General features: G+C 71.9%; 35 protein-coding genes and 6 tRNA genes. 24 read left to right on the plus strand and 17 right to left on the minus strand.

What is annotated here, in order from left to right; all coding sequences use genetic code 11:
- Positions 1-520: 520 nt before the first annotated feature.
- Together AB0I88_RS32990 and AB0I88_RS32995 are read right to left on the minus strand one after the other, a co-directional pair.
- Complete coding sequence (locus AB0I88_RS32990; RefSeq protein WP_361033713.1) at positions 521-3172, minus strand: molybdopterin-dependent oxidoreductase; 2652 nt, start codon at positions 3170-3172, stop codon at positions 521-523.
- Between the two features lie 49 nt (positions 3173-3221).
- Entirely contained in the window at positions 3222-4010 is a 789-nt protein-coding gene (locus AB0I88_RS32995) for an FAD binding domain-containing protein (protein WP_361033716.1), read from the minus strand.
- Positions 4011-4146: 136 nt separating this feature from the next.
- Here AB0I88_RS32995 and AB0I88_RS33000 point away from each other — a divergent pair, with 136 nt between their 5' ends.
- The 4 genes from AB0I88_RS33000 to cydC are packed head-to-tail and all read left to right on the plus strand — an operon-like array spanning position 4147 to position 9913.
- Complete coding sequence (locus AB0I88_RS33000; protein ID WP_361033719.1) at positions 4147-5529, plus strand: cytochrome ubiquinol oxidase subunit I; 1383 nt, start codon at positions 4147-4149, stop codon at positions 5527-5529.
- A gap of 6 nt (positions 5530-5535) precedes the next feature.
- Positions 5536-6531, plus strand: a complete 996-nt coding sequence (cydB, locus tag AB0I88_RS33005) for a cytochrome d ubiquinol oxidase subunit II (RefSeq protein ID WP_361033722.1) — start codon at positions 5536-5538, stop codon at positions 6529-6531.
- Positions 6528-8246, plus strand: coding sequence for a thiol reductant ABC exporter subunit CydD (gene cydD / locus AB0I88_RS33010; protein WP_361033725.1), 1719 nt, complete (start codon positions 6528-6530; stop codon positions 8244-8246). The genes cydB and cydD overlap by 4 nt, the downstream gene beginning before the upstream one ends.
- A complete protein-coding gene (gene cydC / locus AB0I88_RS33015) occupies positions 8243-9913 on the plus strand; it encodes a thiol reductant ABC exporter subunit CydC (RefSeq protein ID WP_361033728.1) in 1671 nt (556 codons plus the stop codon). The genes cydD and cydC overlap by 4 nt, the downstream gene beginning before the upstream one ends.
- Before the next feature lie 191 nt (positions 9914-10104).
- Here cydC and AB0I88_RS33020 read toward each other — a convergent pair whose 3' ends face one another.
- A complete protein-coding gene (locus tag AB0I88_RS33020; protein WP_361033731.1) occupies positions 10105-11976 on the minus strand; it encodes an ATP-binding protein in 1872 nt (623 codons plus the stop codon).
- 339 nt (positions 11977-12315) lie between these two features.
- On the opposite strand from AB0I88_RS33020, the gene AB0I88_RS33025 reads away from it, so the two are divergent.
- From AB0I88_RS33025 to AB0I88_RS33055, 7 genes are all read left to right on the plus strand, one after another.
- On the plus strand, positions 12316-12945 hold the full coding sequence (locus AB0I88_RS33025; protein WP_361033734.1) for a DUF6230 family protein: 630 nt from the start codon (positions 12316-12318) through the stop codon (positions 12943-12945).
- Positions 12946-13023: 78 nt separating this feature from the next.
- A complete protein-coding gene (locus AB0I88_RS33030; protein WP_361033737.1) occupies positions 13024-14454 on the plus strand; it encodes a DUF6114 domain-containing protein in 1431 nt (476 codons plus the stop codon).
- A gap of 52 nt (positions 14455-14506) precedes the next feature.
- The gene (locus tag AB0I88_RS33035; protein WP_361033816.1) at positions 14507-14773 is read left to right on the plus strand and encodes a DUF2277 domain-containing protein; all 267 of its coding nucleotides are present in this window, start codon (positions 14507-14509) and stop codon (positions 14771-14773) included.
- Positions 14774-14841: 68 nt separating this feature from the next.
- Positions 14842-15852 carry an AraC family transcriptional regulator gene (locus tag AB0I88_RS33040; RefSeq protein ID WP_361033740.1) on the plus strand — a complete coding sequence of 337 codons (1011 nt, stop codon included), beginning with the start codon at positions 14842-14844 and terminating at the stop codon, positions 15850-15852.
- A gap of 69 nt (positions 15853-15921) precedes the next feature.
- A complete protein-coding gene (locus AB0I88_RS33045; RefSeq protein ID WP_361033743.1) occupies positions 15922-16500 on the plus strand; it encodes a sigma-70 family RNA polymerase sigma factor in 579 nt (192 codons plus the stop codon).
- The gene (locus AB0I88_RS33050; protein WP_361033746.1) at positions 16454-17158 is read left to right on the plus strand and encodes an anti-sigma factor; all 705 of its coding nucleotides are present in this window, start codon (positions 16454-16456) and stop codon (positions 17156-17158) included. The genes AB0I88_RS33045 and AB0I88_RS33050 overlap by 47 nt, the downstream gene beginning before the upstream one ends.
- A 113-nt stretch (positions 17159-17271) precedes the next feature.
- Positions 17272-17742 carry a GNAT family N-acetyltransferase gene (locus AB0I88_RS33055; RefSeq protein WP_361033749.1) on the plus strand — a complete coding sequence of 157 codons (471 nt, stop codon included), beginning with the start codon at positions 17272-17274 and terminating at the stop codon, positions 17740-17742.
- Positions 17743-17748: 6 nt separating this feature from the next.
- On the opposite strand, the gene AB0I88_RS33060 is transcribed toward AB0I88_RS33055, so the two are convergent.
- Positions 17749-18177: an Lrp/AsnC family transcriptional regulator gene (locus tag AB0I88_RS33060; protein WP_361033752.1), complete on the minus strand. Its 429-nt coding sequence runs from the start codon at positions 18175-18177 to the stop codon at positions 17749-17751.
- Between the two features lie 139 nt (positions 18178-18316).
- Between AB0I88_RS33060 and AB0I88_RS33065 the strand changes: the two genes are divergently transcribed.
- From AB0I88_RS33065 to AB0I88_RS33085, 5 genes are all read left to right on the plus strand, one after another.
- Positions 18317-19405: a thiamine pyrophosphate-dependent dehydrogenase E1 component subunit alpha gene (locus tag AB0I88_RS33065; RefSeq protein ID WP_361033755.1), complete on the plus strand. Its 1089-nt coding sequence runs from the start codon at positions 18317-18319 to the stop codon at positions 19403-19405.
- 77 nt (positions 19406-19482) lie between these two features.
- Positions 19483-20448 (plus strand): alpha-ketoacid dehydrogenase subunit beta, encoded by a 966-nt coding sequence (locus tag AB0I88_RS33070; RefSeq protein WP_361033758.1) that lies wholly within the window; start codon positions 19483-19485, stop codon positions 20446-20448.
- A gap of 73 nt (positions 20449-20521) precedes the next feature.
- Positions 20522-21880 (plus strand): dihydrolipoamide acetyltransferase family protein, encoded by a 1359-nt coding sequence (locus AB0I88_RS33075; RefSeq protein ID WP_361033761.1) that lies wholly within the window; start codon positions 20522-20524, stop codon positions 21878-21880.
- A gap of 305 nt (positions 21881-22185) precedes the next feature.
- Positions 22186-24246, plus strand: coding sequence for a galactose oxidase-like domain-containing protein (locus AB0I88_RS33080; protein ID WP_361033764.1), 2061 nt, complete (start codon positions 22186-22188; stop codon positions 24244-24246).
- Between the two features lie 91 nt (positions 24247-24337).
- Positions 24338-24631 (plus strand): hypothetical protein, encoded by a 294-nt coding sequence (locus AB0I88_RS33085; RefSeq protein ID WP_361033767.1) that lies wholly within the window; start codon positions 24338-24340, stop codon positions 24629-24631.
- Here the strand turns inward: AB0I88_RS33085 and AB0I88_RS33090 are convergent.
- Positions 24567-25238: a hypothetical protein gene (locus tag AB0I88_RS33090; RefSeq protein ID WP_361033770.1), complete on the minus strand. Its 672-nt coding sequence runs from the start codon at positions 25236-25238 to the stop codon at positions 24567-24569. The two genes, AB0I88_RS33085 and AB0I88_RS33090, sit on opposite strands and share 65 nt — an antisense overlap.
- Positions 25239-25337: 99 nt before the next feature.
- Between AB0I88_RS33090 and AB0I88_RS33095 the strand changes: the two genes are divergently transcribed.
- From AB0I88_RS33095 to AB0I88_RS33105, 3 genes are all read left to right on the plus strand, one after another.
- Positions 25338-25772 carry a DUF2243 domain-containing protein gene (locus tag AB0I88_RS33095; protein ID WP_361033773.1) on the plus strand — a complete coding sequence of 145 codons (435 nt, stop codon included), beginning with the start codon at positions 25338-25340 and terminating at the stop codon, positions 25770-25772.
- Positions 25769-26458 (plus strand): cytochrome c oxidase assembly protein, encoded by a 690-nt coding sequence (locus tag AB0I88_RS33100; RefSeq protein ID WP_361033776.1) that lies wholly within the window; start codon positions 25769-25771, stop codon positions 26456-26458. The genes AB0I88_RS33095 and AB0I88_RS33100 overlap by 4 nt, the downstream gene beginning before the upstream one ends.
- Positions 26459-26640: 182 nt before the next feature.
- A complete protein-coding gene (locus tag AB0I88_RS33105; RefSeq protein ID WP_361033779.1) occupies positions 26641-28359 on the plus strand; it encodes a trehalase family glycosidase in 1719 nt (572 codons plus the stop codon).
- Between the two features lie 456 nt (positions 28360-28815).
- On the opposite strand, the gene AB0I88_RS33110 is transcribed toward AB0I88_RS33105, so the two are convergent.
- From AB0I88_RS33110 to AB0I88_RS33150, 9 genes are all read right to left on the minus strand, one after another.
- Positions 28816-28889, minus strand: a tRNA-Glu gene (locus AB0I88_RS33110).
- 5 nt (positions 28890-28894) lie between these two features.
- A tRNA-Ile gene (locus AB0I88_RS33115) sits at positions 28895-28968 on the minus strand.
- Positions 28969-28983: 15 nt separating this feature from the next.
- Positions 28984-29056: transfer RNA gene (locus tag AB0I88_RS33120), tRNA-Thr, on the minus strand.
- A gap of 13 nt (positions 29057-29069) precedes the next feature.
- Positions 29070-29142 (minus strand) — tRNA-Gln (locus AB0I88_RS33125).
- A 113-nt stretch (positions 29143-29255) separates the two neighbouring features.
- Positions 29256-29328 (minus strand) — tRNA-Phe (locus tag AB0I88_RS33130).
- 59 nt (positions 29329-29387) lie between these two features.
- Positions 29388-29461 (minus strand) — tRNA-Trp (locus AB0I88_RS33135).
- A 224-nt stretch (positions 29462-29685) separates the two neighbouring features.
- Positions 29686-29814 carry a hypothetical protein gene (locus AB0I88_RS33140; RefSeq protein ID WP_361033782.1) on the minus strand — a complete coding sequence of 43 codons (129 nt, stop codon included), beginning with the start codon at positions 29812-29814 and terminating at the stop codon, positions 29686-29688.
- 130 nt (positions 29815-29944) lie between these two features.
- Positions 29945-31198 (minus strand): MFS transporter, encoded by a 1254-nt coding sequence (locus AB0I88_RS33145; RefSeq protein ID WP_361033785.1) that lies wholly within the window; start codon positions 31196-31198, stop codon positions 29945-29947.
- A 182-nt stretch (positions 31199-31380) separates the two neighbouring features.
- Positions 31381-31569, minus strand: a complete 189-nt coding sequence (locus tag AB0I88_RS33150; RefSeq protein ID WP_361033788.1) for a hypothetical protein — start codon at positions 31567-31569, stop codon at positions 31381-31383.
- Between the two features lie 75 nt (positions 31570-31644).
- Here AB0I88_RS33150 and AB0I88_RS33155 point away from each other — a divergent pair, with 75 nt between their 5' ends.
- From AB0I88_RS33155 to AB0I88_RS33170, 4 genes are all read left to right on the plus strand, one after another.
- A complete protein-coding gene (locus AB0I88_RS33155; RefSeq protein WP_361033791.1) occupies positions 31645-32271 on the plus strand; it encodes a TetR/AcrR family transcriptional regulator in 627 nt (208 codons plus the stop codon).
- A gap of 83 nt (positions 32272-32354) precedes the next feature.
- Positions 32355-33119 (plus strand): 3-hydroxyacyl-CoA dehydrogenase, encoded by a 765-nt coding sequence (locus AB0I88_RS33160; protein ID WP_361033794.1) that lies wholly within the window; start codon positions 32355-32357, stop codon positions 33117-33119.
- Positions 33116-34102 carry a nitronate monooxygenase gene (locus tag AB0I88_RS33165; RefSeq protein ID WP_361033797.1) on the plus strand — a complete coding sequence of 329 codons (987 nt, stop codon included), beginning with the start codon at positions 33116-33118 and terminating at the stop codon, positions 34100-34102. The genes AB0I88_RS33160 and AB0I88_RS33165 overlap by 4 nt, the downstream gene beginning before the upstream one ends.
- Positions 34102-34869, plus strand: a complete 768-nt coding sequence (locus AB0I88_RS33170; RefSeq protein WP_361033801.1) for an enoyl-CoA hydratase — start codon at positions 34102-34104, stop codon at positions 34867-34869. The genes AB0I88_RS33165 and AB0I88_RS33170 overlap by 1 nt, the downstream gene beginning before the upstream one ends.
- 15 nt (positions 34870-34884) lie before the next feature.
- Here the strand turns inward: AB0I88_RS33170 and AB0I88_RS33175 are convergent, their stop codons facing one another.
- On the minus strand, positions 34885-36165 hold the full coding sequence (locus tag AB0I88_RS33175) for a glycosyltransferase family 39 protein (protein ID WP_361033804.1): 1281 nt from the start codon (positions 36163-36165) through the stop codon (positions 34885-34887).
- A gap of 200 nt (positions 36166-36365) precedes the next feature.
- Between AB0I88_RS33175 and AB0I88_RS33180 the strand changes: the two genes are divergently transcribed.
- Entirely contained in the window at positions 36366-37565 is a 1200-nt protein-coding gene (locus tag AB0I88_RS33180) for a cytochrome P450 (protein ID WP_361033807.1), read from the plus strand.
- 37 nt (positions 37566-37602) lie between these two features.
- Here the strand turns inward: AB0I88_RS33180 and rph are convergent, their stop codons facing one another.
- Entirely contained in the window at positions 37603-40158 is a 2556-nt protein-coding gene (rph, locus tag AB0I88_RS33185; protein ID WP_361033810.1) for a rifamycin-inactivating phosphotransferase, read from the minus strand.
- Positions 40159-40266: 108 nt separating this feature from the next.
- Complete coding sequence (locus AB0I88_RS33190; protein ID WP_361033813.1) at positions 40267-41853, minus strand: methyl-accepting chemotaxis protein; 1587 nt, start codon at positions 41851-41853, stop codon at positions 40267-40269.
- Positions 41854-42695 lie beyond the last annotated feature (842 nt).

Genomic DNA, 42695 nt, shown 5'->3' on the forward strand with positions numbered 1-42695 from the left:
TCGGAACCACCGCCACGGTCACCGGCTGGCAGCGGACGTAGAGACGAATTCCCGTTCGGGGAGACGGGACACGGATCTCGGCTATCTGTGTTCCGTAGACGTGACACCCGCAACGGGTGTCGTCACACCCAATACGGGTGTCGTGTTCTCCGAGCACACATCGTCCTGCACGCCGGCCCTCCGCCCACCGGACGACAGGACGCCAGGACGCCAGGACGCCAGGACGCCAGGACGTAGCGTCGGGGCGCTGTGTGTGCTCGCCCGGCGGGCAGACGGGGCCGAGCGATTCGGCACGCATGCAGGGGCCTTCGCGGTCGCTTACGAGTGTCACCGCGGTGCTCGGGGCACACCGTCGGTGCGCTGTGCGGCCCCGCCCGGGCGGGCGTGCAGGCGGGCGGACGATTCGGCCGGCAGGTTCGGTGGTGTTGAGGTGCGCTCAGTGCCAGCCGAGCGGTACTGCCCGGCCGCGAGGGCTGCTTCGGGCGGCGCGAAGCGGCTCTCACGGCCGGCTGGAGGCGGCTCAAAGTTGCAGGGCCTGCCAGATGCGGTCGGCGGTGTAGGGGAGGTCGGTCATGCGGACGCCGATGGCGTCGCGCAGGGCGTTGCCCAAGGCCGGGGAGACCGGGTTGTACGGGGACTCGCTCATCGATTTCGCCCCCAGCGGCCCGATCGCGTCGACCGTGTCGGCGAAGTGGACCTCGGTCGGCGGGATGTCGGCGAACGTGGGCAGGTGGTACTGGCGGAAGGTGGTCGTGGTGACCTCGCCGGACGGGGCGATGTCGACGTGTTCGGCGAGGGTGGCGCCGAGCGCCTGGGCGACACCGCCCTCGATCTGGCCGCGCAACTGGAGGGGGTTCATCACCGTTCCGGCGTCGGCGCTGTGGACGCTGCGGAGGATGCGCAGTTCGCCGGTGGCGGGGTCGACGGCCACCCGGAAGAACTGGGCGTTGAAGGCCACCGATCGCGGGGTGCCGTCGAAGTGGCCGCTCGCGGAGACGGCGCCGGCGCGGGCGGCGAGCGCCGGCAGGTCGAGGTCGCGCAGCGCGTGGGTCTCCGACGGGGTGTGCCCGGTCAGGGCCAGGATCTGGGCGCGCAGCGAGCGGCAGGCCCGGAGCACGGCCTGGCCGGCCACGACGATGCCGGTGGAGGCGAAGGCGCCGGTGTCGTGGCGGACCACGTCGGTGTCGGACTGCCGGATGACGATGCGGTCGGGGGTGGTGTGCAGTTCGTCGGCGGCGATCTGCGCGTGGACCGTGGTGCTGCCGTTGCCGAACTCGGCGGTGCCGACCGACAGCTCGTAGCGGCCGTCGGGGAGCAGGGTGGCGGTGGCGTCGGCGAAGTGGCCGCCGGGCGGGCCGGCCGCGATCATCGCGATGGCCATGCCCTGGCCGACCAGCCAGCCGGGTGGCGCCTCGTCGGTGGTGGCGGCGGCCTCGCGCATCCTCGCGAGGCACTGGTCCAGGCCGTAGCTGGCGATACCCAGGTCGGGGACGTGGCCACCGGGGGCGGTCAGGTCGTCGCCGGGGCGGACCACGTTGAGTTCGCGGAACGTCACCGGGTCCATGTCGATCAGGCGGGCGAGTTCGTCGAGGGCCTGTTCGACGGCGAAGGTGACCTGGCCGAGCCCGTAGCCGCGGAACGCCCCGGCGGGGACCGTGTTGGTGTAGACGGTGTAGGCATCCGTACGGATATTTCCGCATTTGTAGACTGCTACGGTTTCGTGGCAGCCATGATGCATGACCGAGGAGCCGTGGTTGCCGTAGGCGCCGGTGTCCACGAGGACGTTCAGCTGGAGGGCCGTGATCGTCCCGTCCCGCCGGGCCCCCACCTTGACCGTGATGGTGAACGGATGCCGGGTGGTAGCCGCCGTGAACTGCTCGGACCGGGTGAACTCCCATTTGACCGGCCGCCCGGTGCGCAGCACGGCCAGTGCGACGAGATCCTCGACCAGCATCTCCTGCTTGCCGCCGAAGCCGCCGCCCACCCGCCCGGCGACCACCCGCACCTTGTCGGGGTCGATGGCGAAAAGCCGGGAGAGGGCGCGCCGGGTGAGGAACGGGGTCTGCGTGCTGGACCGGATCACCAGGCGGTCGTCGTCGTCCAGCCAGCCGACCGCGCCGTGTGTCTCCAGGCTGGCGTGCTGCACGCGCGGGGTCCGGAACGTCGCCTCGTGGACGGCGTCGGCCGCGGCGAAGCCGGCGTCCACGTCGCCGATGCCGGCGTGCAGCTCCCCGACCACGTTGGCGTCGGCCCGGACGATTCCCTGCGCGATCCCCTTGTCGCCGTGGACCAGCGGCGCGCCGGGCCGCATGGCCGCGACCGGGTCGGTCACCGCGGGCAGCACCTCGTACTCGACGTGCAGCCGGCGCACCCCCTCCTCGGCGGCCGCCTCGGAGGTGGCGACCACGGCGGCCACCCGCTGCCCGATGAATCGGACCACGTCGTCGAGGACGCGGGTGTCGTACGGGTCCTCGGCCTCACGCTCGTGCTGGCCGGTGGAGAACAGCCGGTCCGGGGCGTCCTTGTGGGTGAGGACGGCCTCCACTCCGGGTACGGCGAGCGCCGCGGAGGTGTCGACGGACCGGATCCGGGCGTGGGCGTGCGGCGAGCGCAGCGCCTTGAGGTGCAGCATCCCGGGCACGTCGAGGTCGAAGGTGTAGCGGGCGGTTCCGGTGACGACCTGTGGTCCGGCGGGCGCGCCGAGGTTCGATCCGACGGCCGCGCCGGCCTGCGGGGTCACGGCGGCGGGGCGTCCCTCGATGGCGTCGGTGATGGCGCGGTAGCCCGTACACCGGCAGAGGTTGCCTTTGAGGGCTCGTGGCAGGTCCTCGCGCTGTTCGGCGGAGAGCGCCGCCGTCGTCATGATCATGCCGGCGGTGCAGAAGCCGCACTGAAAGCCCTGGGCGTCGAGGAAGCACTGCTGAACCGGGTGGAGCCCGTCGTCGCCGGCCAGGCCCTCGATGGTGGTGACGCTGCGGCCCGCCGCGCGGAACGCCGGGTAGACGCAGGAGTGCACCGGTTCGCCGTCGACGTGGACCGTGCAGGCTCCGCAGTCGCCGGCGTCGCAGCCCTTCTTGACGCCGAAGCAGCCTTCCTCCCGCAGGTAGGTGCGCAGGCACTGGCCGGGGCGGGGGGCCCGCTCGTGCGGCGTTCCGTTGATCTCGATGCTCATGCGTCACCTCCGCTTCGGCATGAGTTCGAACCGGGGCTCGATGATCCGCTCATGCCGTCAGCTCCGTCCGGATCTGGGCCGCGTAGTGCCGTGTCAGGTGCCGGCGCCAGACCGGGCGGCCGTGCACGTCGTCGACGTACTGCCCGGCCGGGATGGTGTCGAGCGCGGCGTCCAGCTCGGCGGGTGAGGGCGGCTGCGGGAAGCGGAGGACGTACGGGCGCCGGGTCGCGGCGGTCACGGTCAGCGACATCTCTCCGTTGGGTTGCGCCCGGCCGATCAGGAGCACCGCCGATCGTCCGTGACGGTGCAGAGACCCTCGGCGGTACGCGGTCCGCGTACCCAATGCGGTCTTGGAGAGGTGGATCGCCCGCAGGAACTCGCCGTCGCGCAGCACGGTCGTCCCCTCGCCGGTGACGAAGCCGGCGGCCGGAACCCGGCGTTCACGGCCGTCCGGGCCGATCAGGACGCACACGCCGTCGAGCGCCGCGGTCAGCGAGATCATCGGCCCGGCCGGGAGGGCGGCGCAGAGGTTGCCGCCGACCGTGGCCACGTTCCAGATCTTGAAGGAGGCCAGGAAGGCGTGGCAGCACTGCCGGACGACGGTGTGCTCGCTCAACCGTTCGGCGAGTTGGGCGATGGTGCACGTGGCGGCGATCTCGACGCTGTCGTCGCGGACGGTGACCGGTGGCCAGCCGGCGGCGGTCAGGTCGAGCAGCCGGGTGACGTGCGGGCGCGGCTCGCCGAACAGGGCGGTCCCCCCGCCCATCCAGGCGTCGCCGGGCCGCCACTGGCCGGGTCCGGCTGGGCTGATCACTTCGGTGACGGTGTTCAGGTCCACAGAAGCACGCTAACCGCGGGGTGTTTCGGATCTTGGCCGTCACCTGGGGGCCGATGTTACGTTCCGGTCACCTGGCAGCTTGCTGCGGGACCTTGGACCCTGCTCAAGGGGGGTTCAAAGGTCCAGGGTCAAGGGCGTGGACGCACTTGATCTCTCTCGGTGGCAGTTCGGCATCACCACCGTCTACCACTTCATCTTCGTCCCGATCACGATCGGGCTGTCGGCGCTGGTCGCCGGCATGCAGACGGCCTGGGTACGCACGGGTAAGGAGAAGTACCTCAGGGCCACCAAGTTCTGGGGCAAACTTTTCTTGATCAACTTCGCGATCGGCGTGGTCACCGGGATCGTGCAGGAGTTCCAGTTCGGCATGAACTGGTCGGCCTACTCGCGGTTCGTCGGCGACATCTTCGGGGCGCCGCTGGCCATCGAGGGTCTGCTCGCCTTCTTCCTGGAGTCCACGTTCCTCGGGCTGTGGATCTTCGGCTGGGACCGGCTGCCGAAGAAGGTGCACCTCGCCACGATCTGGATCGCGTCGATCGGCACGATGCTGTCGGCCTACTTCATCCTGGCCGCGAACTCGTGGATGCAGCATCCGGTCGGCTTCACCATGGGTGACGGGCGGGCCGAACTGACCAGCATCTGGGCGGTGCTCACCAACTCCACGACGCTCGTCACCTTCCCGCACACCATCACCGCCTGCTTCCTGACCGCCGGGGCGCTGCTGCTCGCGGTGAGCGCCTGGCATCTGCGGCGCGGCAACCAGGAGGACGTGTTCCGGCCGTCGCTGCGGCTGGGCGCCTGGGTGGTGCTGATCGCCGGGCTGGGCGTGCTGATCACCGGTGACCTCCAGGCGCGGGTGATGACCGAGCAGCAGCCGATGAAGATGGCCGCCGCCGAAGCCCTCTACGAGAACACCGAGTCGGCGTCGTTCTCGCTGTTCACGATCGGCACTCCGGACGGCTCGGAGGAACTCTGGTCGGTGCGGGTGCCGTCGCTGCTGTCCTTCATGGCGACCGGCGACCTGAACGGCGAGGTCGAGGGCATCAACGACCTGCAGACGGCGTACCAGGAGAAGTACGGCGCCGGGGACTACGTGCCCAACGTGCCGGTCACGTACTGGTCGTTCCGCCTGATGATCGGCTTCGGGTCGCTGGCCATGCTGATCGCGGCGGCCGCGCTGTGGTACACCCGCGGCGGCCGGTCCCCGCGGTCGCGCTGGCTGTGGATCGCGGCGGTGAGCACCGTGACGATGCCGCTGCTGGCCAACTCGTTCGGCTGGATCTTCACCGAGATGGGCCGCCAGCCGTGGACCGTCTTCGGGATCTTCAAGACCGCCGAGTCCGGCTCGCCGGCCGTGTCCACGGGTGAGGCCGCGACCGGGCTGATCGTACTGACCGTCCTCTACGGGATCCTCGCGGTCATCGAGATCGGCCTCTTCCTGAAATACGCCGCTCTCGGTGCGCCGGACATCCCGCCCGTCAGCGACGAGACCGACAAGCCGCTCGCTTTCGCCTACTGAGGGATCATGGAACTCACCACCGTCTGGTTCATTCTGATCGGCGTCCTCTGGGCCGGGTACTTCCTGCTGGAGGGCTTCGACTTCGGCGTCGGCATCCTGCTGCCGGTGCTCGGCCGCGACGACCGGTCCCGGCGCCTCGCCATCAACACCATCGGGCCGGTCTGGGACGCCAACGAGGTGTGGGTGCTCGTCGCCGGCGGCGCCACGTTCGCCGCGTTCCCCGAGTGGTACGCCACCCTGTTCTCCGGCTTCTTCCTGCCCCTGCTGCTCATCCTGGTCGCGCTGATCGTGCGCGGGCTCGCCTTCGAATACCGCGGAAAACGTGACTCCGCCCAGTGGAAGCGCGGCTGGGACCTGGCGATCTTCTGGGGCAGCGCGGTGCCGGCGGTCCTCTGGGGCGTCGCCTTCGCCAACATCCTGCGCGGGGTGCCGATCGACGCGCAGCACGAGTACACGGGCGGCTTCTTCAACCTGCTCAACCCGTACGCGCTGCTCGGCGGCCTGACCACGTTCCTGCTGTTCACCCTGCACGGGGCGGTGTTCCTGGCGCTCAAGACGGACGGGCCGATGCGTACCGAGGCCGGCCGGCTGGCCGCCCGGCTCGCCGTGGTGACCGTGCCGGTGGCCGCCGGGTTCCTGCTGTGGACCGGGGTCACCCACACCGACGCGATCGGCATCGCCATCTCCGTGCTGGCGGCGGTCGCGCTGCTCGGGGCGGTCTGGTTCACCCGGGCACGGCGGGAGGGGCTCGCCTTCACGGCCACCGGAGCGACCATCCTGCTGGCCGTGGCGGCGCTGTTCGTCACGCTGTTCCCGAACGTCATGCCGTCCACCACCGACGCCGCATTCAGCCTCACCGTCACGAACGCGTCGTCCACGCCGTACACCCTGAAGGTGATGACCTGGGTGGCGGTGTTCTTCACCCCGATCGTGCTCATCTACCAGGGGTGGACCTACTGGGTGTTCCGCAAGCGGCTCAAGCTGAGCGACATCCCGGCGTGAAGCCGCTCGACCCACGGCTTCTCAGGTACGCCCGGGCCACCCGGGCGTACCTGGCCGCCACCGTCCTGCTCGGGGCCGTGCACGCCGTCCTGCTGGTCGCCCAGGCGGTGCTGCTGGCCGAGACGATCGCCGCGGTCTTCCTCGACGGCGCCGCGGTCACCACGGTCGCGGCGCTGGTCGCGATCTTCGCCGCCCGCGCCGCCGTCGCGTGGCTGCAGGAGGTGGCGGCGGCCCGGTCGGCGGCCGCCGTCAAGAGCCAGCTGCGGCGGCGGCTGCTCGCCCACCTCGCCGCCCTCGGGCCGGGCCGTTCCCGCCCCGCCGGGGAGGTGGCGGCGCTCGCCGGGAACGGGCTCGACGCGCTCGACGCCTACTTCGCCCGCTACCTGCCACAGCTCGTGCTCGCCGTGCTGGTGCCCGGGATCCTGCTGCTGCGGCTGCTGCCGGCCGACCTGGTCGCGACGGTCACCATCGTGGTCACGTTGCCGCTGATCCCGCTGTTCATGGCGCTCGTCGGCATGCACACCGAGGCTCAGAACCGCCGCCAGTTCCGGCTGCTGGCCCGGCTGTCCCACCACTTCCTCGACGTGGTCGCCGGACTGCCCACCCTCAAGCTTCTGGGCCGTGCCCGCGCGCAGGCCGCCATCATCCGGCGGATCAGCGACGAACAACGGCGGCACACCATGCGTACGCTGCGGACCGCTTTTCTGTCGTCGCTGGTCCTGGAACTGCTGGCCACCCTGTCGGTGGCGCTCGTCGCGGTCGGCATCGGCCTGCGGCTGGTCTCCGGCGACCTGGACCTGGCCACCGCCCTGCTCGTGCTGATCCTGGCCCCGGAGGCGTACCGGCCGCTGCGCGAGGTCGGCGCCAACTACCACGCCAGCGCGGAGGGCCTGGCCGCCGCCGAGGAGGTCTTCGCCGTCCTGGAGACACCGCTGCCGCCCGCCGGCACGCTGCCCCCGCCCGACGGCGACATCGTCTTCTCCGGCGTCGAGGTGCGCTATCCCGGCCGCGCCGAACCCGCGCTGCGCCTGGACGCCACCGTCCGGCCCGGCGAGGTCGTGGCGCTCACCGGCCCGTCCGGGTGCGGCAAGTCCACCGCCCTGGCAGTGCTGCTCGGCTTCGCCACCCCGGCTTCCGGTCAGGTCACCGTGGGCGGGGTGCCCCTGGCCGACGTGGATCCGGCGGCCTGGCGGCGCCGCATCGCCTGGGTTCCGCAGCGCCCGCACCTCACCGCCGCCTCGGTGTACGAGAACATCGCCCTGGCCTCGGCGGCCACCGTGCCCGCCGGCCCGGCGCCGCACTGCCCCACACGCCAGGCGCTCGACTCGGCCGGCGGGCCGCTGCCGGGCTGGGCCGAGGTGATCGCGGCGGCGCAGCGGGCCGGGGTGGACGAGTTCGCCCGGGAGCTGCCGGAGGGGTACGGCACGATGCTCGGCGACGCCGGAACCGGACTGTCCGCCGGGCAACGGCAGCGGATCGCGCTGGCCCGGGCCTTCCTGCGGGACGCGCCGATCGTGCTGCTCGACGAACCGACCGCCAACCTCGACGCCGCGAACGCCGCCGCGGTGATGACGGCTATCCGGCGGCTCGCCGAGGGACGGACCGTGATCATGGCGGCGCACCGGCCGGAGCTGATCGCTCTCGCCGACCGGGAGATCTCCCTCTCCCCCGGTGCCGCCGTCATGACCAGCGCGACGGAAGGCGGCACGGCATGACGGTGGCGGTCGAACGGGGCGGGCTCAGCGCGTACCGGCTGGTGCGGCCGGCGGCGGGGCGACTGGGCCTCGCGGTGCTCGCCGGCGCCGGAGCCGCCGGTGCGGCCGTGACGTTGACGGCGGTGTCGGCGTTCCTGATCTCGCGGGCCGCGCTGCATCCGCCGGTGCTGCATCTGATGGTGGCGATCGTCGCCGTCCGCGCGTGCGGGCTGAGCCGCGGCGTGCTGCGCTACCTGGAGCGGCTGATCGGCCACGACGCGGCGTTCCGGGTTCTCGGTGATGTCCGGGTGCGGCTGTTCACACGGCTGGAACGCCTGTCGCCGGCCGGGCTGGCCGGGTTCCGGCGGGCGGATCTGGCGCGGCGGCTCGCGGCGGACGTGGACGCCGTCCTCGACCTGGTCACCCGGGTGCTGCTGCCGTACGCGGTGGCCGCGGTCGTCGGTCTCGCGTCGGTGCTGGTGGTCGGCGCGCTGGTGCCCGCGGCCGGGATCACGCTCGCGGTGGGGTTGCTGGTGGTCGCGGTGGGCGTGCCGGTGCTGCAGCGGGCGGCGGCGCGACGGGCCGACGGGCGGCTGGCGCCACTGCACGGCGAACTCGCCACCGGCGTGGTCGACCTGTTGCACGGGCTTCCCGACCTGACGGCGTACGGGGTGACCGACGACCGTCTGGCGCGCCTCGGCGAGGTGGACGACCGGCTCACCCGGGCATCGCGCCGCTCGGCCGCGACGGCGGGGCTCGGCGCGGCGGTGACCGTCCTGAGCACCGGCGCGTGCGTGCTCGCCGGCCTGGTCGCCGGGGCGGCCGCGGTCCGTTCCGGGGGCCTGAGCGGTGAACTGCTGGCTCTCGTGGTGCTGACACCGCTGGCGGTGTTCGAGATCGCCGGGCCGCTGCCGCTGGCGGCCCAGCACTACGCGACGGCCCGCGCGTCGCTGCGCCGCCTCGCCGAGGTGTGGGAGGCCCCGGACCCGCTGACCGGAGCGTACGAACCGGACGCGTCCGCGCCCGTCGCCGACCTGCCGGGGATCGTCGCCGGACGGGTGCCGGAGATGCGGCTGGAGGGTGTCACGGCCGGATGGCTGCCGGAACGGACCGCGGTGCGCGGGGTCGATCTGGTGCTGCCGCCCGGGGCGCGGGTCGCGCTGACCGGGCCGAGCGGGGCGGGCAAGAGCACGGTGGCCGCGCTGCTGGTGCGGTTCCTCGATCCGTGGGCCGGGCGGGTGACGCTCGACGGTGCCGATCTGCGCGGGATCCCGGCGGACGAGGTGCGCCGGGTGGTCGGCTATCTGCCGGAGGACGCCTACCTGTTCGACACCACGATCGGCGCGAACCTGCGGATCGGGCGGCCCGGGGCGGACGAGGCCGAGTTGCGCGAGGCGCTGCGGCAGGCACGGCTGCTGGACTGGGTGGAGACGCTTCCGGACGGCCTGGAGACCCTGGTCGGCGAGCACGGGCTCTCCCTGTCCGGCGGCCAGCGGCGGCGGCTCGCGCTGGCCCGGCTGCTGCTCACCGACGCCCGGGTGCTGATCTTCGACGAGCCCACCGAACACCTCGACGACGAGACGGCGGCCGCGCTCACCCGGGATCTGCTGGCCGTGGCCGGCGACCGTACCGTCCTGCTGATCACCCACCGCACCGACCTGGACGGCCTGGACGTGGTCCGGCTGTGACCGGAGGCCGCCGGGCAGGCCGGCCCGGCGGCCTCCGGACGACCCGGACCGGCGGAAAGGCCGCGGTTCGCCACCGGGCGGGCCGGCCCGGCGGTCGCCGGACGGCCCGGACCGGCGGAGAGGCCGCGGGTGCGCCACGGGACGGCCCGTGTTCGCCGGTGCGGGCGGCGCCCGTACCGGAGAAATGGTCGTCAGACGGGGGTGGGCACCGGGGCGGGAATCGCCGGGAGGGTGAGGGTGAAGGTGCTGCCCCGGCCGACGACCGACTGCACGGTGATGGTGCCGCCGTGATCGCGGACGATGTCACGGACGATGGCCAGGCCCAGGCCGGGGCCCTGTACGGCCTGGGCCATGGCGTTGCCGGCGCGGTGGAACGGGGTGAAGAGGCCGGAGACGTCCTCGGCGGGAATGCCGATGCCGGTGTCGGTGACGGTCATCGCGACGGTGTGGTCGTCGGTGGTGAGGCGGCAGGTGACGCTGCCGCCGACGGGGGTGAACTTGATGGCGTTCTCCACCAGTTTGCGCAGGGCGCGCTGGAGTTGGGCGCGGTCGCCGCGCACCCAGGCCTCGCCGGTGTCGAAGGTGACGGCCAGTTCCTTGGCCCGGGCGGCGTTGCGCAGCTCGTGATGGACGGCGGCGGCGACCGCGGCGAGGTCGAGGTTCTCCGCGTCGACGGCGGCGCCGTTCTCCGGGCGGTCGAGCAGGATCAGGTCGCCGATGGTCTCGTGCAGGCGGTGGGCGTTGCGCAGGATGGCCTTCAGCGCCCGGTGCTGGACGCCGGTGAGGCGCTCGCCGTCCACGTCGTCGATGATCTCGGCGTAACCGAGGATGCTGGTCAGCGGGGTGCGCAGCTCGTGGGTGACGGTCTGGACGAAGACGTCCTTGCGCTGGTCGAGCATGCGCAGCTCGGTGATCAGGCGGGACTGGTGGTGGTGCATGGTGTGCTGGCGGACGGCGCGTTCGATCTCCCGTGCCACGCCGGCGAGCAGGCGCTGCTCGGCGTCGGTCCAGGCCGGGTCGCCGGGGCGGCTGACGCGCAGGTGGCCGGGTGCGCATTCGGCGTCGCCGCCGTAGCCGACCGTGATCGGGCCGTCGGATTCGGCGGGTTCGGGGGCGCCGGTGGGCCAGACGGCGCGGACCGGGCCGGGGCCGGGCAGGATGATCTCGCTGTGCACGGAGCCGGCTCCGACGGCCGCGCCGACGAGTTCGGCGATGCGGCGGGTGGTGACGGCCGGGTCGGTCATGTCCTGCATCTCGGCGGCGACGGCCTGGCGCAGGCCGGCGCGGGCGGTACGGGCGTGTTCCTCGGCGAGCAGGCGCTCGGTCTGCGCGGCCAGGTCGTTGAGGGCTTCGACGACGGTACGCAGTTCCGTCGCCCCGACCGGTTCGGCCCGTGCCGAGCGGTCGCCGGCGGCGAGGCGGCGGATGGTCCGGCCGAGCTGTTCGAGGGGGACGAGCAGCTGGCGGCGGCCGGTACGGGCGACCGCGTGACCGGCGGCGAGGATCGCGGCGACCAGGGCCGCGGCGACCAGGCCGAGCGTCCGGCGGGTGGTGTGCCCGGCGGCCACGATGTCGTCGTGTTCGTCGCCGACGGCCTCGCGAACCGCCGCGTTGATCAGGCGTAGTTCGTCGAACATGCGCTTGCCGGCGACGGCGCGGGCCGGGGCGGTGTCCGCCGGGCCGGCCGCGACGATCGGGCGGGCGTAACCGTCGAGCCAGGCGCCGACGGCCGCACGCTGCCGGTCGAGGAGGCGGCGGACGCCGGCGCGGTCGGTGCCGGCGGCGACCGTGTCGAGGGCGGCCAGGGCGGCGGTCCAGCCCTTCTCGTACGGCTCGAGGAACGTCGTGTCGCCGGTGAGCTGGTAGCCGCGGACGCCGGTCTCGGCGTCGGTCATCCGTTGCAGGACCCGGTCGTTGGCGATCTCGGCGCGGGTGATCCGGTCCAGCCGCCGTTCGTGGGCGGCGGACGTGCGGGGGGCGGCGCCGAACTGGACCAGCAGAAGCGCCACGAAGAGCCCGAGGAGAACGGAGAAGCCCAGGTTGAGGCGTCGCTGCACACTCATCGGCGGCGGTCCTCCCGGGCGGTCACCTACCTCCGATCGGCAGGCCGGGGCGACGACCTAAGCGAATCACTTCGTTACTCATTCGTGACAAATCAAGCCTTGCGTACCCCGGGTAACGGGTAACTCCCCGACCTCACTCCAAATACCGGAAATTTCGGGCACGTCAGTGGCGTAGCTCACCCTCAGTCATGTTGATCTAGTGACGTGGGTTACTGACGGGTAAAGAGCGGCCCTTGTCGTCGCGGCCCCCGAGCGGCAACATTTCCGGCACATTGCGACCGCGACATCGATATGCCTCGCTGTGAAGTCGCCGGTCCACCACTCGAGGAGGAGGTCTGCGTGGAGGAGGCGCAAAGCGCTGAGGCGTACGGGCGCACCGACTGGCGCCGGTTCGCCGTGGCGGTCGGTGTGCCGACGGTGGTCGCCGGTGGCCTGGTGCTGGCACTCGCCGAGGGCGCCCTGGCGGCGAACTTCACCGTGTCCGGCAAGCAGTTCAAGCTCACCGCCGACAAGCTGGTCGGCACCGGCTTCACCCAGTACAGCGGCGAGCTGGACACCAAGGACCCGGACTACCCGGGCGGCACGATCCCGGCGGCCATGTCGGGCATCAAGTCGGCCACGCTGACCGGCCTCTGCCAGTCCGTGGCGGTCGGCCCGATCACCCTGCGTATCGAGGCCGGTAACGATGCGAACAACCCGGTGGAGGCCGAGAACCTGCTGATCGGCATGTCCGAACTCGGCGGCAACGCCACCTTCGAGGACATCCAGATCGGCCTGGACGCCTCCACCCTGACCCGGGACGGCGCGGAGAGCCACGGTCCCTCCGGCTCCTTCGGCCAGCAGTCCCGGACCGTCACGATCGAGAACCTGCGGCAGAAGGCGTACTACACCTCCGCCTCCACGTTCGTCCTCAACGGCATGAGCCTCAAGCTGCACGTCGGCGGCTCGCACGAGTGCTACCAGGACTGACCCCGCACCGGGCTCGCGGAGCACGCCTCCGCGAGCCCGTCGCCCGCCCGCCTGACAACCCAGCCTGAAAGGACCGCCGTGGCGACGGAGAGCTTCTGGGACAGATTCCGGCGGTGGCGGCGGGCCCGGCCGTTCTGGGGCGGGCTCGTCATGCTGCTCTCCGGGCTGGAGATGTTCGTCAGCGCCAACCTGGAACTGGACAACATCAAGATCCACATCGGGCCGCAGGGGTACTACTCGTACCTGCTGCCGGTGATCATGCTGGCCTGTGGGGCGCTGGCCTGGTTCACCCCGGCGCAGCGGCTGTTCTACGGGGTCGTCGGGATCATCACGGCGCTGTACTCGTTCATCGGCCTGAACCTCGGCGGCTGGGTCCTCGGCATGATGCTCGGGATCGTGGGCGGCGCCCTCGTGGTGGCGTGGGGCGCACCCCGCAACCAGCCGTCGCCCCGCGACCAGGCATCGCCCCGCGAACCGTCTTCGGCCGGCGAACCGGACGAGCGGGCGACCGCCGAGATCCCGCCGGTGACCGTGGACCCCACGATCGTTCCCGGCATCGACCCGGAGCCCGGGCCCCCGCGGCGGCGGCCGGTGCACCGCAAGGCGCTGATCATCATGGCGCCGCTGCTGGTGGCCTCGACCGTGGCGGTCGCCGGGAACCGGCCCGCCGAGGCGGCCGAATGCCCGGAAGGGCTGCCGTCCCGGAAACCGGGCGCGAGCGCCTCCCCCAGCGCCTCACCCAGCCGTACCAGCCGGAAACCGGCGCCGACCACCCCGGCGAGTCCCAGCGCCGGCACCACGCCCACGCCCACCCCCACGCCGCCCAAGACCGGCGATCATCCGATCCTGGACGGCATCAACGACTTCTGGGAGGGCGTCGGCGACCTGATCGGCATCGGCGGCGAGTCCCCGGACCCGGCGCCCTCCCCCACGGTCAGCGCCACGCCTTCCCCCTCGTCCGCGGCTCCCTCGTCCGCGGCCCCCTCGAAGACGCCGACGGTCGAGCCGAGCCCGTCGAAGCCGGCCGGCGCCGAGGTGGAGGAGATCCCCTGCCTCGGCGCCCGGCAGGTCGGCCTGCTCGCCGAGGACGGCGGCATCCCGCTGGCCGGGGCGAAACCCGGCGTCGTCAGAGCCGCCTCGGTGACCATGTACAACTCCTCCTACGACGGCGTCGCCGAGGTGCCCACCGGCGACGGCCCGGTCCGGTCGCTGAAGTTCACCATGGACAAGGTGGTCAACAAGCCGTTCAGCCTCACCATCGACGAGCCCGGGAACGCCACCACGATCATCGAGAGCGGCGAGCTGATCCTCGACGGGGACGTGGAGTTCTACAGCCCCGAGTTCAAGGGCAAACTGTTCGGGCTGATCCCGGTCACGTTCACGCCGGAGCAGCCGCCGCCGCTGACCCTGCCGGTGCTGTGGTTCACCGACGTGACACTGCATCTGGCGTACGTGAAGTCGAACGTACTGACCGCGGAGCCGATCGACATCAACGAGAGGATCGGCTGACGGTTGGCATAGATTGAGGCGCACGACAGTCACCGGAATGGGAGATCTCATCGTGTGCCGGAGCATCCACCAGCTGCACAATTTCGAGCCGCCCGCGACGCCGGACGAGATCCGGGCGGCCGCCCTGCAGTACGTGCGGAAGATCGCCGGGACGACCCGGCCCTCGCAGGCCAACCAGGCCGCGTTCGACCAGGCGGTGGCCGCCGTCGCCGCCGCCACCGCGGAACTGCTGGCGAACCTGGTGACCAGCGCCGCGCCCCGCAACCGCGAGGAGGAGGCGGCGAAGGCGCGGGCCCGGGCCGAGAAGCGGTACGCCTGACAGGTGCCGTTCGGCGCGGCGGCCCACGTCTTCCGGGGCACGCCCCGACGTCCCGTATACAGTCCGGGTTGACACGTCATCCATCGCTGCGGGTGCGGGGATCGGAGGGACTGGCCGTGGACGGGGCGATCCGGCGGGCGGAGGTCCGGACGACCGACATCGCCGAGACCCACGAGATCCTCGCCCGCACGTACGTCGACCACCGTCCGCGCCTGGACCGGCCCGGTGCCGACTTCCTGTTCCATTCACGAACCGCGACGGCCGGTGTGCTGGGGCTCGACCGGCTGCGCTACCGGGGGGCGGTGGCGGCCACCGCGGACCCGTTCGACTCGATCGTCACGTCGGTCGTCTGTGACGGGTGGTACCGGGTCGAGGAGGGCGGCGCGCACCGGCCGTTCGCGGCCGGGGACGCGTTCCTGGTGCCGCTCGGCACACCGCTGAGCGTGGCCTGGCACCACATCGATCTGCAGAACGTCCGATTCCCGCTGGAGGCGGCCGCCCGGACGGCCGCCAGGCTGGGCGCCGCCACCGCGGACTTCCGGTTCGGCGCCCCGGAGCCGGTGTCCCCGCGGATGCGACGGCACTGGATCGCCACGGTCCGGTACGTGACGGCGAGCTTCAGCGGCCCGGAACCCGCCGTCGCTCATCCGCTGGTGCACGCGGCGATCCTCGATCTGCTCGCCGCCACCGCCGTCGCGGTGTTCCCGAACACAACGATGACGACGGACTACACCGCCGGACCGGGCCGGGTGCCGCCCGCCGCCGTACGCCGGGCCATGGCCTACATCGACGCGCACGCCGGCGAGCCGCTCACCGTCGAGGACATCGCCGCGGCCGCGCACCTGAGCGTACGGGGACTGCAGGCCGCCTTCGCCCGGCACGGGGACACCACACCGACCGGCTACCTGCGCCGGGCCCGCCTGCACGGCGCGCACCGCGATCTCGCCGACGGCGACCCGGCCCGCGGCGACACGGTCGCGGCGATCGCCCGCCGGTGGGGGTTCGCCGCGCCCGGCCGGTTCGCCGTCGAATACCGTAAGGCCTTCGGCCGTTCCCCGGGTCACACCCTGCGCGCCTAGAAATCGGTGCATCCGTCCGGGCCGTCCCGAGCGAACACCGGGGAGAACCCGCACGCGGAAGGGAGGTCGATGAGCTCCGACGACGAGCTCGCCGGGCGATTGGCCGCCGGCGACGAGAAAGCGCTGCGTACGGCGTACGAGCGGCACGGCGCCGCGGTGCTGTACCTGGCTCAGCGGCTGCTGGGCAACCGGGCGGACGCCGAGGACGTCACCCAGTTGACGTTCGTGGCGGCGTGGACCGGGCGGGACACGTTCGACCCGCGGCGTGGCACGCTGCTGGGCTGGCTGCTGGGGATCGCCCGGCGCAAGGCCGTCGACCGCCTCCGGTCGGCCGAACGTGACACCCGGACCACCGAGACGGTACGGGCGCAGCTCGCCCCGCCGCCCGAGAACGAACACCCGGACCGGATCGTCGACCGCCTGGTCGTCGCCGACGAGCTGGGCCGGCTGCCGGAGGACCAGCGCCGCACGCTGGAGCTGGCGTTCTTCGACGACCTGACACACCCACAGATAGCGGCCGTCACCGGGCTCCCCCTCGGTACGGTCAAGAGCCATATCCGGCGCGGAATGGCGAACCTGCGACGCCGTTGGGAGGTGGACGGTGCAGCACTTGGATCCCGATCGGCTGGTTCTACTCGCGCTCTCTGAACAGCAGCAGGAGCCCGGCGAGACCGATCACCTGGCGGACTGCGCCGGCTGCCGGCACGACCTCGGCGCGTTGCGGGAGGTCGCCGAACTCGGCGTGGAGGGCAGCGAGTTGCGTGATCTGCCACCGCCGCCGGAGCACGTGTGGCGGGCCATCGAAGCGGAGATCAGCGCGCCGGTGACGGTGCTCTCCGAACGGCGCGGCCGGACCCGGCGGTCCCGGCCCCGGTGGCTGACGCCGCTGGTCGCGGCGGCCGCCGCCGCGATCGTCGCGGTCGGCGGCACCGTGACGGCGATCCGCCTGCTGGACCGGACGCCGCCCGAGACGTGGACGGCGCGGGCCACCCTCACCCCCCTGCCCACGGTGCCCGCGACGGCGAGCGGCAGTGCCCGGGTGCTGGGCGACGGGCGGATGCGGGTCGACGTCCGCAATCTGCCGTTGACCACCGGGTTCCACGAGGTGTGGCTGCTCGACCCGGACGACCCCACCCGGATGGTGGCGATCGGCAACCTGCCGGACGGCCCGAACGGCGTGGTGCTGCCGGTGCCACCGGGCACCGACCTGAACCGGTACCGGCTGGTCGACGTCAGCGACGAGCCGCACGACGGCGACGCCACCCACTCCGGCAAGAGTCTGCTGCGTGGCATGCTCACGTCGTAGGCGTCACCGGACCGTCGTCCCGGTCAGCGGTACGGGCGCGGGCCGTCCTCCGATGGACGGCCCGCCGTTCGGCATGATCCGGCGAGGCTTCACGACGACGAGGGGACCACGCCATGACCACGAACGCCGCCGAGCGCGTCACGGTACGCCGGGCCACGCTGCGGGATCTTCCGGAGGCGGCCGCCCTGTTCAGCGGCTACCTGGAGTTCTACGGCAAGCCCGCCGGCCCGGAGAAGGCGCTGGCTTTCCTGCGCGAGCGGCACGAGCGCGGCGAGTCGGTGCTGCTGCTGGCCTACGGCGAGGACGGCGCCCCGGCCGGTTTCGTGCACGTCTACCCGACCTTCTCGTCGCTGTCGATGGCGCCGGTGTGGACCCTCAACGACCTGTTCGTGGCCCCCGGCGCCCGCCGCACCGGCACCGGCCGCGCGCTGGTCCGGGCGTGCGTGGCCGCCGCGAAGGAGGCCGGCGCGGTCGGCGTCCAGCTTCAGACGGCCCCGGACAACCTCACGGCGCAGGCACTCTACGTCGCCGAGGGCTTCGTACCGGACGAGTTCGCCGCCTACTGGCTCACCCTGGCCGGCTGACGGTCCTCACGGGGTGGTCTCCTCGAAGAGCAGCAGCGTACGGGTACTGACCACGCCGGGCATGCCCTGGATCTCGTCGAGCACCAGATGGCGCAGCTCACTGTTGTCGGCGACCCGGACCAGCAGGATCACGTCGAAGTCGCCGCCGACCAGCCCGATGTGGACCACCCCGGGCAGCGCCCGCAGCCGGGCGAGGATCTCCCGCCAGTTGGCCTGCCGCAGGTTGAGGGTCACGTAGGCGGCCGTGGTGAGCCCGGCCGCGGCCGGGTCGACGTCGGCGTGGAAGCCGCGGATCACCCCGTCCTGCCGCAGGCGGGCCACCCGGGCGTAGGCGTTGGCGCGGGAGATGTGCAGCGTCTCGGCGAGCGTCCGCATCGACATGCGCCCGTCCTTGGCGAGCTCGGCGAGGATCCGCCGGTCGGTGTCGTCGAGCATGTGGCCACCTGTCTCACCGGAAGGCCTGACGGCCTTTCGCTTTTGGACCTTCGGCCCTGGCCGGCCGCTCCGGGCGAAACAATATCTCGCGTTCGCTCCACCTATGGTGTTCGATTGGCAGCCTGCACAGAATCCGTTCATGACACGTGACGCAGCTCTCCTGCTGCCGTCCACCGAGCCGGTGACGCTCATCGACCCGGACGGCGACCCCGTTCCCGTCGGCCACGACATGCCCGACCCGCAGGCACTGGTACGCGCGTACGCCGCGCTCATCACCGCACGGCGCTTCAACGACCAGGCGAACGCCCTGGTCCGGCAGGGGCGCCTCGCGGTCTACCCCTCCTCGCACGGGCAGGAGGCCTGCCAGGTCGCCTGCGTGCAGGTCCTCGACCCGGGCGACTGGCTGTTCCCCACCTACCGCGACTCGGCGGCCATCGTGGCCCGCGGCGTCGACCCGGTGCGGGCGCTCACCCTGCTGCGCGGCGACTGGCACTGCGGCTACGACCCGCACGCCACCCGCGTCGCCCCGCAGGCCACCCCGCTCGCGACGCATCTGCTGCACGCGGTCGGGGTGGCGCACGCGGCCCGGCTGCGCGGTGAGCCGACCGTCGCGATGGCGGTCTGCGGCGACGGCGCCACCAGCGAGGGCGACTTCCACGAGGCGCTCAACTTCGCCGCGGTCTTCCGTACCCCGGTGGTGTTCTTCGTCCAGAACAACGAGTACGCGATCTCCGTGCCGCTGGCCCGGCAGACCGCGGCGCCGTCGCTCGCGCACAAGGGCATCGGGTACGGGGTGCCCGGCGCCCGCGTCGACGGCAACGACGTGGCCGCGCTGCTCACCGTGCTGGGCGCGGCCGTGACCCGGGCCCGCGCCGGTGAGGGGCCGCAACTGGTGGAGGCGCACACCTACCGGGTGCAGCCGCACACCAACGCCGACGATCCGGGCCGCTACCGTTCCGCCGACGAGGTCACGCCGTGGCTGGCCCGCGACCCGATCACCCGGCTGGAGCCCTATCTGCGGGGCCGCGCGCTCCTCGACGACGAGAAGATCGCGGGGTACGCCGCCGAAGCGGAGGAACTGGCCGCCCGTATGCGTGCCGGGCTCGGCGAGGACACCGTCGCCGACTACCGGGACCTGTTCGCGCACGTCTACGCCGAGCCCACCCCGCAGCTGCGCGAACAGCAGGCTCTCGTCGCCGACGAGCTGTCCCGTGAGGAGGCCCGCTGATGGCCGCGACGGCGCCCTCGCAGGTACCTTCGCCGACGCCCTCGCCGGCACCCTCGCCGCGGCCCGAGAAGATCACCATGGCGAACGCGCTCAACCAGGCGCTGCGTGACGCCATGCGCGCCGACGACACGGTTCTCGTCTTCGGCGAGGACGTAGGCCCGCTCGGCGGCGTCTTCCGGATCACCGACGGGCTGACCGCCGAGTTCGGTGAGCGGCGCTGCTTCGACACCCCGCTCGCCGAGTCGGGCATCCTCGGCATGGCGATCGGGATGGCCATGAACGGGATGCGGCCGGTCGTCGAGATGCAGTTCGACGCGTTCGCCTACCCCGCGTTCGAGCAGCTCGTCAGCCACGCCGCCAAGATGCGCAACCGCACCCGCGGCCGGGCCGGGGTGCCGATCGTGGTCCGGGTGCCGTACGCGGGCGGCATCGGCGGGGTGGAGCACCACTGTGACTCGTCGGAGGCCTACTACGCGCACACTCCGGGGTTGCACGTGGTGGCGCCGGCCGATCCGGCGGACGCCTACGGACTGCTGCGCCGGGCCATCGAGTCCCCCGACCCGGTGATCTTCCTGGAGCCGAAGAAGCTGTACTTCTCCCGCGCCGAGGCGGACCTCACCCTCCCGGTGCCGCCGATCGGCCGGGCCGTGGTGCGCCGTCCCGGCACCGACGCCACCCTGATCGCGTACGGTCCGGCCGTACCGGTCGCCCTGGAAGCGGCCGAGGCGGCCGCGCAGGAGGGCCGCAGCCTGCAGGTCGTCGACCTGCGCTCGATCGTGCCGTTCGACGACGAGACGGTGTGCGCCGCGGTCCGGTCCACCGGCCGGGCGGTGGTGGTGGCGGAGGCCGCCGGGTTCGCCAGCGTGTCGTCCGAGGTGGTGGCCCGGGTGACCGAGCGCTGCTTCCACTCGCTGCACGCGCCGATCCGGCGGGTCACCGGCTTCGACATCCCCTATCCCCCGCCCAAACTGGAGCATGTCCAGCTGCCGTCGGTCGACCGCATCCTCGACACCGTCGACGACCTCCAGTGGGAGTTCGCATGAGCGGGCTTGCGAGCGAATCGGTCGGCTCAGGTCGGAACTCGTGGCGGCGCCGGAGCGAAGCGGAGGTGACGGCATGAGTGGCGCCCGGACGTTCCTGCTGCCCGACCTCGGCGAAGGCCTCACCGAGGCGGAGATCGTGCGCTGGCTGGTCGCCGAGGGTGACGTGATCACGGTCGATCAGCCGGTCGCCGAGGTGGAGACCGCCAAGGCGGTGATCGAGGTGCCGTCGCCGCACGCCGGGCGGGTCACCACCCGGCACGCGGCCGAGGGCGCCACCCTCGACGTGGGATCTCCCCTGATCACGGTGACCGTCCCGGACGCGGCCGACACCTACCGTGCGGAGGAGCGGGCCGGTTCCGGCAACGTCCTGATCGGTTACGGAACCTCGCCCGGCACGGCGTCCGGCCGGCGCCGCCGCCCCCGCCACCACGGACCCGCCCCGGTGCCGGATCCGCGCACACCGGCGCCGGACGCCGCACGGGACGGCCACCCCCGGACCACCGGACCGGCACCGGACGCCGCACGGGACGGCCGCTCCCCCGCCGCCGGACCGGTGGCCCGGCCGGCCGTCGCGCCGTTGGTGATGTCGCCGCTGGTCCGGCGTCTCGCGCGGGATCGTGGCGTCGACCTGTCCGTGCTGCACGGCACCGGCCCCGGCGGGGTGATCACCCGCCGGGACGTGGAGGCGGCGGCCACCGTGGCCACTCCGGTCGCCTCCACGACGGCGCCGAGCCCGGTCTCCGGCGGTGAGCGGCGGGTTCCGCTGAGCGGCTTCCGCAAGGCCGTGTCGGCGGTCCTCACCCGCAGCCGCGCCGAGATCCCCGAGGCGACCGTGTGGGTGGACGTCGACGCGACTGCACTGTGGGAGCTGCGCGAACGCACCCGGGGCGGCACCGGGTCACCGGGTCTGACCGCCTATGTGGCGCGGTTCGTGGTGGCGGGACTGCGCGAGTACCCGGTCTTCAACGCCCGCCTCGACACCGAACGCCAGGAGATCGTCGAGCTCTCCGAGGTCAACCTGGGCCTGGCCGTGCAGACCGGCCGTGGCCTGGTGGTCCCGGCCGTGATGGGCGCGCACACGATGACGGCCACCGGGCTGGACACGGCGATCCGGGACGTGACGGCCCGGGCCCGCCGCGGCGAGTCGACCCCGGCGGAGCTGACGGCGGGCACGTTCACGCTGAACAACTACGGGGCCTTCCGGGTCGACGGCAGCGCCGCGATCATCAACCATCCACAGGTGGCGATGCTCGGGCTGGGCCGGGTCATCGATCGCCCTTGGGTGGTGTCGGGCGCTCTGGCCGTACGAAAGATCGCGCAGTTGTCCTTCGTCTTTGATCACCGGGTGTGCGACGGGGGCGCCGCCGCCGGTTTCCTGCGTTCGGTGGCCGACGCCATGGAGGACCCGGCCTCCGCTCTGGCGCGTCTCTGAGCCGGCGGCCAGGAAGGCACGGGCGGAGGGACGCGGCCGGATCACGGATCCGTACCCGTCACGACAGGTGGTCCAGGCCGTCGTCCCAGCTCCTGCGCATCGGCCCCCGGTCATCGCGGATCAGGGCACGGCGTCCATGATCGGACTGAAGGAAAGACGCTAGTAAATATTGAAGGTCGCCTAAGTCCGGGGTTAGGGTTGCCGAACTGGACGGCGCGAAAAAGATCACGGGGGAAGGCCGTTCCGACAGACCGAAAATGAATCCCGGCGCGCCGCCGAGAGGACCTGCCGAAAGGACAGTTCTCATGAAACCGCGTCGCGCCGTGACCGTTTGTTGTCTTTTGGCGGCAACATTTCTGACCGGTCTCGATTCCACCGCCGTAGCGCACGACCGCCAGTCGCACGTGCACGCCGAGGACGACCAGCAGCACCGGGAAGAGGACCTGGTCGGCACCCCGATGCACGTCATCGAGCAACAGACCAGGGCGAACGCCGACCGCATCCACCGCGAGACCGGCCGCCGCCCCGGCACCGCCCAGACCCGGGCCGCCGTCGCCGACCCCGGCGCCGCCGGAGAGTGGAGCCCGGTCGTGGGCACGCCGGTGGTGCCGGTCTTCACCGCGGTGCTGCCCAACGGCAAGGTGCTGATCTGGGACTCGGTCGGCGACAACCCCACCGAGTCGTACCCGGATCACACCTTCACCCGGGCCATGGTGCTCAACCCGGCCGACAACACGGTCAAACGCGTCGATCTGCAGGGCAGCAACATCTTCTGCGCCGGGTTCGCGCACCTGCCCAACGGGAACATCCTGGTCGCGGGCGGAAACGCCAACGCGCAGCTCGCCGGGACGGTGCGCACCTACGTGTTCAACTGGCAGACCGAGACGTGGACCCGGGGCGCCGACATGGCGGCCGCGCGCTGGTATCCGTCGGTGGCGGAGACGGCGAACGGCGAGGAGGTCATCATCGGCGGCGGGCCGGCGACGGCCGAGGTCTATCAGGCCGACGGCGCCATTCGGAAACTGACCAACTTCACCAAGTACAGCGCCCGGATATATCCGTTCATGGGGTCGCGGCCGGACACGCAACTCGGGTTCTTCGGGCCCGGAACCACCGGCTACACGATCAGCACGTCCGGCAACGGAGTGATCACCGGAACCGTCACCCGGGACGCGATAAATCGCGATTACGGAAGCTTCTCCCCGTACGATATCGGCCTTTCTCTCGTCGTCGGCGGTGGCAACATCACCGAGAACGGGGTGGCGAAGGTTCCCACCCGCACGGCGGCCGTCCTCAACGCCAACAGAGCCACCAATCCGACGGTCACCACCACCGGGTCGATGTCGCAGGGGCGCCGGCAGCTCAACGCCACCGTCCTGGCCGACGGATCGGTGCTGGCGACCGGCGGGATGACCAGCGCCGCCGTCAACGGCCTGGTCGACCTGGACAACGCCGTCACCACGGCCGAACGCTGGGATCCGGCGACCGGCCGGTGGACCGTGCTGGCCGGCGCGAGCCGGGTCCGCCAATACCACTCGACGGCGGCGCTGCTGCCCGACGGCCGGGTGCTGACCGGGGGTGGCGGGATCTGCGGCGTCTGCCTGCGGGTCGGCTACCTGGAGAAGAACGTCGAGTACTTCTCCCCGCCGTACCTGTTCGAGAAGGACGGCAGCGGCGACCTCGCCGACCGGCCGGTGATCAGCACGGCGCCCGCGAGCGTCAGCGTCAACGGCGTCTTCACCGTCACCACACCGCAGGCGGCCGGCATCCGCAAAGTCGCCCTGGTCGGACTCGGCGACGTCACCCACGGTGTCGACCAGGGCCAGCGCTACGTGCCGCTGAAATTCACCACCTCCGGTACGACGCTGACCGTCACCGGCCCGCCGACCGGCGGCGCCGCCCCGCCCGGCTACTACATGCTCTTCGTGGTCGACGCCGACGGGGTCCCCTCGGTCGCCAGGATGGTGCAGGTGGCGAAGGGCCCCAGACCGCTGATGAGCCCGCTCCGCAACAACACCGGCCGCTGCCTGGACGTGCCCGGCTCGGCGATCGCGGCCCGCACCTACGTGCAGGCGTACACCTGCAACAACAGCAAGGCACAGGCCCTGACCACCCTCAGCGACTCGACGTTGCGGGTGCTCGGCAGCTGCCTGGACGTGCCGTCCAGCAACTTCGTGGCCGGCCAGCGGATCTGGATCTACACCTGCAACAACACGAACGCCCAGAAGTGGCGCCTCGGCTCCGACGGCACGGTCCGCCCGCTCGGCAACACGAACCTGTGCCTGGCCGCCGCCTCGTCGGCCAACAACGCCCAGATCTCCATCGCCAGCTGCACGGGCGCCGCCCTCCAGAAGTGGACCTGGTAGCGGCGACCAGCGCGGAACCGTATGGTTGTCAACTAAAAATTGACAACCATACGGTTGTAGGCGGACACGCCGGTTCCTAACCTGAGTCACTATGACTCAACTGACGGCCATGCTCGCCGGCGTCGCCGTGCCGTGGGTGCTCATCACCGGCGCGACCGTCCTGCAGCGCGACATTCCCGCGCCGTTCCTCGGCCGCGTCTCCGGCACGGTCACGCTGCTGTCGTTCGCGCCGGCGGCGATCGGCCAGGCGACCGGCGCGGCCCTGCTGGCGGTCGCCGACTACCGCCTGCTGCTCGGCGCCGCGGCCGCCGCCGGGCTGGTCACGGCGATGTGGTGTCTTCGCCCGGTGCCGGAGGCCGCGCCGGCACCGGCTCAGCGACGATGAGCCCGTTCTCCGCTGGCGGGCCGGCGACGATCAGGGTGGCCCGCGCCCACGGCTGTTCCCGCAGCAGGAAGGGCAGCTCCTCGCGCAGCCAGCTCACCACGTGCTGCCGCTGCCGCGGGGAGTCACCGTCGCGGGCGGTGAGCAGGCGTTCCTGCTCGTCGAGGTCGCCCTGCACCCACACCGACGCGTCCAGCCACGGGGCCAGTTCGGCGCGGATGACGCCGGTTCCCTCCAACCAGACGACGCTCGCGCCCGCCGGGACGGTGATCGATCCGGGGCGGCCGTGCCCGGCCCACGCGGCGGGACGGAAGTCGACCGCCGCGCCCCGGTGCAGCGGCCGCAGAACGTGTTCGGTGAGCAGGCCGCCCCAGTCGAAACAGGCGTGATTCCAGGCGACGTCGTCGGTGTGCACCACGGCGGAACCGGGCACGGACGCCCGGAACCACTCGGCGAGAGTCGTCTTGCCGGCGCCGCCCCGGCCGTCGATCGCGATCAGCCGTGGACGTCCGGTGACGCCCGGTGACGCGTCGCGCAACCGCTGGACGGTGTCGGCGACGGTCGCCACCGTCCAGCCGGTGGCCTCGGGTTCTCCAGGGTGCAGGCGCATCGGTGTTCCCCTTCCGGAGTTCGGCCGGACAGGCTCTGCCGTTTATCACCGTGGCGGCAGGGCATGCGGGACTCTCCCCCTGACGGTAGGAGCTCTCGCATGTCTCTCGCGGACCGTAACGTGCTCTCCGGGGCGCTGCTCGGCCTCGGTGTGGCCGCCTTCGTCGACGAGGTGGTCTTCCACCAACTGCTGCACTGGCACCATTTCTACGACCGTTCGACACCGGCGGCCGGCCTGGTGTCGGACGGGTTGTTCCACGCGTTCAGCTGGTTCGCCACGGTCGCGTCGCTGTTCCTCTTCGCTGATCTGCGGCGCCGCGCCGCCGTAGATCCGGCCCGCTGGTGGGGCGGTCTGCTGACCGGTGCGGGCGGGTTCCAGCTCTACGACGGCACGATCCAGCACAAGATCCTCCAACTGCATCAGATCCGGTACGGGGTGAACGTCACGCCCTACGACTGGGCCTGGAACATCGCCGCCGTCCTGCTGATCGCCGCCGGCGTCGTGCTGTTGGTCCGCGCCCGCCGCGCCGCATGACGGCCCCCCGGATCGCCTGTCTGGCCGCTGGGCTCGCCACCGCCGCGGCCGCCGTGACCGGACCGCTCGCCGGCGCCGCCCACCACGACTTCACCGCGCACATGACCGGTCATCTGCTGCTCGGCATGATCGCCCCGCTGCTGCTGGTGCTCGCCGCGCCGGTGACCATGGTCCTGCGGGCGCTGCCGGTGGGCGCCGCCCGCCGGCTGACGCGGTTCCTGAACAGCCGTCCGGTCCGTATGGTCACGCACCCGGTGCCGGCCGCGGCCCTCAACGCCGGTGGGCTGTGGCTGCTCTACACGACCGGCCTCCACCACGCGATCGGCTCGCATCCGGCCGTCCACTTCCATGTCCTGGCGTCGGGCTACCTCTTCACCGCCGCCGTGATCGGCGTCGATCCGGCCCCGCACCGGCCGGGCCACCCGGTCCGGGCGGCAGCGCTGATCGGTTTCCTCGCCGCGCACGCTGTCCTCGCCAAACACCTGTACGGGCACCCGCCTCCGGGCGTACCGATGGACGAGGCCCGTGCCGGTGCGGAGCTGATGTACTACGGCGGGGATCTCGCCGACCTGGTCCTGATCGTGGTGTTCTGCCACCAGTGGTACCGGGCCGCCGGCGCCCGGTGGCGTCTGCCCGCCGAGCTCCGGACGGCGGGCACGACAGCGGAACGGCACAACGGCTGGTGACAGGCGCGTGCTCCCGGCGGGCCCGGCGCCCGACGTTCGCTTCCCGGACCGGATTCGAACCGGTCCCGGTACGCTTCTCCCGGTCCCGTCATCCTGTCGCGTGCTGCCCCATTGTCGTGGCCGGGTCACCGCCGGCGCGGGCAAGGACCGACCGGCAGCCCGTACCGACGAAAGCAGGCGCCGTGCAAGGCCTCACCTTCGCCATCCAGGACATCCCGTTCTCGTACCGCGGATCGTGGTTGAACGTCTCCCCGGTCATCGCCGAGAAGACCACCTCCGACGACCTGCACCTGGTCTCCCACCAGACCGGCATGCATCCCGTCCTGCGTTTCGTGCCACTGCACGGCGACACCCGGGCCGACACCACCGTTGTCGCGACCCCGTCCCGGCTGACCTGGCAGGCCCGCCGCACCGGGGGCGCGCCCGGGATAGAACTGGCCTACCAGAGCGCCGACACGATCCGCGTCCGAGGTACGGGACTCGGCCTGCGCATCGCCGTCGCCGCCCCCGCACTGACGCCGTTCAGCGGAAGCTACCTCTACCAGGACCCGGTGGCCGGTGGTTACGTGCTGACGTCCTACGAGACAGGGCGCCGTTACCGGATCACCGTGCTGCAGGGCACGATCGCCGGCATCGCCGGGCTGGAACTGCTCGGCGCCGGGGACCGCCATCTCACCCTGCCCGCCGGCGCCGCCTGGGAGATCGCCATCGAGGAGTACCGGACCGGCCGGCCGCCGTTCACGGTGCCCGCGGCAGCGTCGTTCGACGACATCGTCATCGCGGCCGGCCGGCGGTTCGGCACCTTCGCCGACGCGGTGGCGCCGTGGCGCGGCACGGCGACACCCGCCGCCGAACTCGCCGCGTACGTGCTGTGGTCGGCGACCGTCGACCCGGCCGGATTCCTGGCCCGGCCCGGCGTGCTGATGTCCAAGCACTGGATGGACAAGGTCTGGAGCTGGGACCACTGCTTCAACGCCCTGGCTCTCGCCGCCGGCGATCCCGGCCTGGCCTGGGACCAGTTCCGGCTGCCCTTCGACCACCAGGACCCGACCGGGGCGCTGCCCGACTCGATCACCCATTCCGAGGTGCTGTACAACTTCGTCAAACCACCGATCCACGGCTGGGCCCTGCACCGGCTTCGCGCTCGAACCCCGCTCAGCCGGGAACAGCTGGCCGACGCCTACACCTGCCTGGCCGCCTGGACCGGGTTCTGGCTGGACCAGCGCCGGGTGCCGGGCCACGACCTGCCGCACTATCACCACGGCAACGACAGCGGCTGGGACAACGCCACCACCTTCGACGGCGCCCGCGTCATCGAGACCGGTGACCTGAGCGCCTTCCTCATCCTGCAGCTACGCGAACTCGCGGCCCTCGCCGACGCACTCGGCCGGCCCGACGACGTCCACCGGTGGCGGGAGACCGCCGATGGCATCCGCGAGACGCTGCTGCGCGACCTGTGGCGGCAGTCGAGGTTCGTCTCGCGGGCCGTCGTCTCCGGAACCACGCGTGCAAGCAGCAGCCTGCTCGATCTCATGCCGATCGTCCTCGGTGACGACCTGCCCACCGAGGTGAGCGCCGAGCTCGCCACCCGTATCGCGGGCCACCTGACCGACCACGGCCTGGCCACCGAACCGCCCGGCTCCCCGGAATACGCCGCCGACGGATACTGGCGTGGCCCCATCTGGGCCCCGTCCACGGTGCTCATCGAGGACGGGCTACGCCGCGCCGGGCACACCGAACTCGCCGACACCATCAGCGCACGATTCCGGGCACTCTGCGAGAAGTCCGGTTTCGCCGAGAACTTCGACGCCGAGACCGGCGCCGGCCTGCGCGACCGCGCCTACACCTGGACAGCGAGCTGCTACCTCATCCTGGCCGCCGCCCACCACCAACGGAGCTGACGGCGGCCCCACCCCCACCGAGGAGTCGGGACACGGATCACGGCAATCTGTGTTCCGCAGACATGACACCCGCAACGGGTGTCCTCACGGCCACCACGGGTGTCGCGTTCTCCGAGCACACATCGCCCTGCACGCCGGTCCTCCGCCCACCGGACGCCAGGGCGACAGGGCGACAGGGCGACAGGGCGACAGGGCGACAGGGCGACAGGGCGACAGGGCGCGCCGTCGGTGCGCTGCGCGCCCCGCCCGGCCGGCGGGCGTGCAGGCAGGCGGGGCGAGCGATTCGGCCGGCAGGGTCAGCAACCACGGCCAGCCGAAGGGTTTCGCGGCCGGCTGCAGGGGCTATCTCAACGGACGTGAGGCAGCGCTCACGACCAGCCGGGGTGGATCATCGCGCCGTCCGTCCGGGACGCGGTTATCGGGACACTGCCGCGCCGCTCGCCGGGGTGAGCGAAGTGGAGCCGACGGGCTTCGAACCCGCACCTTCCGACTTGAAAGGACGGTGACCTGACCGCTTAGTCGACGGCTCCACGTGTGCTGATGGGCGGACTCGAACCGCCGGCCCCCGAGTTATCAGCTCGATGCTCTGACCGTCTGAGCTACACCAGCGTGGGCATGGACCAGAGCCGAAGGGCGGACTCGAACCGCCTACCTGCCGCTTACGAGGCGGCCGCTCTACCGGGTGAGCTACATCGGCATGAAACACTGCGCTCCGAGACGAGGATTCGAACCTCGAACCTCCCGGTCCAGAGCCGGGCGTGCTGCCAGTTGCACCATCTCGGAATGAGCCGGCCGGGGCCGGCGATGTCGTGGACCAGACCGGATTCGAACCCGCGATCTCCTCCAGTGAGAGTCCGGCGAGCGCTCCTGGCCGCTCTGCTGGTCCTTGTGTCGCGTGCCCACCCGCGGAGTCGAACCGCGCGCCTCCCGGGCTTCAACCGGGCGCTCCGCCGTCTGAGCTTGATGGGCCAAAATGCCGTTCCGCTGTTGAGTTGTCAATTCTCTCGCCGTTTTCGGGCGGGAGACAGCAGGGGTGACAGGATTCGAACCTGCAACCTTCGGATTTGGAGGCCGCTGCGCTACCGAATTGCGCCACACCCCTATGTCGATCTGTGCCGGAAAGCAATGAAGCCGCCTTCCCCGGTCTGGGAGGCGGCTTCGGCGCTGTGCGCTTCCGCGGGCGCTACGTGCGCCTCCCGGACTGGGGCTCGATGCGAATCGCCTGCTCTTCGAAGGCTTCGCGGGCAACCGTGACCGGCAGCGTCTGCTGCGTGGCCGTTTCGGTTTGCCAGCGGCGCATCGGAGGCTCCTCATGTCTGGTGCGGATCATGTCTGGTGCGGATCATGTCTGGTGCGGATCATTTCTGGTGCGGCGTGCTGACGACGACGATAGTCACCCACGTTCGCCGCGCGCAATTCCTTTTCCGGCGTGATCAATGCCTTCTTGTAGAACACCGTGGAGCAGCGGATCAATGAGATGCCGCGAGCTTCCCGGCCGGCCGCCAGGGCCGGGTGGTTCGGCCGGACAGCGGACGCGGGTAGGCGCCGGCGGGCTCGTCCACCGCCGGACCGCGGGCGTGGCCGGTCACCGCCGCGGACGGGCGGTGCCGCACGGCGTACGCCAGGTGACGCGCACGCCGGGGTGGACGACGGCGGCCAGGTAGAAGCCGGCGCACACCCACAGGGCCGGGCCGAGGCCGAGGGCCAGCATGGCGGCGCCGGCCAGCCCGCCGAACGGGATCCCGGCCCACGCCCAGGCGACGATCAGGGTACGGACCCGGCCGCGCAGATGGTCGGGGATGCGCTCGGCCTCGACCGCCTCGACGATCGGGCACGCCGTGCCACTGCCGAGCCCGGCCGCCGCGAAGACCAGGAGCACCACCGTGGGTGACGCGTCGGCGGCCAGCACCACGTAGCGGCTCACCCCGGCCACGATGATCGCCACGAGGAAGACGGTCCGGCGGGGGAACCGGGCGCCGACCCAGGCGGCGATCGCGGCCGTGAACACGGCGCAGGCCCCGAAGACGCCGCTGATCAGGCCGACGAACGCGACACCGTGGCCGTGCCCGTGCGCCCAGACCGGCAGCAGCACCGTCAGGAACGCCTGGTCGAGGAAGTTCGTGACCGCGTACATGATCACGATGGCCCGCAGCGAGCGGTCCCGGTGCAGGAAGCCCGCGCCGTCGCGCAGCTCCCGCACGTAGCCGCCGGCACCGGTGGATCCGGCGTGGGCGCCGGTGGGCCGCCCGATCACGCCGATCAGCGCGGCGGCGGCGAAGAGCACGGCGACGACCCAGAGGGTACGGGCGCCGAACGCGGCCACGAGCACCCCGGAGGCGAGCGGCCCGGCGCTGGTGGCGGCGCGTTCGATGACGGTCGCCATGCCGGTGCCGCGCTCGATGGGCTGGCCCGCGCTCGCGGTCGCCCCGGGCAGCAGGGTGTGTTTGGCGGCGACGGCCGGCCCGTCGGCGGCGCCCACGCACGCCATGCAGGCCATCACCATGAGCAGGGGCGGCCCGGGCGCCGCGGCGAGCAGGATCATGGCGACCGCGCTCATCGCGTCACCGGCGACACTGATCCGGCGTGGTCCGAGGCGGTCGATCAGCGGGCCGACGACGACCTGCACGACGACGTAGGGCAGCGCCTGGCAGAGGGTGACCAGCCCGGCGGTGGCCGGGTCGCCGGTGCTGGTGAGCAGCAGCCACGGGATGGCGATCAGCAGCATCCGGTTGGCGGACAGGGCGCAGGCCTGGCTGCCCAGGACGACCGCGAGCCCTCGCCACGACCGTGGCGCCGCGTGCTTCTCGTGAGCCGGGACTCTCAGCGCCTGATCGGTCACGGGACGGTTCCCCCGGCGCCCTCGATCGACTTATCCCCGTCGATATGCACCCGGTTGATGTTAGTAGTGATGAGGACACTGCCGGTGATCGATGACGGCTTTCTCCTCAGATCACCCGAAGGAGGCGGCGGTGGCGGCCGCCCTGGGCGGCGTTTCCGTCGGGTCGCCACCCGGTGCCGGGCTCAGGCCGGACCGGCCGCGAGAAGGGCGCTGAGGTCGGGGTCGCGGGGCCAGATGACGCGGTCCACCTCCTCCTCGGTGCACGTCAGCAGGGCGACGGTGACGTGGGTGTCGGTCTGCGCGAGGATGCGCCACGTCCCGCCGCTGTCCTGCCAGCGGGTCAGCGCCTGCACGGCGTCGGAGTTGGGCATGCCCTCATCATCGCCGGGGAGGGTCGCGCCCGGACACCCGCAACGACGGTCAGTGCTGACCGCTATTGTCGGCGGATGACGACGACACCGGCACGAGGCCGCCCCCGGGCGGACCGGACCCGCGAGTCGCGGTCCCGGATCCTCGACGCGGCCGTGACCTGCCTGCTGCGTGACGGTTACGCGCGGACCAGCACCATCTCGATCCAGGCCGAGGCCGGGATGTCGCGGGGCCGGATGCTGCACCAGTTCCCGTCGAAGGAGGAGCTGCTGGTCGCAGCGGCGCACCACATCTTCGCGGCGCAGCTGACCGAGCCGCTGCCGGGGCCGCTGACCGAGCGGATCGCCGAGGCGACCGGCCCGGGCGAGCGGATCGCCGTGGTGGTGGACTGTCTGTGGGCGACGTTCCAGGAGCCGAGTTTCTGGGCGGCGACCGAGCTGTGGGTGGCGTCGCGGACCGAGCCGGCGCTGGCGGAGGCGATCCGTCCGGCGGAGCGCGGCCTGGGCCGGGCCATCTGGGCGCGGATGGATCACCTGTTCGGGCCGGATCTGGTGGGCCGGCCACTCTACCTGCCGATCCGGCCGGTGCTGTTCACGAGCATGCGGGGCACGGCGCTGAGTTACGCCTTCGACGCCCGGGATCCGGCGACCGAGCCGCTGCTGGAGCACTGGAAGGAGATCGCCCGGCACGCGCTGCTGACGTGAACCGCACAAACAGACAGCCTTGACTGTTTCTGTATGATGGGGTGAGACTCTGACGGTCCAGTCGGACCGCCAAAGGAGTCTCCGTGAGACTGTCCCAGCACGACGTCGCCCTCGTCACCGGCGGCGCATCCGGTCTCGGCCTAGCCACCGTGCAGGCCCTCGCCGCCGAGGGCGCCCGGGTGGTGATCGTCGATCTGCCCTCCTCCGACGGCAAGGACGTCGCCGCGCGCCTCGGCGACTCCGCCCGGTTCAGCCCCGGCGACGTCACCAGCGAGGAGTCGGTGACGGCCGCCCTCGACACCGCCGCCGAGCTGGGCGACCTGCGGGTGGTGGTGAACTGCGCCGGCATCGGCACAGCGGCCCGGGTCGTCGGCAAGAACGGCCCGTTCCCGCTCGACACGTTCCGCCGCACCGTCGAGGTCAACCTGATCGGCACCTTCAACGTGATCCGGCTGGCCGCCGAGCGCATCGCCCGCGCCGAGCCGGCCGACGGCGAGCGCGGCGTCATCGTCAACACCGCGTCGGTGGCGGCGTTCGACGGGCAGATCGGCCAGGCGGCGTACTCGGCCTCGAAGGGCGGCGTCGCGGCCATGACCCTGCCGATCGCCCGGGAGCTGGCGACGTCGCTGATCCGGGTGGTCACCATCGCGCCCGGCCTGTTCGAGACGCCGATGCTGGCCGGCCTGCCGGACGAGGCCCGCGCCTCGCTGGGCGCGCAGGTGCCGCACCCGGCCCGGCTCGGCAGACCGGCCGAGTTCGCCGACCTGGCGGTGAGCATCGTGCGCAACCCGATGCTGAACGGCGAGACGATCCGGCTGGACGGCGCGATCCGGATGGCCCCGCGATGACCGGGCCGCTGACCACACGGTTCACCGAGGCGTTCGGCGTACGCCACCCGATCGTGCAGGGCGGCATGCAGTGGGTGGGCCGGGCCGAGCTGGCGGCGGCGGTCTCGTCGGCCGGCGGGCTCGGCATGATCACCGCACTGACCCAGCCCACCCCGAAGGACCTGGCCGCCGAGATCGAGCGCTGCCGCGGACTCACCGACCAGCCGTTCGGGGTGAACCTGACGATCCTGCCGACGATCACCCCGCCGCCGTACGACGAGTACCGCCGGGCGATCATCGACTCCGGGGTGACGATCGTGGAGACGGCCGGCTCCAACCCGGAGCCGCACATGGGGATGTTCCGCGACCACGGGGTGCGGATCATCCACAAGTGCACCAGCGTCCGGCACGCGCTGAAGGCCGAGAAGGTCGGCGTGGACGCGGTCAGCATCGACGGTTTCGAGTGCGCCGGGCATCCGGGCGAGGACGACATCCCCGGCCTGGTGCTGATCCCGGCGGCGACGGCCCGGCTGAGCATCCCGGTGCTGGCGTCCGGCGGGTTCGCCGACGGCCGCGGCCTGGTGGCGGCGCTGGCGCTGGGCGCCGACGGGATCAACATGGGCACCCGGTTCATGTGCACCGCCGAGTCGCCGATCCACGAGACCGTCAAGCAGGCGATCGTCGCCGGTGACGAGCGCGGCACCGAGCTGATCTTCCGGCAGCTGCGCAACACCGCCCGGGTGGCGGGCAACGCGGTGAGCCGCGAGGTCGTCGAGATCCTCCGCGGCGGCGGCACGTTCCCGGACGTCGCGCAACTGGTGGCGGGGGCGCGGGGCCGCCGGGTCTTCGAGGACGGCGACCTGGACGCCGGGATCTGGTCGGTGGGCATGGCCCAGGGGCTGATCGACGACGTCCCCACCTGCGCCGAGTTGCTCGACCGGATCGTCGGCGAGGCCGTCGACATCATCGAGAACCGGCTCCGCACCCGTACGGCGGTGGCGTGATGGACACCTTCATCGACTGTCACCGGGACGGTCCGGTCCTGCGGATCACCCTGAACCGGCCGCACGTGCTCAACGCCGTCACCGAGGCCGTCCTGCACGATCTGGCCGATCTGGTCACCGAGGCCGGTGACGATCCGGACGTACGCGTGCTGGTGCTCTCCGGCGCGGGCCGCGCCTTCAGCTCGGGCGCCGATCTGACCGCCGGCGACTTCTCCTCCCCGGCCGGCACGATCGAGGCCGCGAACCGGGTGATCCGCAGCCTGCGCGACGTGCCACGGCCGGTGGTCGCAGCGGTGCACGGCCCGGCCGCCGGGGTGGGCTGCTCGATCGCGCTGGCCTGCGACCTGGTGCTGGCCTCGACGTCGGCGTTCTTCCAGCTGGCGTTCGTCAACGTGGGCCTGATGCCGGACGGCGGCGCGACCCTGCTGGTCCCGGCGAACGTCGGCCGCGCCCGCGCGATGAGCCTGGCCCTGCTCGGTGACCGGCTGCCCGCCGCCACCGCCGCCCAGTGGGGCCTGGTCCACCGGGTCGTCGAGCCCGAACAGCTCGGCCCGGCCCTCGACGAGCTGACCACCCGGTTGTCGCGGGCCGCGCCGCTCGCCCTCACCGAGGCCAAACGCGCGGTGAACGCGGCGACGCTCGGCGACCTCGAGGACAGCCTGGCGCGCGAGCTGACCGGCCAGTCGGCGCTGCTGGAGAGCGCCGACTTCCACACCGCGGTGGCCGCTTTCGCGGAGAAACGCACACCCGACTTCGTCGGCCGGTGATCCGCGCGCCGGAACCTAGATCGCCTGCCCGGAGATGAACGGGAGCCAGCCGCCGTACCAGCCGGACAGCAGCGCCAGGGCGCCGAGCACGACGGTGGCGTCACGGGTGCGGAGGCGGGCCAGCAGGTACGCCGGGACGAGCAGCACCGGAAACGCGGGCAGCAGGTGCCGGCCCACCATCGACATGTGGGTGCGTGAGCCGGTCGCCATGATCAGCATGACGGCCGCGAAGAGCGTCAGCTGCCACGGCGCCCGGCTCACCAGCAGGGCCAGCAGCAGCACGAACCCGGCCAGGAACAGCAGCGACAGCACCCGGATCGGCTTGGCCGAGTTGTCGTCGTCGACGCCGATCAGGATGTCGGTCGACATGTTCCAGGTGTTCTCGAACCAGTCCCAGCGGGCGCCGAACGTGTTCTCGTGAATGCTGAAGTAGCGTTCGTAGCCGCCCAGCCGGGAGGCGGCGAAGGCCAGGTAGGCGAGCAGGCCGGCCGGGGCGAGGACCATCGCGGCGTACGGTCGCCAGCCGCCCCGCCGGGAGAAGGCGGCGACCAGCGCGGCCAGGCCGACGACGCCGATCAGGACGGCCGCGGTGGGACGGCTCAGCCCGGCGGCGCAGGCCAGCGTCCCGGCGATCAGCCAGCGTTCCTTGAGGACGGCGTAGAGCGCCCAGGCGGCGAGCGCGGTGAACAGCGATTCGGTGTAGGCGCCGTTCTGTGTCATGGCCGCGGGAACCACCGCCCAGAGCGCGGCCAGCATGATCCCGGTCTTGTGGTCGCGGACGTGGCGGCCGATGGCGTACAGGCCCCAGGCGGCGGCGATCGCGGAGACTAAGGAGACGATCAGCAGGGCGGTGGCCGCCGAGACGCCCGGCAGGAAGGTGAGCGGGCGGGCCACCCACGGGTAGAGCGGGAAGAAGACGAGGCGCATCTCGTACGGCACGCCGTCGGGGTCGACCGCGCCGACCGGGCCGCCGAGTCCACCGCCGGCGATCTTCGCGTACCAGCGGCCGTCCCAGGAGACGAGCGCATCCATGATCGACGTGAAGCCGCGCCACTGGTTGCCGATCGTCCCGTCCGGGTAGACCTGCCGGTCCGGGTCCCGGACGGCGGCGTGCGACGCGAGGACGTGCATCACCTGAAGACTGACCGTGCGCAGCAGCACGTACAGGTAGATTGCGGGGGCGGCGTGCCGGGCCGCCACGCCGAGCCGGGCGAGCCGTCCGCGCGGCGCCGGCGGGCCCGCGCCGTCCGCTGCCGTGTCTGCGGTGGCCGGGGCGGCGTCGGAAATGGCAGGCACCTTTTCTTCACGACTTTCGTATCGACGGAGATCGCTGGAGCACGCTATCGCGACCACGGTATACGCACCCTAGCGGGGTACTGCCGGGGCGGGCCGGATCTTCCACCGGCGTGCCGCCGCCCACCCCGGGCCGGGTTGACTCCCTTCGATGCATGCACTACGAAAAGTTAGGCGAGATTCGCACCGGCGAAAGGGCTCCGATGGCCGTCACCGACATCCTGTCCCCCGAATGCCTGACCGATCCGGCCGGAGTCTGGGAGGCGCTGCGCGAGACCGAGCCGCTCAGCTTCCACGAGGGCATGAACGCGTACGTGATCAGCCGCTACCGCGACGTCGAGCGGGCGTTCAAGGATCCGGTGTTCACCAGCGACAACTACAGCTGGCAGCTGGAGCCGGTGCACGGCCGCACGATCCTGCAGATGGACGGGCGGGAGCACTCGATCCACCGGCGCCTGGTCACCCCGGCCTTCAAGGGCAGCGAGCTGACCGCGAAGTTCGTCCCGGTGATGCGCCGCAACAGCCGGGAACTGCTGGACACGTTCCGGCACGACGGCGAGGTGGACCTGGTCGGCGCGTTCACCACCCGCTACCCGATCAACGTGATCGTCGACATGCTCGGCCTGCCGAAGTCCGACCACGTGCTGTTCCACCGCTGGTACACGTCGATCATGGCGTTCCTGGCGAACCTCACCCAGGACCCGCTGGTCACCGAGAACGGCCTGCGAACCCGCGACGAGCTGGCGGAATACCTGCTGCCGCGGATCGCCGAGCGGCGCGCCGCGCCCCGCGACGACCTGCTGTCGCTGCTCGCCACCACGGAGATCGACGGCGAGCGGATGTCCGACCTCGAGGTGAAAGCGTTCGTCAGCCTGCTGCTGGTCGCCGGCGGCGAGACCACCGACAAGGCCCTCGCCAACATGATGCTCAACCTGATCCGCGAACCGGAACAGATGGCCAGGGTCCGCGCCGACCGCTCGCTGATCGGCAACGCGCTCGCCGAGACGCTGCGGCACTCCCCGCCGGTGCAGATGATCATGCGGCAGCCGTCCGAGGACGTCGAAATGTCCGGCGGCACCGTGCCGAAAGGCGCGACCGTGGTGTGCCTGATCGCGGCCGCCAACCGCGACCCGCGCCGGTACGCCGATCCCGGCCGGTTCGACATCACCCGCGCCGACCTCGATTTCGCCAAGGCCTACACGGCGGCCGCGAATCACACCGGATTCGCGCTCGGCCGCCACTTCTGCGTCGGCGCGATGCTCGCCAGAGCCGAGGTCGAGGTCGCCGCGAACGACCTGCTCGACGCCATGGAGGACATCGAACTCGACGGTACCGTGACCGAACAGGGACTGTTCACCAGGGCTCCGTCGGCGTTGCGCTTGCGGTTCCGTCCCACCGCGTGAACCGTCGAGAGCCGGATCGGGTGTCGGCGGCGGTGGGTCACAGCATCTCGACGTAGCCGCCGGTGCCGTGCACCCGGATGTGCTGTCCGTCCTCGATCAGGGTGGTGGCGTTCTCGACACCGACGACAGCCGGGAGGCCGTACTCGCGGGCGATCACCGCGCCGTGCGTCATCTGCCCGCCGACCTCGGTGACCAGGCCGCTCACCGTGACGAAGGCGGGCGTCCAGCTCGGGTCGGTGTAGGCGGTCACCAGGATGTCGCCGGGCGCCAGGTCGGCGTCGGCGATGTCGTGCACGACCCGGGCCCGGCCCTCCACGGTTCCGGCGGAGACCGGCAGACCCGGCAGGGCGCCGGACGGCAGGTCGTCGCGGTGGTAGGCGCCGGTGACGATCTCGCCGTCGGAGGTAAGGACCCGGGGCGGGGTCAGCGCCTGGTAGGACCGGAACGCCTCCTTCCGGTCACGGATCAGCCGGGCGTCGGCGTGCTTCGTGCGTACGATGTCGCGAAGCTCCTCGAGGGTGAGGTAGAAGATGTCGCCGGCCTCGCCGAGAACACCCTCACCGACCAGGCGGCGTGCCTCGCCCAGCAGCGCCCGTTTGTAGACGAGGTAGCGGCTGACCAGGTGATACTTCGGGTATTCGCGGTAGCCGATGAAGGTGCGGACCTGGTCGATCATCCGTTTCGTCTCGGTGGCCTTCGCCTCGCCGTCCGGCAGCTCCCGCAGCCGCGCGAGCACCTCCCGCTCCTTCTCGGCGGCCGCCCGCCGGCCCTGCTCGACGCGGCGGGCGTGGGCGCCCGGCTCGCTGTTGCGGATGTTGCTGAGGATCATCGGCACGATCGCGAGCGGATGTTCGCTCCACCGCTGCCGGGTGATGTCGATCTCGCCGACGCAGCGCATGCCGTACTCACCGAGGAACTTCTCGATCGCGGCCCGCGCCTCCGGCCCGCCGGTCACCCCCGCGAGCCGGTCCAGGAAGCCGTCGTCCCGGGCCTCCCCCAGAAGATCGACGACCTGGGGGTACGGGCGGAGCGCGTCCGCGACGTCCAGCAGCGCCATCCCCATCTCCGAGGTGACGTTGCCCGGAGCGGCCAGGGTGAGCGTGTCGGCGGCACCCTTCTCGCCCAGCCAGTTCTCCAGGTTCTCGTCGAGCCACCAGGTGGCGTTCATCCCCGCCATGATCGCCTGCATGTTGCGGGGCTCGAAGAGGGTGCGCCGGATGCCCTTGACGTCGTCGATGACGAAATCGGCCAGATCCGGGCCGGACCTGCCCGCGATGTCACGTTCGAGCACCGCCAGCTCGTCGCGCCGCAGCCGGATCAGGTCGGCGACCACGGCCGGGTCCGTCTCGATCGGTTCGGTCCGGTCGAGTCCGGGGGTGCGCGGGGTCTCGGCGGGCGGCGGCGGAAGGAAACCCTCCCGGTCGAGGACGGCACGCAGCGCGCCGCCCATCAGCGGATCCGACCGCTCCAGGGCCTGTGCCATGGCGGCGCCGACCGCCGGTGACGCCAGCCGGCCGGTGACGTCGACGAACAGTCGCCCGCCCGCGTCGACCATCTCGCCCGGGGAGGTCAGTTTCCACACCGACAGGCCGAGCGGCCTGATCGCCTCGGTCATCATCTGCTGGTGGCCGACGGAGACGTACACGTGGTTGTGGTCGTCGCCGGCCTCGGGGACCGGGAACAGGGTGGTGATCGGGCGGCTCTGCACGATCGCGAAGCCGTCGCCGTCCAGGCACCACTCGATGTCCTGCGGACTGCCGAAGTGGGCTTCGATCCGGCGCCCGAGGGCGGCGAGACGCACGATCTCGCCGTCGGTGAGGACCGCCCGCTCCCGCAGATCCGGCTCGATCTCCCGGTGCTCGGTGCCGCCCGCCGGCACGGCGTCCACGGCGAGCCGCTTCGCGCCGATGGTCCGGGACGTCACGGCGCCGTCGCGCACCCGGTAGACGTCGGGGTCGACCAGGCCGGAGACCAGCGCCTCACCGAGGCCGAAGCCGGCGTCGACGGAGACGACTCGACGGTCGCCGGTGACCGGGTCGGCGGTGAACATGATCCCGGCGGCCCGCGGGAAGATCATCTCCTGGACGACGACGGCCATCCGCACCGTACGGTGGTCGATGCCGTTGCGCAGCCGGTAGGTGACGGCCCGCTCGGCGAACAGGGACGCCCAGCAGCGGCGTACGTGATCCGCGACCGCCGCGGCCGGCACGTTGAGGTAGGTGTCGTGCTGCCCGGCGAAGGAGGCGGCCGCCGAGTCCTCGCCGGTCGCGCTGGACCGCACCGCGTAGCCGGCGCTTCCGCCGGACGGCAGGGTGATCTCCTTCGGCCAGGGGACCGACTCGACGGCCTGGCGCAGCTCGGCGCTGAGAGCCCGGATCGTCTCCCGGTCGTCCGGCCCGACCGTCGCCAGCCGGTCCAGCCGGTCCCGGATCCCGGCCGCGATCAGGTCGAACGCCCCGGTCGTGACGACGAATCCGGACGGCACGCGGAGACCGTCGATCCGGGACAGCTCACCCAGGTGCGCGCCCTTGCCACCGGCGAGCGCGACCGCCGACCGGTCCAGCTCCGGCAGGCTCACGATGTAGCGGGTCACCGCACACCGTCCTCTCCCCGTTCGGTGAACACGACGACCCGGGCGATTCTGCTGCATGACCCGGCCCTTGCCGCAAGCCCCCGCCCCGGCTGTACGGTGGAGACGGAGTCAGATGCGGAAAGCACTGACCAGCCCGGTGAGCTTCTCGGCGAGACGGGACAGGTCGTCCGCCGCGTGGCGGGTGGCCTCGGCTCCGTCCGCGGTCGCCTGAGCCACCTCGGCCACCTCGGAGACCGTCCGGGAGACCTCGCCGCTGCTGGTCGCGGCCTCGGCCACGGTGCGGCTCATCTCCGCGGTGGTGGCGGTCTGCTCCTCGACGGCGGAGGCGATCGTGGTGGTGTAGTCGCCGATCCGGTCGATCACCTCCGTGATCTCCCCGATGGCGTGTGCGGCGGCCCCGCTGGAGCTCTGGATCGCGCCGATCCGTTCGGTGATCTCCTCGGTCGCCTTGGCGGTCTGCTGGGCCAGCTCCTTGACCTCGCCGGCCACCACGGCGAAGCCCTTGCCCAGCTCCCCGGCGCGGGCCGCCTCGATGGTCGCGTTCAGGGCGAGCAGGTTGGTCTGCTCGGCGATGCTGGTGATCAGCCGGACCACGTCGCCGATCTCCGCACTGGCCTGGCCCAGCTGAGCCACCTGCCCACTGGTCGTCTCGGCCACCGTGATCGCCTGCCGGGCCACCCCGGCGGCCTGCGCCGCGTTGGAGGCGATCTCCGCGATCGAGGCGCTGATCTCCTCGGCGCCCGCCGCGATGGCCTGCACCCCGGCGTTGGTCTCCTCGGTGGCCGCGCTCGCCGTCACCGCCCGGTCCGACGCCTCGCCGGCGCCGGAGCGCAGCCGCCCGCTCACCGACGACAGTTCGGTCGCCGCCGCCGTCAGGGTGGCCGCGGCCTGCGACATCTCCCCCACACTGCGGCGCACGGCGCCGATGCCGGCGTTCAGCTCCCCGGCCATCCTGCCCAGCTCGTCGCGCCCGTCGACCCGGGCGGTGGTGGTCAGGTCGCCGGCCGCCAGCGCGCGGGTCACCCGGCCCACCTCGGTCAGCGTCGACCGGATGCCACGCACGACGACGTACGCCAGGGCCAGCGCCAGCGCCAGCCCCACCACCAGGATCGTGATCATCAGGTTGCGGGCGGTGTCCGACTCCTCGGCGGTGAGTGTCCGCTTCTCGGTGGCGACCCGCTTCTCGATCGCGACCAGCTCGCCGAGGGCGCTCGTGGTGGCGATCAGCGCGGGACGGCCCTGCGCGTTCCGGGCCTTCTCGAATCCGGCGGTGTCGTAGTCCGCGGCCAGTGGCAGCAGCGTCTGGTCGCGCAGCTGCTTGAGGCCGGACCAGGCGGCGGTGAACTCGGCGACCGCCTGTTCCCGCCCGGTCATGTCGGTGGCCGTGTACTCGGCGAACACGGCGTCCACCGCGTCGTCCGCCTCGCTGATGCTCTGCCGGTCCGTCTCCTTGGCGGCGGCGTCGCCGCTTATCGCGTAGTCGAGGGTGGCCTGCCAGGACCGGTTCACCGCCGCCTGCACGTCGCCGAGCTGCGCCACCGGGACCAGATTCTGGCTGTAGAGGTATTCGGCCGCGTCCGCGGTCGCCGACACCTTCTGCAACCCGACCAGGCCGACCGCGACGGCGGCGAGTGCGGCGGCCAGGACCGACGCGAAGGTCTTCGCGGTGACCGAGACGTCGTTCAACCAGCGCATGACCACTCCCTCTCAGGGTTACAACGGCCAGTTCGGCAGGAGTTGAGCCGGGCTTACCGGCCTTTCGGCAGAGCCACCGCCGTCCAGCGCCGTCCGGGCGGGTCCTGGCTGGTCCTGGGCGCTGCCTCAAACGCTCCGAGACAGCGCTGACATCCCTGCTGGCCGAATCGCCCGCCCGCCCGCCTGCCTGCCCGCCGGGCGGGCAGGCAGGCAGGCGCGCACAGCGCAACTACGGTGTGCCCCGAGCACCGCTGTGACGCTCGTGAGCGACCACGCAGGGCCCCGCGTGCGTGCCGAATCGCTCAGCCCCGTCCGGCCCGCCGGGCGGGCGCCCACAGCGCACCAACGGTACGTCCCGGCGTCCCGGCGTCCCGGCGTCCCGGCGTCCCGGCGTCCCAGCGTCCCAGCGTCCCAGCGTCCCAGCGTCCCGGTCGGCGGAGGGCCGACGTGCAGGGCGATGTGTGCTCGGAGAACACGACACCCGTAGTGGGTGTGACGACACCCGTTGCGGGTGTCACGTCTACGGAACACAGATAGCCGAAATCCGCGTCCCGCCTCCCCGACCGGGGAATCGTCTCCGCGTCCGCGGCCAGCCGGGGAACGTGATGGTGATGGCGTGCGACGGCCGGCCGATGCCACACGTTGGAATTCACGGGGCAGCGTCAGCGGCGATCGCCGAGGAGCCATCACGGCCGGCCGGGTCGTTTCGCCGGTCTTGCCCAGCGACGAGCACACCGTTCAAACAATGAGCGTTTTTCAACCTCGATAGATCGGGTTCTCGACATGATGCAGGACGAGGATGGCCTGCAGGATCGTGGTCGCCCGGGACGGGCTGCAGCGCA

Source organism: Actinoplanes sp. NPDC049802 (assembly GCF_040656595.1).
Classification (GTDB): Bacteria; Actinomycetota; Actinomycetes; order Mycobacteriales; family Micromonosporaceae; genus Actinoplanes.

Bases quoted from the DNA above. Each gene is read 5' to 3' on its own strand.
- cydC (WP_361033728.1), top strand. From the start codon at position 8,243: ATGACGGTGGCGGTCGAACGGGGCGGGCTCAGCGCGTACCGGCTGGTG.
- AB0I88_RS33045 (WP_361033743.1), top strand. From the start codon at position 15,922: ATGAGCTCCGACGACGAGCTCGCCGGGCGATTGGCCGCCGGCGACGAG.
- AB0I88_RS33060 (WP_361033752.1), bottom strand. From the start codon at position 18,177: ATGCTCGACGACACCGACCGGCGGATCCTCGCCGAGCTCGCCAAGGAC.
- AB0I88_RS33100 (WP_361033776.1), top strand. From the start codon at position 25,769: ATGACGGCCCCCCGGATCGCCTGTCTGGCCGCTGGGCTCGCCACCGCC.
- AB0I88_RS33085 (WP_361033767.1), top strand. From the start codon at position 24,338: ATGACTCAACTGACGGCCATGCTCGCCGGCGTCGCCGTGCCGTGGGTG.
- cydB (WP_361033722.1), top strand. From the start codon at position 5,536: ATGGAACTCACCACCGTCTGGTTCATTCTGATCGGCGTCCTCTGGGCC.
- AB0I88_RS33190 (WP_361033813.1), bottom strand. From the start codon at position 41,853: ATGCGCTGGTTGAACGACGTCTCGGTCACCGCGAAGACCTTCGCGTCG.
- AB0I88_RS33170 (WP_361033801.1), top strand. From the start codon at position 34,102: ATGGACACCTTCATCGACTGTCACCGGGACGGTCCGGTCCTGCGGATC.
- AB0I88_RS33080 (WP_361033764.1), top strand. From the start codon at position 22,186: ATGAAACCGCGTCGCGCCGTGACCGTTTGTTGTCTTTTGGCGGCAACA.
- AB0I88_RS33180 (WP_361033807.1), top strand. From the start codon at position 36,366: ATGGCCGTCACCGACATCCTGTCCCCCGAATGCCTGACCGATCCGGCC.
- AB0I88_RS33150 (WP_361033788.1), bottom strand. From the start codon at position 31,569: ATGCCCAACTCCGACGCCGTGCAGGCGCTGACCCGCTGGCAGGACAGC.
- AB0I88_RS33020 (WP_361033731.1), bottom strand. From the start codon at position 11,976: ATGAGTGTGCAGCGACGCCTCAACCTGGGCTTCTCCGTTCTCCTCGGG.
- AB0I88_RS33095 (WP_361033773.1), top strand. From the start codon at position 25,338: ATGTCTCTCGCGGACCGTAACGTGCTCTCCGGGGCGCTGCTCGGCCTC.
- AB0I88_RS33055 (WP_361033749.1), top strand. From the start codon at position 17,272: ATGACCACGAACGCCGCCGAGCGCGTCACGGTACGCCGGGCCACGCTG.
- AB0I88_RS33070 (WP_361033758.1), top strand. From the start codon at position 19,483: ATGGCGAACGCGCTCAACCAGGCGCTGCGTGACGCCATGCGCGCCGAC.
- AB0I88_RS33090 (WP_361033770.1), bottom strand. From the start codon at position 25,238: ATGCGCCTGCACCCTGGAGAACCCGAGGCCACCGGCTGGACGGTGGCG.
- AB0I88_RS33075 (WP_361033761.1), top strand. From the start codon at position 20,522: ATGAGTGGCGCCCGGACGTTCCTGCTGCCCGACCTCGGCGAAGGCCTC.
- AB0I88_RS33065 (WP_361033755.1), top strand. From the start codon at position 18,317: ATGACACGTGACGCAGCTCTCCTGCTGCCGTCCACCGAGCCGGTGACG.
- AB0I88_RS33155 (WP_361033791.1), top strand. From the start codon at position 31,645: ATGACGACGACACCGGCACGAGGCCGCCCCCGGGCGGACCGGACCCGC.
- AB0I88_RS32990 (WP_361033713.1), bottom strand. From the start codon at position 3,172: ATGAGCATCGAGATCAACGGAACGCCGCACGAGCGGGCCCCCCGCCCC.
- AB0I88_RS33165 (WP_361033797.1), top strand. From the start codon at position 33,116: ATGACCGGGCCGCTGACCACACGGTTCACCGAGGCGTTCGGCGTACGC.